Source organism: Nitrospirota bacterium, from assembly GCA_016212185.1.
GTDB lineage: Bacteria > Nitrospirota > Thermodesulfovibrionia > UBA6902 > DSMQ01 > JACRGX01.
In genome coordinates this window covers 1-57,671 of sequence record JACRGX010000024.1, presented here as the reverse complement: position 1 = coordinate 57,671, position 57,671 = coordinate 1, and the positions used below count along the sequence as shown (strand labels likewise).

At 41.2% G+C, this 57,671-nt stretch carries 58 protein-coding genes and 1 pseudogene (1 of these 59 running past the window's edge); 13 read left to right on the top strand and 46 right to left on the bottom strand.

Annotation, left to right across the window (positions count from 1 at the left end):
• From HZA10_02740 to HZA10_02545, 40 genes are all read right to left on the bottom strand, one after another.
• Positions 1-186, bottom strand: partial view of an FkbM family methyltransferase gene (locus HZA10_02740; GenBank protein MBI5195220.1) — the 5' portion only. Its footprint begins 639 nt before the window's first position; only the first 186 of its 825 coding nucleotides appear in the window; the start codon lies at positions 184-186; its stop codon lies off the left edge, out of view.
• 187 nt (positions 187-373) lie between these two features.
• Positions 374-1,735 (bottom strand): B12-binding domain-containing radical SAM protein, encoded by a 1,362-nt coding sequence (locus HZA10_02735; protein MBI5195219.1) that lies wholly within the window; start codon positions 1,733-1,735, stop codon positions 374-376.
• A gap of 125 nt (positions 1,736-1,860) precedes the next feature.
• On the bottom strand, positions 1,861-2,982 hold the full coding sequence (locus HZA10_02730; protein MBI5195218.1) for a glycosyltransferase: 1,122 nt from the start codon (positions 2,980-2,982) through the stop codon (positions 1,861-1,863).
• Entirely contained in the window at positions 2,979-4,121 is a 1,143-nt protein-coding gene (locus HZA10_02725) for a glycosyltransferase (protein ID MBI5195217.1), read from the bottom strand. The genes HZA10_02730 and HZA10_02725 overlap by 4 nt, the downstream gene beginning before the upstream one ends.
• Positions 4,099-5,388, bottom strand: a complete 1,290-nt coding sequence (locus HZA10_02720) for a hypothetical protein (GenBank protein ID MBI5195216.1) — start codon at positions 5,386-5,388, stop codon at positions 4,099-4,101. The genes HZA10_02725 and HZA10_02720 overlap by 23 nt, the downstream gene beginning before the upstream one ends.
• A complete protein-coding gene (locus HZA10_02715) occupies positions 5,376-6,212 on the bottom strand; it encodes a glycosyltransferase (protein ID MBI5195215.1) in 837 nt (278 codons plus the stop codon). The genes HZA10_02720 and HZA10_02715 overlap by 13 nt, the downstream gene beginning before the upstream one ends.
• A complete protein-coding gene (locus HZA10_02710; protein ID MBI5195214.1) occupies positions 6,209-7,126 on the bottom strand; it encodes an NAD-dependent epimerase/dehydratase family protein in 918 nt (305 codons plus the stop codon). The genes HZA10_02715 and HZA10_02710 overlap by 4 nt, the downstream gene beginning before the upstream one ends.
• A 124-nt stretch (positions 7,127-7,250) precedes the next feature.
• The gene (locus HZA10_02705; protein ID MBI5195213.1) at positions 7,251-7,682 is read right to left on the bottom strand and encodes a GxxExxY protein; all 432 of its coding nucleotides are present in this window, start codon (positions 7,680-7,682) and stop codon (positions 7,251-7,253) included.
• 125 nt (positions 7,683-7,807) lie between these two features.
• Entirely contained in the window at positions 7,808-9,010 is a 1,203-nt protein-coding gene (locus HZA10_02700) for a class I SAM-dependent methyltransferase (protein ID MBI5195212.1), read from the bottom strand.
• A 23-nt stretch (positions 9,011-9,033) separates the two neighbouring features.
• Positions 9,034-10,047 carry a glycosyltransferase gene (locus tag HZA10_02695; GenBank protein MBI5195211.1) on the bottom strand — a complete coding sequence of 338 codons (1,014 nt, stop codon included), beginning with the start codon at positions 10,045-10,047 and terminating at the stop codon, positions 9,034-9,036.
• A gap of 70 nt (positions 10,048-10,117) precedes the next feature.
• Positions 10,118-11,509 (bottom strand): hypothetical protein, encoded by a 1,392-nt coding sequence (locus HZA10_02690; GenBank protein ID MBI5195210.1) that lies wholly within the window; start codon positions 11,507-11,509, stop codon positions 10,118-10,120.
• Complete coding sequence (locus tag HZA10_02685; GenBank protein MBI5195209.1) at positions 11,506-12,201, bottom strand: nucleotidyltransferase family protein; 696 nt, start codon at positions 12,199-12,201, stop codon at positions 11,506-11,508. Before HZA10_02685 ends, HZA10_02690 begins: the two co-directional genes overlap by 4 nt.
• Complete coding sequence (locus tag HZA10_02680; protein MBI5195208.1) at positions 12,198-13,682, bottom strand: adenylyltransferase/cytidyltransferase family protein; 1,485 nt, start codon at positions 13,680-13,682, stop codon at positions 12,198-12,200. The genes HZA10_02685 and HZA10_02680 overlap by 4 nt, the downstream gene beginning before the upstream one ends.
• A 2-nt stretch (positions 13,683-13,684) precedes the next feature.
• Positions 13,685-14,722: a zinc-binding dehydrogenase gene (locus HZA10_02675; protein ID MBI5195207.1), complete on the bottom strand. Its 1,038-nt coding sequence runs from the start codon at positions 14,720-14,722 to the stop codon at positions 13,685-13,687.
• A gap of 23 nt (positions 14,723-14,745) precedes the next feature.
• Positions 14,746-15,210 (bottom strand): NUDIX domain-containing protein, encoded by a 465-nt coding sequence (locus HZA10_02670; protein ID MBI5195206.1) that lies wholly within the window; start codon positions 15,208-15,210, stop codon positions 14,746-14,748.
• A complete protein-coding gene (locus tag HZA10_02665; GenBank protein ID MBI5195205.1) occupies positions 15,170-15,826 on the bottom strand; it encodes a class I SAM-dependent methyltransferase in 657 nt (218 codons plus the stop codon). The genes HZA10_02670 and HZA10_02665 overlap by 41 nt, the downstream gene beginning before the upstream one ends.
• Positions 15,827-15,838: 12 nt before the next feature.
• Complete coding sequence (locus HZA10_02660) at positions 15,839-16,642, bottom strand: SDR family oxidoreductase (GenBank protein MBI5195204.1); 804 nt, start codon at positions 16,640-16,642, stop codon at positions 15,839-15,841.
• A 23-nt stretch (positions 16,643-16,665) separates the two neighbouring features.
• A complete protein-coding gene (locus HZA10_02655) occupies positions 16,666-17,472 on the bottom strand; it encodes an SDR family oxidoreductase (protein ID MBI5195203.1) in 807 nt (268 codons plus the stop codon).
• A 2-nt stretch (positions 17,473-17,474) separates the two neighbouring features.
• Positions 17,475-18,476, bottom strand: a complete 1,002-nt coding sequence (locus HZA10_02650; protein ID MBI5195202.1) for a hypothetical protein — start codon at positions 18,474-18,476, stop codon at positions 17,475-17,477.
• Positions 18,477-19,154 (bottom strand): methyltransferase domain-containing protein, encoded by a 678-nt coding sequence (locus tag HZA10_02645; protein MBI5195201.1) that lies wholly within the window; start codon positions 19,152-19,154, stop codon positions 18,477-18,479.
• A complete protein-coding gene (locus HZA10_02640) occupies positions 19,147-20,151 on the bottom strand; it encodes a hypothetical protein (GenBank protein ID MBI5195200.1) in 1,005 nt (334 codons plus the stop codon). The genes HZA10_02645 and HZA10_02640 overlap by 8 nt, the downstream gene beginning before the upstream one ends.
• A complete protein-coding gene (locus HZA10_02635; GenBank protein MBI5195199.1) occupies positions 20,091-20,864 on the bottom strand; it encodes a transketolase in 774 nt (257 codons plus the stop codon). The genes HZA10_02640 and HZA10_02635 overlap by 61 nt, the downstream gene beginning before the upstream one ends.
• A 20-nt stretch (positions 20,865-20,884) precedes the next feature.
• The gene (locus HZA10_02630; GenBank protein ID MBI5195198.1) at positions 20,885-21,661 is read right to left on the bottom strand and encodes an SDR family oxidoreductase; all 777 of its coding nucleotides are present in this window, start codon (positions 21,659-21,661) and stop codon (positions 20,885-20,887) included.
• 13 nt (positions 21,662-21,674) lie between these two features.
• Positions 21,675-22,892 carry a methyltransferase domain-containing protein gene (locus HZA10_02625; GenBank protein ID MBI5195197.1) on the bottom strand — a complete coding sequence of 406 codons (1,218 nt, stop codon included), beginning with the start codon at positions 22,890-22,892 and terminating at the stop codon, positions 21,675-21,677.
• Positions 22,893-22,895: 3 nt separating this feature from the next.
• A complete protein-coding gene (locus HZA10_02620; protein ID MBI5195196.1) occupies positions 22,896-23,954 on the bottom strand; it encodes an alpha-ketoacid dehydrogenase subunit beta in 1,059 nt (352 codons plus the stop codon).
• A gap of 19 nt (positions 23,955-23,973) precedes the next feature.
• Positions 23,974-24,960 carry a thiamine pyrophosphate-dependent dehydrogenase E1 component subunit alpha gene (locus HZA10_02615; protein MBI5195195.1) on the bottom strand — a complete coding sequence of 329 codons (987 nt, stop codon included), beginning with the start codon at positions 24,958-24,960 and terminating at the stop codon, positions 23,974-23,976.
• 9 nt (positions 24,961-24,969) lie between these two features.
• The gene (locus HZA10_02610; protein ID MBI5195194.1) at positions 24,970-25,908 is read right to left on the bottom strand and encodes an SDR family oxidoreductase; all 939 of its coding nucleotides are present in this window, start codon (positions 25,906-25,908) and stop codon (positions 24,970-24,972) included.
• Positions 25,909-25,928: 20 nt separating this feature from the next.
• Positions 25,929-26,927 carry a GDP-mannose 4,6-dehydratase gene (locus tag HZA10_02605; GenBank protein ID MBI5195193.1) on the bottom strand — a complete coding sequence of 333 codons (999 nt, stop codon included), beginning with the start codon at positions 26,925-26,927 and terminating at the stop codon, positions 25,929-25,931.
• A gap of 15 nt (positions 26,928-26,942) precedes the next feature.
• Positions 26,943-27,512 carry an SIS domain-containing protein gene (locus HZA10_02600; GenBank protein ID MBI5195192.1) on the bottom strand — a complete coding sequence of 190 codons (570 nt, stop codon included), beginning with the start codon at positions 27,510-27,512 and terminating at the stop codon, positions 26,943-26,945.
• Positions 27,513-27,623: 111 nt separating this feature from the next.
• Positions 27,624-28,565: an NAD-dependent epimerase/dehydratase family protein gene (locus HZA10_02595; GenBank protein ID MBI5195191.1), complete on the bottom strand. Its 942-nt coding sequence runs from the start codon at positions 28,563-28,565 to the stop codon at positions 27,624-27,626.
• An 82-nt stretch (positions 28,566-28,647) separates the two neighbouring features.
• The gene (locus HZA10_02590) at positions 28,648-29,643 is read right to left on the bottom strand and encodes a kinase (protein ID MBI5195190.1); all 996 of its coding nucleotides are present in this window, start codon (positions 29,641-29,643) and stop codon (positions 28,648-28,650) included.
• The gene (locus HZA10_02585; GenBank protein MBI5195189.1) at positions 29,644-30,348 is read right to left on the bottom strand and encodes a nucleotidyltransferase family protein; all 705 of its coding nucleotides are present in this window, start codon (positions 30,346-30,348) and stop codon (positions 29,644-29,646) included. It abuts the gene before it with no gap.
• Between the two features lie 2 nt (positions 30,349-30,350).
• Positions 30,351-31,466, bottom strand: coding sequence for an NAD(P)/FAD-dependent oxidoreductase (locus tag HZA10_02580; protein ID MBI5195188.1), 1,116 nt, complete (start codon positions 31,464-31,466; stop codon positions 30,351-30,353).
• Between the two features lie 66 nt (positions 31,467-31,532).
• On the bottom strand, positions 31,533-31,862 hold the full coding sequence (gene vanZ / locus HZA10_02575; protein MBI5195187.1) for a VanZ family protein: 330 nt from the start codon (positions 31,860-31,862) through the stop codon (positions 31,533-31,535).
• Between the two features lie 238 nt (positions 31,863-32,100).
• Positions 32,101-32,631, bottom strand: a complete 531-nt coding sequence (locus HZA10_02570) for a hypothetical protein (GenBank protein ID MBI5195186.1) — start codon at positions 32,629-32,631, stop codon at positions 32,101-32,103.
• A gap of 69 nt (positions 32,632-32,700) precedes the next feature.
• The gene (locus tag HZA10_02565) at positions 32,701-33,666 is read right to left on the bottom strand and encodes a hypothetical protein (GenBank protein ID MBI5195185.1); all 966 of its coding nucleotides are present in this window, start codon (positions 33,664-33,666) and stop codon (positions 32,701-32,703) included.
• Positions 33,667-34,057: 391 nt separating this feature from the next.
• Positions 34,058-35,755: a sigma 54-interacting transcriptional regulator gene (locus tag HZA10_02560; GenBank protein MBI5195184.1), complete on the bottom strand. Its 1,698-nt coding sequence runs from the start codon at positions 35,753-35,755 to the stop codon at positions 34,058-34,060.
• The gene (locus tag HZA10_02555; protein MBI5195183.1) at positions 35,752-37,572 is read right to left on the bottom strand and encodes a GAF domain-containing protein; all 1,821 of its coding nucleotides are present in this window, start codon (positions 37,570-37,572) and stop codon (positions 35,752-35,754) included. Before HZA10_02555 ends, HZA10_02560 begins: the two co-directional genes overlap by 4 nt.
• A 374-nt stretch (positions 37,573-37,946) precedes the next feature.
• Entirely contained in the window at positions 37,947-38,939 is a 993-nt protein-coding gene (locus HZA10_02550) for an inorganic phosphate transporter (GenBank protein MBI5195182.1), read from the bottom strand.
• The gene (locus HZA10_02545) at positions 38,932-39,549 is read right to left on the bottom strand and encodes a DUF47 domain-containing protein (GenBank protein MBI5195181.1); all 618 of its coding nucleotides are present in this window, start codon (positions 39,547-39,549) and stop codon (positions 38,932-38,934) included. Before HZA10_02545 ends, HZA10_02550 begins: the two co-directional genes overlap by 8 nt.
• A gap of 110 nt (positions 39,550-39,659) precedes the next feature.
• Here HZA10_02545 and pyk point away from each other — a divergent pair, with 110 nt between their 5' ends.
• Complete coding sequence (gene pyk / locus HZA10_02540; GenBank protein ID MBI5195180.1) at positions 39,660-41,069, top strand: pyruvate kinase; 1,410 nt, start codon at positions 39,660-39,662, stop codon at positions 41,067-41,069.
• Between the two features lie 30 nt (positions 41,070-41,099).
• Here the strand turns inward: pyk and clpB are convergent, their stop codons facing one another.
• The 3 genes from clpB to dnaJ form a co-directional block, all read right to left on the bottom strand.
• Positions 41,100-43,757 carry an ATP-dependent chaperone ClpB gene (gene clpB, locus HZA10_02535; GenBank protein MBI5195179.1) on the bottom strand — a complete coding sequence of 886 codons (2,658 nt, stop codon included), beginning with the start codon at positions 43,755-43,757 and terminating at the stop codon, positions 41,100-41,102.
• Positions 43,758-43,866: 109 nt separating this feature from the next.
• Entirely contained in the window at positions 43,867-44,208 is a 342-nt protein-coding gene (locus HZA10_02530; GenBank protein ID MBI5195178.1) for a MerR family transcriptional regulator, read from the bottom strand.
• 121 nt (positions 44,209-44,329) lie between these two features.
• On the bottom strand, positions 44,330-45,376 hold the full coding sequence (gene dnaJ / locus HZA10_02525) for a molecular chaperone DnaJ (protein ID MBI5195177.1): 1,047 nt from the start codon (positions 45,374-45,376) through the stop codon (positions 44,330-44,332).
• 82 nt (positions 45,377-45,458) lie between these two features.
• Between dnaJ and HZA10_02520 the strand changes: the two genes are divergently transcribed.
• The 12 genes from HZA10_02520 to HZA10_02465 all read left to right on the top strand — a co-directional run bounded on the left by HZA10_02520 (position 45,459) and on the right by HZA10_02465 (position 55,647).
• Positions 45,459-45,647, top strand: coding sequence for a hypothetical protein (locus HZA10_02520; GenBank protein MBI5195176.1), 189 nt, complete (start codon positions 45,459-45,461; stop codon positions 45,645-45,647).
• A 139-nt stretch (positions 45,648-45,786) separates the two neighbouring features.
• Positions 45,787-46,020: a sulfurtransferase TusA family protein gene (locus HZA10_02515; protein MBI5195175.1), complete on the top strand. Its 234-nt coding sequence runs from the start codon at positions 45,787-45,789 to the stop codon at positions 46,018-46,020.
• A gap of 261 nt (positions 46,021-46,281) precedes the next feature.
• The gene (locus HZA10_02510) at positions 46,282-47,223 is read left to right on the top strand and encodes a sulfurtransferase (protein MBI5195174.1); all 942 of its coding nucleotides are present in this window, start codon (positions 46,282-46,284) and stop codon (positions 47,221-47,223) included.
• Positions 47,224-47,241: 18 nt separating this feature from the next.
• Positions 47,242-47,544 carry a hypothetical protein gene (locus HZA10_02505; GenBank protein MBI5195173.1) on the top strand — a complete coding sequence of 101 codons (303 nt, stop codon included), beginning with the start codon at positions 47,242-47,244 and terminating at the stop codon, positions 47,542-47,544.
• A 93-nt stretch (positions 47,545-47,637) separates the two neighbouring features.
• Positions 47,638-47,808: a hypothetical protein gene (locus HZA10_02500; protein ID MBI5195172.1), complete on the top strand. Its 171-nt coding sequence runs from the start codon at positions 47,638-47,640 to the stop codon at positions 47,806-47,808.
• A gap of 121 nt (positions 47,809-47,929) precedes the next feature.
• Positions 47,930-49,615, top strand: a complete 1,686-nt coding sequence (locus tag HZA10_02495) for a glycosyltransferase family 39 protein (GenBank protein MBI5195171.1) — start codon at positions 47,930-47,932, stop codon at positions 49,613-49,615.
• Positions 49,616-49,806: 191 nt separating this feature from the next.
• On the top strand, positions 49,807-51,228 hold the full coding sequence (locus HZA10_02490; protein ID MBI5195170.1) for a YeeE/YedE family protein: 1,422 nt from the start codon (positions 49,807-49,809) through the stop codon (positions 51,226-51,228).
• A 44-nt stretch (positions 51,229-51,272) separates the two neighbouring features.
• Entirely contained in the window at positions 51,273-51,524 is a 252-nt protein-coding gene (locus HZA10_02485; protein ID MBI5195169.1) for a sulfurtransferase TusA family protein, read from the top strand.
• A gap of 22 nt (positions 51,525-51,546) precedes the next feature.
• Complete coding sequence (locus tag HZA10_02480; protein MBI5195168.1) at positions 51,547-51,855, top strand: hypothetical protein; 309 nt, start codon at positions 51,547-51,549, stop codon at positions 51,853-51,855.
• A 39-nt stretch (positions 51,856-51,894) separates the two neighbouring features.
• Complete coding sequence (locus HZA10_02475) at positions 51,895-52,356, top strand: universal stress protein (GenBank protein ID MBI5195167.1); 462 nt, start codon at positions 51,895-51,897, stop codon at positions 52,354-52,356.
• A 268-nt stretch (positions 52,357-52,624) separates the two neighbouring features.
• The gene (locus tag HZA10_02470; GenBank protein MBI5195166.1) at positions 52,625-53,995 is read left to right on the top strand and encodes an FAD-dependent oxidoreductase; all 1,371 of its coding nucleotides are present in this window, start codon (positions 52,625-52,627) and stop codon (positions 53,993-53,995) included.
• Positions 53,996-54,147: 152 nt separating this feature from the next.
• On the top strand, positions 54,148-55,647 hold the full coding sequence (locus tag HZA10_02465; protein ID MBI5195165.1) for a radical SAM protein: 1,500 nt from the start codon (positions 54,148-54,150) through the stop codon (positions 55,645-55,647).
• 6 nt (positions 55,648-55,653) lie between these two features.
• Here the strand turns inward: HZA10_02465 and HZA10_02460 are convergent.
• The 3 genes and pseudogenes from HZA10_02460 to HZA10_02450 form a co-directional block, all read right to left on the bottom strand.
• Positions 55,654-56,793 (bottom strand): annotated as a pseudogene (locus HZA10_02460) (radical SAM protein).
• Between the two features lie 27 nt (positions 56,794-56,820).
• The gene (locus HZA10_02455; protein ID MBI5195164.1) at positions 56,821-57,354 is read right to left on the bottom strand and encodes a hypothetical protein; all 534 of its coding nucleotides are present in this window, start codon (positions 57,352-57,354) and stop codon (positions 56,821-56,823) included.
• The gene (locus HZA10_02450) at positions 57,351-57,656 is read right to left on the bottom strand and encodes a winged helix-turn-helix transcriptional regulator (GenBank protein ID MBI5195163.1); all 306 of its coding nucleotides are present in this window, start codon (positions 57,654-57,656) and stop codon (positions 57,351-57,353) included. The genes HZA10_02455 and HZA10_02450 overlap by 4 nt, the downstream gene beginning before the upstream one ends.
• Positions 57,657-57,671 lie beyond the last annotated feature (15 nt).

The following is a 57,671-nucleotide window of genomic DNA, read 5'->3' as shown; positions in this document are numbered from 1 at the left end:
TGGTTCTATGATTCCAATAGGAGTCTTTATCTTTATATCATAAGGATAACTGCCAATTCCTGTTAGGTACCGAGATGTATTTTCTAAGAAGTCTGGATAATTCCTTGCCATATTTATTATGGCAATATAGTGTTGTTTCCCAATTATTGCCCTCAGTATCTCCTTTATTCCTCTATTCCCAAACATAACCTACCTCATGGTTCGTTTGTTGATACTATCAACTATTTTGTGTAAATTTGATATAGTGAGGTCTGATGTCAATAATTTTGTGTAAGCGCCTCTTTCGGTGTGTCCGCTATTTCGGGGGAAGTGCGTCCAAAGCACGCATGAGCCATTAGCGTCAACTATTGACATAAGATCTCAGAAAGTAATTTTAGTTCGGCCTCAGAGTGTGTAAAGTGTAAGCTGTGCTCTTAACTGTATTGTAAGCCAATTCATGTAATTCGAGCAAACGGTCTGTTGGAACTTCTGAAAGATTACAGCCAACCGTATGATAATATAAGAACCGGTTGAAATCCATGTATTCATCTACTTTACCCATTTTCAAAGCTAAATTCCACAGTGGCGAGTCGGGGTAAGGAGTTAAAATAGAAAATGCACTTTCGTTGGCATCAAGTTCTTTTGCGAACTCAATCGTTTCCATGATATCTTTTTCCGTTTCTCCAACCATACCAAAAACATACGAACAACGAATAATCCAATCATATTCCTTAAGAAGTCTGATTTTCTCTCTCATGTGTTCTTTTGATTCTCTTGGCCCCTTGCCAATGGCTTTCATAATCTTTTCGCTACCCGATTCAATGCCTGGCCCCACATATTTTACTCCACTGGCATACATCGCATCACAAACTTCTTTGTCAATTTGGTCAAGACGAAGTTGGACACTGATATTCAATTTGATTCCGCTTTCCACGATTCTTTTACTTAAATCAAGAACACGCTTTTTTTGATTGGTGTATGTATCATCCATCACGAATAGATTGGAAATACCCATGTCTTGAATCTGTTTTAACTCTGCAATAACATTATCAAGATTTCTCCATCTAACCAATGTGTTTGCTGCGCCACAAAACGCACATTTGCCTGGACAACCACGGGAGAACATGGCACCCGTTTGTGATGATACTATTCCTCGAGCGTAATCAACATATTTACTGTGGTCATAGATGTCACGGGCAGGAATCGGGCAAACATTCAAATCAACAGCACGAATGGTTGTTTGAATAGGTTGATTCAATCGCAAACGATGCTTTTGGGTAACTACTCCATCGCCATTTGATTTATAAGCAATACCTGGTATTTTAGACGGATCCGTTCTATTAATAACCGTGTCAACAATAGAAACAACCGATTCTTCTCCCTCACCAATACAAATAAAATCTGCCGCACTTGTATTAAGGCTTGGAATTGGAAGCGCACTTACATGAGGACCACCTAAAATAACCGTGACATTAGGAATAGCGTCTTTAATCTTTTTAGAAAGTGAAGTGATTTGACTATACAAAGGTGTCGTGCCGCTAATGCCGACAAACTCAGGCTGACTATCGGCAATTTTTTTTACAATCTCATCTTGGGACAAATCATCAGCACTTGCGTCTAATACCCACACAGAATGGCCGGCTCGTTTAAGTGCGGCCGCTATGTAAGCTTGGCCCAGTGGAATTCTTCTTGTACGGGCACGGCTGAAAGTATAACAAGCCGCATCATTTGGGTTTATTAAGCTGAATCTTGCCATATAATAATTCTACCCATAATTTTATTTCATCTTTTTAAATAAGTCAACTATTTGTGAGGTCTTTGTGAGGTCTTGTGAGGTCTGATGTAAATAATTTTGTGTAAGCACCTCTTTCGGTGTGTACGCTAACCCTGGGAAAGTGCATTGTATAGTTTCAAAATATCGCTGTTCATACGCTGAACATTAAATTGTTTGACTAAAACCAATGATTTTTTGCCCATACTACGTCGCAACTCCTTGTCTTCAGTCAATAAAACTAATGCTCTAAGCAGTGAATCTTCATCATTGACTGGAACTATGAAACCATTACCCTTATGAACAACATAAAGCCCACATCTTCCTACTTCAGTAGTTACTATGGGTAACCCAGCTTGCATGGCTTCTAAAACTACATAAGGCCCTGTTTCATATCTACTGCTTAAAGCGAATATATCAAAAAGAAACATTGAAGCATAGCCGTCTAATTCACCCAAAATAAAGACATGGTCGTCTAGTTGTAAATCTGATATTAAACTGTGTATAGGACTAAACCCATTACCTACCAATATCAAGGAGCATCTGTTGTTGTTTAATATTAGTTTTTTGAATGCACCTATGAGAGTATGTACTGATTTAGCTGGCAAATTATGCCCAACAAATCCAACACAAACATGATCATTCGGAATATTAAAATTTTCACGACTATACTGTTTTGATTGATGCATATATATATCGATCCCAATTGGTATTAAATACAATTTATCTTTAGCAAATCCCATATCTACGCAGTGGTCATACTCTTGCTCCGAAACAGTTATTACAGCGTCTGTTATAAAGAACAATAAATGTTCAATAAATTTGTAAACTTGTTTTTTTATTAAACTTATTTGAGGATCCATCGTTATTAAAGTATGGGGCGTAAATACCTTTTTAGAAGCTGTAAATACCGCAGATAATCTAGATAAGGCTCCACCTTTAGAACTATGACCGTGAATTATATTGAAAGGGCCATGCGATACAATATATCGTCTTATTAGTAGGATACACCAGAAATCAGAAAAAGACGGTTTTGTCTTCATTGGAATAGAATATAAGAACAGACCAGCAGATATTAATTCATTGATACTTTTTTCAAATTTATAATCCATCCTCAGTGGTGAATATATCAAATGTACTTCATGCCCGCTATCCAATAAGAATTTTGCCAAGTCAATAACACATTTACTAGACCCACCACCGCTTGATTCAATAACTAATAATATTTTCATTTCAATGCTAACATTTTCGATAAATGAGAACCGAACTTACTTGTTTGGCATTTAGAGTCAAACCTCACTAAACCCTCTTGGTAGCCAGTGTTGGCAATTTGAGAAGATTGCAAAGGATTATTTATTATCCAAATCAGCTTAGATGATAGTTGTTCATGATTATTATATTCGAACAATATACCGTTATGCCCGTTGGTAATTGCATCGCTCACTCCTATAACATCCGACGCAATACATAATAAACCAGAAGCAAAGCCTTCTATAATTGCTAAAGACGGTCCACCTTCATATTTTGTCGATAAACAACATATATTGTACTTGCTCAATAGTTGTGGGATATATTCGACTTGTCCTAATATTGTAATCTGACCAGATAATCCCATTTTGACGATAAAATTAGACAGCAACGATTTGTCTGGTCCATCACCTGCGAAATCGATATGAAAAGGTATGTTATTGGCTTTCAATAAACTAGCTGCTTTTATGATAGTTCTGTGATCTTTTTGAAATAAGTCTAATCGAGCAATTACAATAATATTTAAAAAAGCAAAGGCATCATCTTTGGATAAATCTTGTCTATCATATGTACTAAAGTCCACTGCATTTTCAATTATGGTTGACTTATTAACATCCACATAACTAAATAAACTCGTATAAAATACATTACTTGATTTTGAAACACTAATATGACTATCAATAAAAAAATTAGAAAAATAAAATAAATACTTTTTTATACTACTATATGATAATTGTGGCCCATGTTCCCATATCACTATTGGCTTGGACATCCGCAATTTCAGGATAGGGGCATAAAATATCGCGGGGATAATTCCAGAAAGCACTATTACATCGGGTTCAAATGAAGTAGCTTGTTTAGATATGGTTCTTATCGATCGTAATATATTAATAACTTCACCAGTAGATCTTCTATGGCTGGTAACAATCTCCAAACATTGAACCCCATTCGAAAGCAATAATACTTTGTTATTATTTTTAGCCGGTCTACCGACAAAAACCACGAAAGGGGTCCACCCATCTTTATTTAAATTAATTGCAAGCTGCGAAGTTGCTGACGCAATGCCACCATTAAGACCTTGTGCCACAAAAAAAATTTTTTTATTGACTAAGGGGATTGACATTTTGTCTCGATATGAATATTTTGAAAAGCAACAAATTTATGATAAATACCTGAATAGCTACATCATTAATAAATCCTGCGCTAAAACCTAACGTGATAAACTGACAAACAATTAAAGAATAATATAATGAACAATATTGATCATTTAGCGACTTACGATATTCTAAATAGGCCCAACCAAGAAGCAAGCCAAATAGAACACCTCCAACAAGCACCCCAGAAATTGGTCCTAATGACCTGCTAAATTCATTCAAGGAATTGAAATTAGCGGTAGATCCAGCTTCTTCCATTACATTTGGTATTATTTGATTCGAAAAAAAAGAAGATGTATTCAGTGGTTTATCGGGCCAAAATGCTCTTGGAATAAACTGAATTATCGCCGTAAGCATTGACAAGCCCATATCAGGTTCCATTGTTTTTACAAGCTGATGCCCTTTTACATACATTTCAAGATAATCGAATCTATTAAATATGTTTACAAGTAATTCAGCGTTAATATTTATTTTACCTATTATTTCAATAAAAGATATTTTGTCGTTAAGATTTAACAACCTGAACTGGTTATGAATCACGGCATAGAGCATTATTAATGGCATTATAAGAACCACATATAACTCAACTTTTAGTTTCTTATAAGCAGACATAAATATAACAAAACATATAAAACCGCTAACTATTGTTGAAGCATAACCACTAATAACTGCATATCCAAAGCATATTATCGTAGCAAATATTAATTTAGAGGGCGGTCTTTTTTTAGCTAAAAAAATACATTGTAATAAATCTACAACCATTAAGTTGATTAAGAAAAGTATAACAGCTAAGATGTAAAACATCCCTTTTGCTTGTGTAAACCTTCTTACTAGTATTGATTGTATTAATGGATTTATATCCATTGCAAATATTACAATTAAAACAAGTGCGATAGGTAACAATATTGAAGTAAAGTAGGCTTTGTTATTGACTAAGTATGTATAACTAAAATTAATATGTTTTATATTGTTCATGTATATAAATAGCATTGACGTTAAGTATGCTGTTGTAATATATGCAATAAAGTACCACAGCTCAATATCTATATCCGTCTTTTCAACATCAAGCAAAAAGTCAATATTAAATATAGTATTAAAAACATATTTAAGGACAAAAAATAAAACAACGTTGCCTGCAAGCAAAAAATATGGATTCGCAAGTCGCTTTGGCGTGAAAATTAATGGTGTAATTAAAACTGCACAGAGAGCAACTATTTCATAATTTAACCATTCCATACAGTATGTAATAATCTTTTAACTATAGGGGTTCTGTATCGGTTTGAGCAATAACTGATAAACCTGCCAATTGATATCCTTATAGTTTCATTAAACAATGACCAGTTGTATTTATTACGAATCAAACGATTTTGTTTTATTGCTCCCTTGCGATACTTAATAGCACCAGCGTCCTCATGGATTGTATAGTGAACTAGTATTTTTCTAATACATCCGATTTTATATCCATTACTTAATAGTCTCATGCAAAATTCAAAGTCTGGTGTCAGCGAAAATAGCGGGTCAAAATATCCTGTCGCTGCAATTGCATTACGCTGGACAAAAAAACAACTATGGCATGTAAACCCACCCTGTCTGAACATAAGAACATGTTTAATATGTGCCTTGTCCATTACTCCTCTGTATGTAATCATACCCCGATTCAAGAAATTCCCATTTTTGTCAATGAATAAGGCATCACCGCTAACCGCACAATATTCGGAATTATTCTCAAGAAAGTTGACCGCTTGCTCAATAGCATCCAATACATAAAAATCATCACTTGCCTTAAAACCAATTATATCTCCGCTAGCAAGCGTAATGCCCTTATTAGTTGCGTCAACCTCACCGCTGTCTTTTTCAGAAACATACATCATTCTTTTATCACACTTAGAAACCTGATTTAGTATTTCTACCGAGCCGTCTGTAGAGGCATTATCCATAACAATTAACTCTATATTTTGATATGTTTGGTTAAGAACATTTAAAATACTTTTTTCTAGAAAAGCCACACGATTATAGGTAGGCATTATAATCGTAACTAATGGTTGGTTGGCAGTAGTCATAATAGTATTTCCTTATTCACAACAAACCAATCGATAGTTTTTCGTAATCCTCTTTGCAGGGTAGTCATCTGTTGATCAGCATTTAATTTGTTCAGTTTGCTTGTTACAAGGCATTTATTTTTTGCGCCCACATATTTCGTTGTATCAAACTGAATCCATTCAAAATTATATCCGACAATTTCGCATATGTGAGATGCGAATTCCCGAATTGTATATTCGCGACCTGACCCTATATTTATAAGATCGTTTTCACATTTATCTGTAATTCCCAGCATAATCCCAACAAAATCATCTATAAAAACTAATTCTCTTTTCTGATAACCATCGCCCCATAGAACAACTGGTTCTCCATATTCTTTTCCCCTTATAATCTTTCTTATAATATCAAAGATAAAATGCATCTGTCTTCCATCTGTATGATAACCGGGACCATAAAGGGTGGAAGGGACAAAACAAAGATATTTCAAACCATATTGTTTATTCAATGCAAGCAAGCCAGAGTAAAGCATTCGTTTGGTCATAGCATATGTGAAGAGGCTATCTATCGGCTTCCCAGTTAAATAATTCTCTTCAATCAGTTCTAAATCAGGATCATACGCGCAGCTTGTTCCCATACAGATTAATTTTGCCTGCGGCTGATATTCTTTCCACCATGATAGGACATTGGTATTAATCTGTTGATTAATTATCCACTGCTCTCCTGAATGATACAGGCAGAAATCTCCGGCTTGAGTCCACGCCGCTAAGTGATAGATTTGGTCATATTGATTGTTATTGAAGTTTAGTAATGAGTCTTGCCTGGTTAAATCACAATTTTTAGAGTTTAAACGGATTAATTCATGCCCTTCCGTCTCAAGCTGCTTGCATAAAGCGGTTCCAAGAAATCCCGTCGCACCGGTAATGAGTATTTTCATATTAGTCTTTTAGCCACGGATATTCACAGATTATCACTGATGTTTTTTCTTTTATTATCTCAAGAATAACAACTATAATCTCTTGAATTTGAATCTATCCGTGTTCATCCGTGCGAATCCGCGGCTACAACTTTTCAGCCACTGATTTGCACAGATTACCGCTGATACTTTTTCTTTCATTATCATAGACAAATCTCTTAAATTCTGGCTTCTGTCCAAAATTAACAAGGAACCCAATTTCTATGTTTGTTGCTCTCAAATAGTTCATTACCTGTGCCTCATGCTCAGGCGCTAAAGCACGTCCCGCCTTTATTTCTACTATCACTGTGTCTTCTACAACCAGATCTGCCCTATATTCACCAATAACCATAGTTCTAAAATGAACAGCTATATCTTTCTGCCTTTCTACCTGTAATCCATAACTCTCAAAAACAATATTTAAAGCACGCTCATAAACAGATTCCAGAAATCCATATCCAAGCTCATTATATACTTCATAAAAACCTTTAATAATCTTATCTGTCAATTCTTTATGTTTTAGTGACCTTGCATTCATTTGTACACATCCGTGCGAATCCGCGGCTATAACTGTTCAGCCACAGATTTACACCGATTACCGCTGATGTTTTTTCTTTCATTATCATAGGTGCTCATCCGTGTTTATCCGTGTAAATCCGCGGCTTAAATCTCCTTTGGATTAACAGGAAAATAAAATTCCACACCTTTATCAATTAAATGTTTATTATTCGCTAAAATTTCTTTTTTAAAGTTCCAGGCAAGTACATAATAGATATCCGGATGTTCAGCTAATTCTTTTTCTATTACTATGGGGATGTGCATGCCGGGTGAATAAAGTCCGCGCCGCAACTCATTTTTTTCTACAAGATAGTCAATATATGTAGTCCCTACGCCGAAATAATTCAATAGTGTATTCCCTTTGACCGGCGCCCCCATTCCAAATATTTTTTTATTTTCTTTCTTAACCCTGTCAAGATAAGTAATATTTTCTTCTCTCATTCTTTTTATATTTTCAGCAAACTCTAAATAAGCAGAAAACTTGTTACTGCCGGCAGCCACCTCTGCCTGCCGCATTTGTTGCAATCGTTCAGAAGGCGGATTTTTACCTTTATGCCTAACAAAACCAATAATTGAACCTCCATGTATCGGTGACAGATAGGCATCAAACATAGAAAGCCCATGACGATTTAACAAGACCTCTATTGTCTGTAAGTTATAATAAAGCAGATGCTCATGATAAATCTGGTCAAATGCCAGATTTTCTATAATCCGCTTCATGTAGAGAAACTGCACAACAAAAACTCCATCATCTCTCAATGCCTCTCTAATGCCTTCAGCGACAGAATGAAGTTCTTCAAGATGAAAAAAAACACCAGCCGCGTTTATTAAATGAAATTTGCGGTTTATTTTTCTTGCCGTATCAAGATTAAAAAACTCATTCAATGTTTCAACTCCTGCTTCATTAGCAATCTTTGCAGTAGTTTTAGAAGATTCAACTCCCAAAACATTATATCCTAAAGCTTTAAAATGCTTTAATTGCGTCCCGTCATTTGAGCCAATATCAAGAACTGATTTATTATTTGTATTTTTAAAGAACCTTGAATCCACATCCTCAGCCACATTTTTAAAGTGTTCGCTCAACGACTTGGTAATACCGGAAAGATATGTATGGTTTCCAAACATAACCTCTTTTTTTACTGTGTAGTCAAGCTGTGCCGTTAAGCAGTCATGGCAATAGAGGACCCGAAGCGGATAGAACGGCTCCTTTCCAACTTCTTCTTTTTTTAGAAAGTGATTTGCCCAGGGCTGGATACCAAGGTCTACGGCAAGCTCTAAGTTTATTAAATCACAAACACGGCAGTGCATAGTTGAAGTAACATCATTTATATTCAAATAAATTTACCTTGTTTAGTTAACTTTGTTGAACCATACTTTCTAATAAAATATTTTTTCGCTATCATTTTATGAATATCTCTATAAACAACTTTCAATCCTTCCGGTGCATAGGGAGATACTATCTTGCGGCATTCAAGTGCAAAAATACTCCATATAAGGCGGGGTGATAAAAAATCCACATATTTTGGATTAGCCAGCATTAAGCGAAGCATATTTTTACCAAAAATAGATAAAATATTGCTTTTCTGAAACATTAGCAGAACATCTTTATACTCCAGTGACTTCAGATAATCAAGCATATTCCTTAAAACCTCACGCTGTTCTGAGAATCTTTTTGTGCCTGCTGATGAATATGAGTTTGGCAACACTCTTAAAGCAGCCATTGCTTCCGGGATATAACAAATGCCATGTCTGAATGCAATAACATGCAGAGAAAACCAATCACAGTGCCACTTCAATCCCGGCTTAAAGCCGCCAGCTTCAGTTAAAGCAGTCCGTTTTACGATTGAATGGAAACCTGATATCCAAAAATGTGTTTTTTTTAATAAACAAATAATTTCACTCGGCGAAAAGCAGCATGGAGCATCAACTATATTAAAACATTTCTCAGATATGGTTCCTGTAATCCCATCTAAAGTTGCAAAATCTGAGCAGCAAAGCCCTGCATCTGGATACCGCGCCAGCAAATTCATCGTATTTTCATAGAACATAGGGAATATCCTATCATCCGCTGAAAAAAAATGAATATATTCACCTGTAGTGTGCTGTAAGATGCGTTTCAAGGAAAATTCAACTCCCATATTTTTTTTATTCTTTAAGAAGATTATTCTGGAATCTCCTCTTGCAAACTGCTCTATTATTTCAACACTATTGTCTGTTGAGCCATCATCAACTATAATTAATTCAAATTCTTTATACGGTTGGGTCAGTATTGATTCAATAGCTTCACTTAGAAAACAGGCATGATTATAATTAGGCAGGCTGATTGTAAGTTTTGGCGATTTCATTTTCTTAATTTCCTTGACAAGCTATCACTTATCCATTTAAATACTCACCACTACTGTTTATTATCACAAATTATATATGCCATTCCTTTCTGCAGCGATACCATGTCACTATAACCAAGGGGATAATAATCGCATTGACCGTTAAATATCCTATTGCCATTCCTTTAATGCCATAATATTTGCCCAAAATAAATGTTGACAGACCGATTAAACTTCCTGATATAACAGACAATCCCATCAATGGTTCCTCTTTGTGGGCACGCATATAGGCTGCAAAAGGAAGCGAAAATGTGACTATCAGTTGAGCTAAAATAAGCAGTCCTGCCGGCAAAGGAGCTGCCAATCTCAAAGACAATGGGTGATTTAACCGGTTTAATGCGTATATAACAAGCCAGATTGCAATGCCTGCGCATATACCTACAATAGTTACAACTTTGGTTATCTTCCAGAAAAGATAATTAAGCTCCTTATATTTTCTTTGAGATATTAAAATTCCGAATTGCGGCACTCTCGGCGCAAGCCATGAGTTTGACAACGCTCCAATAACTCCGATTACACTCCAAGTCATTCCAAATTGACCTGCCGCAACAGGTCCATGGTACTTAAAAAGAACAGGCGTAAAAAAAGAAAATACAAAATACCCGCTAATCCATGAAACAGCTATTCTCCACTGCATCGGTAATATATTTTCATACCACGAAATATGGTCTCTTTGCGGTATTGAAAACAGTAATGTCTTTAAAAATTTCCAATATCTTTTCTTTAGAAATATTAAGGCGCAAATAATGGTCGTAATGCTTGAAACAGCTACGGTCCATAATTCCGCGCCTGCTAACATTGCCGCCCAAAGCGATAGAGATGTACATAACCCCTGCCATAATCTGAATGCATATAAATTATTAACCTGATTGCACCCTTCAAGTAAGGACCATATTGGCACTAACAACAGTATCAAGCCTGTCAGTAAACATAACATTAACCATGGGAATAACCAGTTAATATTTAAAGCATTCACATTAGAACCGGAAAAGAAAATGGTTCCTCCAATACCTAACCCTAATATTAATACTATACCTCCCGCAAAATACCATCTTATTGAAACCCTTGCCAAACTAATCAATTTTGAAAGGGCCTTATCGTCCCCCGTAATTAAACCGTTTTTATCAAGGCTCAATTTGGACCACTCATGACTTGCAAACTGTACAATTACAGTTCCCAACCCTAATTCAACAAAAACCTGTAATGCAAGTAAATTTGCAAAGGTGTAATAATAGCCCTGCACATTAGGAGTAAATTTGGTCGCAATTAAAAGCGCCGTTATGGGCCCTGCGCAAATGCCCCACCCCCTTGCCAAAATTCCGTAAAAAACAGCGCGGTCCACGCCGGCTTTACTTAAATATTTCTTAAAATATAAAAAAACTTCTGTCAGATGCTTATTGGATGATAATAAATATTCGCTCACTTTAAATCCTTTAACGCCTGTTCATAACTCTCTATGGTCCCAATATCTCTGTGATATAAATCATTATGAAATGTATATATTCTACCGATAAAATGAGGCAATACTTCTGTACTAAAATCAATTATTTCTTTTCCCAAACCCTCAAGAAATCTAAAAATTGACGGTTCAAGAATGTAAACCGCACCATTAGCCAAGTTACCCGGGGGATTTAATGCTTTTTCATAGAAAGCCTTTACTACTCCCTGTTCGTCTAATTCAACAATCCCGCAAGTTTCAGGAGTTGAAGCAGAAAAAGTCATCATAGTTATCTCACAATCAGCAGGACGATTTTTGTGATGCTCTATGAAATCGCTCACATTAAATTTGGAAATATTGTCAGCATGAACAAGCATCAGTGTTTCTTCTTCAAAAAAATCTTTATTTTTAAGAAGAGTCCCGGCAGTACCGAGCAATTCCTCTTCATAAACTGCTTGAACTATGCTATTAAACTCACTCGCCTTTATATAATCAGCAACTTTATCAGCAAAATAGTGGAGGTTGACAAGTATCGGCTTAACCTTAGCATCATTGAGTATTGCAAGCCAATAATAAAGAAGCGGCTTACCATTGATTGGTACGAGGCATTTGGGTATTGTATCTGTAAGAGGGCGAAGTCTTGTTCCTAAACCCGCAGCAAGCAGTAAAGCCCTCAACCGCCAAGCTCCATTTTTAGTTCTTCCGGAGCAAGAGGGATATTACCAAGCCGGCCTACCTGGCATGCAGCGGCGAGAGACCCCAGATATGAACTTTGCCAAATATCAGCTCCGGCAGCCATAGCCATTGAGGCGCATGTCAGAAATGAGTCGCCAGCTCCTGATACGTCCCTGGGAGCAGTATTAAATGCGGAAAGGCGGTCGGTAAGCCACTTGTTTTTTTTGTTTGTTTCAGCATGAATAAGAACCCCTTCTTCCCCCAGTGTTATCACTATATTCCTTGTCTGTGCTTTCTGTCTGAGCTTTTCGGCAAGCACAACAAGACCTGATTCAAAATCATGGACAGCAAACCGCGCCTCCCTTTCTGTAGGGGTTACCAGAGCCATATTTCTAAACCTGGATATATCTCCGACCTGTGATGACGATTGGCTGTCGGCAACCATCATAATACCCAGTTCTGAGCATCTATCAATTATTTTATCTACCAACGGCTGCGGCAGACACCCGTAATTGAAATCTGCAAATATCAGCAAATCAACCTGATTAATAATATCGCAAATATCCTGAAACATCCGCTCCCGAATTTCCTTGTTAACCGCATGCTGCTTTAAATGACTAACTCTCAGAAGGGTCTTTTGTCCGGCTCTATATCTACACTTCAAAGTAGTAGGTCTGCTTTCGTCTTCATAAAAATGTACTTCCACTTTATTTTTCTTGAGATTTTCTCCGGCAAATAAAGCGGTTTCATCCTGACCGACAGTAGAGAAAAAATGCACTGCTCCTCCCAGCCCGCAAGCATGCGCCGCAACTATCCCTGCGCCTCCGGTATATTTTTCCTGCAGTACAGGGGTTACTACGATAGTAGGGTCCTCCTGTGACATGCCTAATGCATCGCACGTGATATATTCATCAACAATGATATCCCCTATAACGCAAATGTTAAGTTTTTTCATTTCCGGGAGAATATTACATAGCTGTTTAACATCAAATTTATGCCGTTCAGGAAAATCAAGCGGTTTTTTAATAGTTGAGATATTCAGTTCTTTCCACTCCTGCCTCATCAAGTCTATGGAGGAAAAACTTATATCTCCGGAGCAGAAAAGAAGCTTTCCTCCTGCCTTGGCAATAACTTCTTCTTCCGGATTATAGCCGTCTTCATGTTCCTTGCCTTTTACAACAAATGCAGGTTTCAATTTTTCAATAAGCAAAGAGGGGAAATCACGGAGGATAAAGCCATAATCAACCCAGCTTATGGACTGTATGCCTTCAAGGCGCAGGTCTTCTGCAATCATAGAACCGTTAGATTGAGAATCAAGCACTCCAACAACAAGATAGTCGCCGCATTCCTTTGCAAAGCGCAGAAGGCGGAGGTGTCCCGGGTGTATGATATTAAAATTGCCGGATACAAAAACAATGCGCTTGTTCTTAGTTTTTTCTTTAATATTTTGCAATGCAGCAATAGATTCCGGATGAAGCGGCATTATTATCCCTCCATTTCAATTAAGGCTCGGGTGATTTTTCTGTTTTCCATGTCGTCAAGCGCCTCATTTATACCTTCCAGCAGATACCTTTTGCTCAACAACTTTTCAAGGGGCATTTTGCCTCTTCTATATGAGTCGGCAAGCAGGGATATATCCCGGTCTGGCTTAGACGCGCCGCCCCAGCTTCCTTCTATTCGCTTTCCACAAATCAAATCAAAAGGGTCCAGTTCAATTTTACTTCCATAGGCAGGATGTGAGGCAAATACACAGAGACCTCCAAACTTTTTTACTGATTGAAAGGCTATTTCAATTGTTTTAGCATTGCCAGATGCTTCAACACTGTAATCCACGCCTTTATTATCAGTAATTTTATAAATCTCAGATACAGGGTCTTTATGGGCAGCATTAATTGTATGCGTAGCGCCAAATTCCTTGGCAAGTTCAAGTTTTGCTTCTTCTATATCTATTACAATAATTTTATTACATTCAAATAAGCCCACAGCCATAAGGGCGCTTAATCCAATTCCACCCATACCGAATATTGAGATCGTTGATTCCTTTACAGGTCTTATATGGTTCATCACAATGCCTGCGCCAGTTGGAATGGCACAACCAAAAAGCACTGCAACATCCAATGGAATCCCTTCCGGAAGTTTGACGCAACGATTCTCTGAAATAATACTATAGTTGCTGAATGTCGTTATAGCGCCCGCATTAAAAGTAATATTGCCTTTCTTGTATCTGGGACCGGGCGCGTCTATGCCTTCACCCTTAATCCACCCTAAGATTACATTATCGCCAGGTTTAACTTTCGTTACTGCATCGCCGACTTCTATCACCTTTCCTGAACCTTCATGACCAAGCATATGGGGAAGATATTTATCTTCTCCCCGCTTCCCCTGAACCTCCATCAGTTGGCTATGGCAAACTCCGCTAAACGCAATCCTTACCAGAATCTGCCCTTGCTGCAACTTTGGAATTTCTACATTGTCCTCAATAATTAGGGGATGCCCTGTTTTATATAAGACAGCAGCCTTCATAGATGCAACATCAAATTGTGAGATTATTGGCAAGAAAAGAAATCTGAAATAATAGTTAAGGCTAAATCAGCAACCGGATATTCGGCTTGCAGCTTTTTTGAACAGAGCCTGCCCTTAAATATTTCTTTAATGCCAAATATTCCAAAATCCTGACCCTCTTTGAGATTCAATCTTTCCAAAACTAATGTAGAACGGCAAGCATATACGTATATACGCGCAGATTCCACTTTATAATCGTAATTTCTGAAATGTAATAACTGTTTTACAGTAAAATCTAATTCCTCTTTCAATTCACGAGCTAAAGCTGATTCAGGCAATTCTTTACTTTTTACGCTTCCGCCAAAAAGCGCCCATTCTCCAGGATGGCTTATACATTCCTTGAAATCCCTTAATTGTAATAGTATTTTTTCTCGGTTTTCGTAGATTATAGCAAGTGCAACTTCTTTCTCAATCCGCAATGAACCACCAGAAGTCACCTGTGTAGCCAACCTCATTAAAAAGCTTTCCCCAGTCATCAACATGCATCATTGTTTCAGCAGTAAGCACCCATTTATAAAGATTCCTGCGCTCCTCTTCATTGCGCCAGGCATCAATAGTAATATAGCTGTGCCCTCTGCAAACACGCTCTATTTCGCGAAGCGATTGCTTTAGACGTTCAAGAGGCAAATTATGAATTGAGTTAATGGAAATAACCAAATCAAAGCTCTTATCAGGATAAGGCAGTTTTTCAGCGCTGGCTATTTTAAGGAAAGGCTTAACAGAAAGCATAGCGTTCTCAATTGCATAGGAACTAACATCTATGCCGGCTGCTGTGCAATTAGGCATAAGTTCTTTAAAGTCATTCAGCATAAACCCTTTTGCACAACCGATATCTAAAATTGCGGCATTGTCTGATAAATTGTAATACTCCTTCATACGCTTCACGACAGTTTTCCACCGTCCATCGTACTTGTAGCCGCCATATCCGCATTTCCTGTCGCCGTCAAAAAAATCCTTATCAAATCTCTTTGCAATAGCAATTATTTCCGGAGTCTTCTCAAGCGCACGCTTATCATAATCACGCGCTGTTTTAGGGTGTGTAGTAAGTAAATTGATTTCAGTCATTTTTATTCCTCTCTATGAAATTGTATGTAGTTTACCGCCATTAATATGAAAACACGAGCCAGTTATCCATGATGCTTTATCAGATACCAGAAAAGCAACCAAGCCCGCAATGTCATCTCCTTCTCCAATCCGCCCAATAGGAATTTTTGCAGACTCTTCAATATCAATACTAATCTTAGCCGCTTCCAATGAAATGTCTTTAAGTTTAGCTATGTGCTGAACATTTTTATCCCAAGAATCACTATGAACCGGTCCCGGACAAACCACATTTACCAGGATTTTATCCTTCATAAACAAATTAGATAAACACTTGCTTAAGTTAATCACTGCCGCTTTAGTTATAGTATAATGCGGGTTATAAGAGCCAGGCTGCAATCCTGAAATTGAGGAGATATTAATAATGCGTGGCGCAACAGACCGGCAGAGCCATGGATAAGCACGCTCAACAAAATAAACCATCGTCATGACATTTAAATCAAAAGCAAGTTTCCAGTCCTCAGGCTTCAACTCAAAAAAGCCGCCAAACTTGTTTACCCCCCCTATATTGTTAATAAGAACGTCTAATTTCCCGTACCTGTCTATCGTTTTATCAATTACATTCTGTACAGATTCAGGATTTGCAGCGTCTACCGAAATCGCAAATACATGACCGCCGGCATCAGCGATTTCTTTTTCTGCTGCACATAATGACTCTTTTCCCCGGGCGCAGATTATAACATTTGCGCCCTCTATAGCAAGTGACTTTGCAATTGATTTCCCTATCCCTTTACTGCCGCCGGTAACTATTGCAACTTTTTCTTTAAGATTCAGTTCCATAGGAATGTAATTCTTTTAGGTAGTCAACACATTTTCTTATCAAAACTGGACAGAAGACTGCTGGGATCTTGGATTGTTAATCCCCCATCTACAATAATACACTGTCCGGTTATAAAAGAGGCCGCTGTTGAACATAGAAACAACACTGCTTCTGCAATATCATCAGAACAACCTACCTTTCTAATAGGATGACAAAATTCAGCAGTTTTTCTGTATTCTTCATTATCAGCTCTTTCATACCTTTCAACATGCTCGTCCTGGACTATAAAACCCGGCAATACAGCGTTTACACGAACTCCATAAGTCCCCCCGTGAACTGCAAGATATCTTGTAAGATGCATTAACCCGGCTTTTGCGGCATGATAAACAGGAGATTCATGACACACTAAACTGCTTGCTATAGAGCCAATATTGACGATACTTCCTTCTCTATTCTGTGACATCGCTCTGATTGCTTCTTGAGAAGCAAAAAATGCAGCTTTTAGTGTCACTGCAATACCTTTGTCCCATGTATCATCAGTTTCCTCCCAGAAGCCCACTCTCTCTCCGGAACGGGCATTGTTAACAAGCACATCTAATTTCCCAAAATCCTTTATTATCTGTCTAATCATTCCTTGGGGTGCGCCTTTATTGCTTAAATCCATACATATAAAATTAACCCTCAGTCCCTCTTTATCAAATTCAAGTTTTGTTTTCTCGCTTTGATCTTTATCAATATCGCATATGATTACATTTGATCCTTCTTCAGTAAACTTTTTAGCAATTTTCTTTCCTATGCCTCGAGCTCCGCCCGTAATTAATATGACCTTATTATTAAATTTACCGCTCATTTTCAACACCTAAATCCCTGAAAAGCAAAAGATACACGAGAGTTCCACGCCTCCCGGCTGCAATTAGACAAAATGTTATTAAAATTTGCGGAGAGGTTATCACTTGTCTCAAAAATTCTCAATAACTTCTGGTGTGGAGAGGCAAAATTAAAACATTCCTTATCCCCCAGCTCCAAGTCCATAGCTTCAGTATGGTGCCCCGGATTTTTGTATATTACATAAGGAATATTACTACAGATAGCTGCATTGCACGGTCCACTTGACATCCCCATAAATGCATACGCAGTTTCAACTAAAGCCAACTCTTGAGCAAGTGTTGTCCCCAGATATTTTGTAACAATAACATTAGGCAACTCCGCAATGCGTTTATCTACTTCTTCGTTACCGATTAATATAAATTTAATATCATCAGTATCAATGCGCATCCTAATAAACTTCTCCCATTCTTTAAATCTCGCATTACTGCAGTTAGCTTGAGAGGGATTATTTTTTAGATGGACTACTACGGGAAGAGAAGGCGCTACGTATTTATCAAAAATCTCAATTGCTCCTCTAACGGCCTCAGGCTTCATCTTGAAATAAGGTATATATTGATGTTCCATGAAGAATTGCTGTAAAAACATAGTAGATTCATATATATTTTGAGAGCTTGTTTCAGGCTTAATTAAATATAGCGGGGGGAAAAACTCCAATTCAGTGTCATCCTGCATAATTTTCTCAATTACATTGATTGATTGAACTTTATAGCACGTGTTTATTTCATTAAAACTTAACAGGGTTGACAGAATATTAGATTGTTCACAGTCCTTTTTCGGCATTTCAGCAATATAATCACCGGCCTCTTCAAAATCATTACAAATAAAACATATTCCCCCGACAATACCATCCTGCATTAAAGCTTTTGCCTTCAGCATTACATTTAACAATATAAGACCGCCTAACGATACTCCTTTACTATCTTGATGCCATAATCCCATAATTCTTTTCTTAACAAGTTGCTTCATTTATTTTTTCTGTATGCCAACGGCAAATAAATAATGCGCCATGGAATAAAAACCCGTATGGACAATTTCGTCATTCATGGAAAATATAAAAACATTGCTGAAGTGCCGGAGCAGTAAATCCTTTAAGCTTTGAGCGCCTTTCAAATTTATATGTCCTTCTGCACTCTCAGGCGAGGCGTATTGTTGAGCGTTGATATTGGGAGTGCCTATAATACATATTCCATCTGGTTTTAGAGACCTTGAGATGTTAGTCATAAACTTAGTCTCAAGTTCAGCCGGAATATGCTCAATTACATCCAAGGCGAAGGCTCCAGCAAACTCTTTGTTTAAATGCCTCGTTGTAATATCCAAAACCTCATAACTGCACTTACTGCCGTATCCAACTCTTTTTATATTATCCTCAATTACAAGAGGTTCTATATCAATTGCATGTATCTTTTCAACCGTCTGAAGAACGATAGCCGTTCCAAAAGAATCACCGCAGCCCACTTCTAAAACTTCTTTCTTACCCTCCAATATTTTTGCACAAAATTTATATCTCGCCAGCAAAAAACATAGATGCCGCGGATCATTCCTCCAGATGTGACTCGTATATGGTCCTAATACTATTCCGCCTTTATCATTATAATTATCAAACTGAATCTGATTTTGAGGCTCATTTGCTATTCTTTTAGACATACGCTCCCTTGTTTGAGTTTTTAAAGTTATTTTGCACTGATTTTACTATTCCCTCAGTCGAAAGCCCTATGCTTGAGCAAAGATGCTCATATGTACCATAATCATGTACAAAGGTGTCAATAGCAATAGATTGGAACTGAATTTCTCCAATATCATATATACCGTGCAAAATATCATCTCCCAGACCGCCAAACCTATTATGTTCTTCCACAACAAGCACTTTCTTTGTCTTTTTAACGCTTTCACGTATTAACGTCAAATCCAGAGGCAATAAAGTATGCACATAAATAACTTCAATGTCCCAGCCAGTTTCTGAGAGTATGTTCTTTGCCTCCATTACATTTTTTAGCTGGGGCCCTGTTACCACTATAGTAAGGTTATTACCTTCCGATAATTTAACAGCCTTACCAAACTGGATCAAAGAAGGATCAATCTTTTGCTCATGCTGCTGTTCAGGAACTCTGAATAATGTCAGATAAGTATTGTTGTACGTTTGTTTAAAAAGCATATTAAACTCCTGACATGACGCCGGATAAACAACTTGCGTATTGGGAAGTAATTTCATTAAAGCAAAATCACTGTAACAATGATGAGTGCATCCAAGGTTTGAATAATCAAACGCGCTTCCAACTGTTATAAGGTTGCCCTGAAGTTTTTGATAACAAAAGTCTAATTTGATTTGTTCAAAAGACCTTTCCAGAATAAAAGGCGCAATAGTATGAACAACAGGGCAAAATCCTGTCTTTGCTAATCCTGCTGCCATGCTCACAATAGTCGGTTCACATATACCTATATTATAAAACCTTCCCGGACAAGCTTTAGCAAATGGCTGCAATACAAAATGGCTTATATCACCTATCAAAACGACCAAATTGGGATCTTTTTGCCCTACCTCCAGCATGGTATCCGCGAATTGTTGTCTTATCTTTTTTAACTTCAAGATAATGCCTCCATGATTATTTTGTATTCCTGTTCGTTGGGTATCTTGTGGTGCCATATTCCATGACCTTCAAGCATCGGCACCCCTTTCCCTTTAATTGTTCGTGCAATTATAGCTGTGGGAGCCCCATGAGAATTGAATTGTACTTTTGAAAAGGCAACTTTGAGATCCTCCTCTGAATGTCCGTCAACTACTGTTGTTTGCCAGCCAAAAGCGCGCCATTTAGCAGGCAAATCATCAAATGGCATAAGTTGTGCCGCGGAGCCATTCCAATCCACAATAACACACAGATTTCCAAGTCTTAAATTGTTCGCAACATTAGCAGATTCCCATATAGTACCTTCATGACATTCACCATCACCTACGAGAACACATATGCGATTGGATTTATTGCGAATTTTAAGGCCCAAAGCAATACCAACGGCAAAGGGCATGCCATGCCCGAGAGAGCCTGTAGACGCTTCAGCGCCCGGCACCTTAGTACAATCAGGGTGCTCACCCAATATACCGCCGGGCTTGCAAAACATGCTTAGATCATGTTCAGTTAAAAAACCATGTTCTTTAAGAATAACATAGAGAGCCAAGCAGCCATGTCCCTTGCTCAATATGAAATAATCGCGATCCTCCCACATATGATTCTTAGCATTGAATTTGAGAAAGTTTTTATATAGCACCGATATAATATCAATAATAGAGAACGCACTAGGGATGTGCCCGTCTTTCCCGCTAATAACCATGTCAACTATTTTCCTGCGATGTTCTTTATTCATAAGCTTTCCTTCCTTTTATTCTACTGACCAAAATATCCCCGGCCTTGTCCCCCGTCAACAGGCACTATGCTTCCGGTGTTAAAGGATGCCAGGTCCGAGCAAAGGAATGCAACATAATTCCCTATTTCTTCAGGTCTTCCAAAACGTCCGATACGTTGTCTTTCAGTTAAATATTTTTTAACATGCTCCGGATTCTCTTTTGATGTTATATCCCAGTAACCCTTTTCAGTAAAAATAGCGCCAGGCAGTATAGCAGAGACAACTACTCCATCAGGAGCGACTACGCCGCCAAAACTTCTTGTATATGCTGTCAAAGCAGCTTTCATTGCGCAGTATGTTACAGGACCATGGTTTTCCATTGCGGAAATTGAGGAATTATGGACAACACGCCCCCATTTTCTTGATTGCATTTTAGGCACCAGGATAGAGTTTAGTTCAACTGCAATCTCAAAATTAAAACGATAAACACGCCTCCAATCCTGAACAGAACAAAATGGGTCTTTAATGTTGAGAGTGCCTCCGACATTATGCACCAGAATTGAAATTTCACCAAAGTCTTTTTTTAGAATATCAGCAAGCTCCGCGGGCCCGCTCTCTTTGACCAAATCAAGAGCAATGCCGAGGTGTCCAGTACTCTCGCCCCCCATTTCTTTAACCACCTCTTCTATATCGGCAGAATTCCTTGCGACAACAGCAACGCGAGCGCCCTCTCTTGCAAGACAAAACGCAATGGCACGCCCAATACCACGCCCGGCGCCCGTAACCAAAGCTAAACGTCCATTGATGCCTAAATCCAAAATACCGCCTCCTTTAAATTATGTGCAACGGATAAATTATGTGTTTCGGCCTATTCTGCAGCAGCTTTAGCATGATAGGTTTAACATTGTCTATTGCGGTAACAAAAACTGTTGAACTATAAAAATCTTCAATACTGCCGGAATGTTTCACTTGAAGCGGAAGATTAGTATAGAAAAAACCTTCTTTATCCTTATCATCATCAATTACAGCTTTTATAAAAGACAGATCGCTTTTCAGGTGATAAGCTAATACCGGCAGCATTAATGCGGCGCCATATCCATATATGTTTGTATTTTTGAACTCATATAATGTCTTTCGGGCATTATCCATCTGACAAAAAAAAAGGTCTCTCCTCCACTCTATATCTTCTCTTGTAAATGCAACATTAAAATTCCTATGCGCTGCACCTTTCTTTCTGAAGGCTATCATTAAAGCCCCCCAATTATGATAGTTTTCATGATAGCCTATTAGCTTAGCTCCAAGTTTATTTAAGAGAGCTTCAAACGAACTTAAGCTGAAATACTGCAGATGCTCATGAAAAACCTGATCAAAGCGTCCTCTTGTTATTAATGAATCAAACCCGGGTATTTCAAAAAGAAACAATGCATCATCTGTTGCGCAATCAATCAATTTTTCCAAGACAAGTTGAGGGTCAAATATATGTTCAAGCGTGTGTCTTGATAAAATACAGTCAGGCTTACAGGGAAGAACTTTATCTAAATCAGTTTCCTCAACAGTGCCTCCTATTACATGTAAGTCCGAATCTTTAATATTATTTTCCTGCGATGTCCATATAGGATCAAGTCCTATTCTAACCTTACCAAAAGACTTTATCTCATGAAGTAAATATAAATCATTGCATCCTACATCAATAATGCAATTAAATTTTTCGTCCGGTACAAACTCCCGAAGATAGTCAATAAATACTTTTGTTCCCTGTTGAGCAGTTGAACTCAAAGACGTTCTGAAGGTATATTTTTGAGAATCATATAGTATTTCAGGGTTAACCTGATTCAACAGTTGACCCTGCCCGCATTTCGAACACCATAATAAACTTTGATCTATGCCTGAAAAAGAATCCTTTTGTTTTTCTTTGGAAAACAACCCGGTAATCGGCAATTCCGGCATATTCATAATTTCAATTAGTTCCCTGTTATCACATACGGAACATTGTGTTCTTTTATTAATAACTGCATCTTTATATTGTATGCACATGTCCTTATGCATCATTTTCTAAAACGGTCCCTTAAACCAATCCCCCGGCACATCATGGGGTGATTTTCTGCTATCCAGTATTTCCTGAACATCCAATTTTCTGCCTAACATTTTTCCCGCAGTATGGACTATATCCTCCGCTCTTTTATAGTATTTATCAGTTAAAGAAGGGGATGTAGGTGTAGGAAAATCCGGCAAGGCTATCCTTGTCGGAGCGCCTTTCAATTTACCAAACATTTCCATTGAAACTTTTGCCACAATTTCTCCTGCAATAGAAAGAGTTTCAGTTGCAGTATCCAACGCTATAAGTCTGCCGGTCTTCCCTACAGACTTAAATATTGTCTCCCAGTCAATAGGATTTACCGTTCTTAAGTCAATCAGTTCACAATGCACGCCTTGTTTTTCAAGAATTTCAATTGCATGAAGAGCCTCAATTGTCATATAAGAAAGCGAAACAATGGTCAAATCATTTCCTGTTTTTAACACATTAGCCTTTCCAATTGGGACCCTATAATCACCCTCTGGAACTTCTCCTTCAAGGTTATGCAGCCATCTGTGTTCAAGATAAATTACCGGATTGTCATCAAATATTGCGGATAGTAAAAGCCCTTTTGCATCATATGCCGTTGCCGGCATAACAACTTTCAATCCCGGTATGTGCGCGAACCATGACTGGAGACTCTGAGAATGCTGAGGTCCCTGCCCCCATCCCCTTCCGAGTATAAGGCGGATTGTAATAGGTACTGAACTCTTTCCGCCAAACATGTAATGCCACTTTGCGGCATTATTAACAAGCTGATCCATTGTGAGAAGAAAAAAGTCAAGCCTTTGATGTGTCATAACAGGACGAATTCCATTTAATGAGGCGCCAATAGCGATACCGGTCATTGCATTTTCTGATACAGGCATGTCAAATACCCTGTAAGAACCAAACTTCTCCTTCAAGCCTGCAGTGGTCCCAAAAATTCGCTTAGGATCATCCACTCCAAGCCCGAAAGTGATAATCTTATGCTCTTTCTCCATCGCTATAAAAAGAGCTTCATTAATAGCCTTCCCAAACTGTAAGTTCCTTGCCAATTCAAAACCTCATGCAATATTATTCTTTGAATAACTGAATAAATGCCTCATCTTGAGAAGGAAATGGTGAGCTTTCCGCAAAACTGAATGCTTCATGGACCTCAGACTCTATTAAAGAATCCACCCTTTGAACTTCTCCGGGATTAAAAACATCCCTGTTTTTCATCTCATTCTCAAGCAGCATAATCGGATCTTTTTTCTTCCAGCATAAATATTCTTCTTCTGTCCGGTACCCTATATCGTTATCAAAATTAGGACCGCAATGTTCCCTCCATCTATAAGTTGCAAATTCAAGGAGGAAAGGACCCTTTCCTTGCCTGATATGTTCAACTGCATTTATCACTTTAGTGTATACCTCAGTAGCGTCATTTCCATCGCCCGAATCACTTGCGATTCCCAAACTGCTTACCATTTTACTTATGGACCGCTCTGCCGGCTGCCTCACACAGAGAGGGGAATACACTGAATAAAGATTATTTTCACATATATACAAAACCGGGAGCTTTTTTAAAATAGCAAAATTGATAGATTCATAAAATACCCCTTCTTCTGTTGCTCCATCGCCAAAAAAAACACAGGATATCTGGTCTGTGCCGTTAAGAAGTATAGAAAAGCCTAACCCTGTCCCTACGGGAATCGTACCTCCGACAATTGAGGTGCTTCCCATAAAACCAACGGATTTATCAATTAAATGCATGGATCCGCCTTTGCCTGAGGAGCAGCCGGCTGCTTTGCCGTATATTTCGGCTATCATTCGTTTCAGATCGCCGCCTTTCGCAAGATAGTGGCCATGCGCCCTGTGAGTGCTCACTACAAAGTCGTCTTTTCTTAATACAGCGCAAACACCCGCGGAAACAGCCTCCTGCCCGGTGCATAGATGCGTCGGACAACGCATTTTCCACTCATTGTAACGTTCTGCAATAGTCTCTTCAACAGCGCGTATTCTCTTCATTTGATAAAGTAGCTGTATTAAGATCTTCGCATCAATATTAGTACGCAATACCATACTTTATATTTAAATTGCCAGTCTTTTCATTGTTTTTAAATTGTAATACTTTTCTTCATCCTGTAATTTCCCCTCCCGAAAAACCTTGATTATCTCCTCAATCGCGTTCACAACACCATACTGAGGTTTAAATCCGGTAGAAAGCAATTTATCAGAATTTAGACGATAAGAACGCGGGTCATTTGACTCACTAACAATTATTTTCGCAGGAACAAATGCAGTAACTTTCTTTGCTATGTCCAGTATGGAAATATTCTCAAAGCCCGCATTGTAAATACCTGTATATTTATCACCGTTCTCAAGAAAAAAAATAAAGATATTAACAATGTCTTTTATATTAATATTCGGACGGACCTGTGTGCCGCCAAAAACAGTAATCTTACCTTTTGCCAGGGCCTGCATGGTCAGCATATTTACAGATACATCAAGACGCATCCTCGGTGAATAGCCGCAGACCGTGGCAGGCCTGATAGATTGAACAATCATGTCATCTTTATAACTTAACAGTACCCGTTCTGCTACCATTTTCGTCTTATTGTAGTCAGAAACAGGAACAAGTGTCAGTTCTTCGGTCACCTGCGGTTCTTCCTTTATTCCATAAACACTGCCTGAACATGCGAAAAGGAACTGCTTTACCTTTGAATGTACTGCCTTGTCAATAAGGCGCATAGTTGCAAGCGCATTCACTTCCCATGATAATTTAGCATTTAATTCACCGCACGGGTCATTTGCCACATTCGCAAGATGAATAACCGCATCTACTCCATCCAGATGAACGTTATCAATATTTCTTGTGTCTTCATTGACAACTTTCAGATCTTTATGAGCCGCCAGATAATTGCCAAACCACATAATATCCACAACTGTCACATCATGGCCTAAATCCAGAAGGCGCGGCACAAGAATTGTCCCGATATATCCGCAACCGCCTGTAACTAAAATATTCATGTCCTCTCCCTCATTCTTTTCTATGGTTTATGAACATAATCCGGCGTCTGCGACATCAGAGCCTCAAGATTATTTTTTACCCATGCAATTGTTTCCTTGATGCCGTCTTCAAGCGTTATCTTATCGCTCCAGCCAAGCTTATTTTTTGCTTTTGTGCTGTCAAGCAAGTACGCAGTATCTTTCCCGGGACGTTCATCTACAATTTCCACTGATTCATTAAAGTCTATGTTCAGATATTCAGCTATTAATTCCACAACCGACCGTATTGATATATTACGCAAAGTTGAAAAATGAAAGATTTCGCCGTGCTGTGCATGTCTCATAACCCGCAATGTACCGTCTGCGACATCCCTGATATGAATAAAAGAACGAACAGAATGCCCCCCTCCATGTAATTGCAATTTTCTTCCGGTCAAGAAAAAGAAAATTGCTCTGGGAATAATCCGATAAAGCTGTTGACCAGGCCCAAAAACATTTGCCGCCCTTGTAAAAACAACCGGAAACTTGTAATTTTTGTAAAATGCCATAAGACTCATGTCAGCTGCGGCGCGAGAGACGGCATAGGGAGTACTTGGATTATAATTTGTGCTTTCAGGTATTATCCCCTGGCAAGTGCCATATACTTCCGGCGTTGAAATATGAACATATTTTTTTAGAAAATCACATTTACGCAGTGCGTCATGAAACTTTATCGTTGAGACTACATTAGTCATCATCCAGTGTTCAGGATGCGCCCAACTTTCAGCCACCATGCTTTGAGAGGCAAAGTTAACAACATAGCCAGGCTTGACTGTTTTGATTAATTCTATAATTGCCTCAAGATGATTGTTTATATCCATTTGATAAAATTTGAAATTGCTTAATTTATCTGGTTTATTCCACTTATAAGGAAGGAAAACACTATCAGGTTCAGGGGAGCGGCTAACCCCGATTACCTCAGAGCCATTGTTAAGAGCATAATCAACAAAGCTTGTGCCGGAAAAAGAATTACTTCCTATAACAACTATTTTCTCTGACATCGGCTCTCCTTTGCACTATGTGCTAAAGAACATTTTTCCCCTCAGCCATTGCATTATCATATGACCAACTATTAATTGCATATCTTCAGCAATTTGCATATCATCTATAGGAAAATGGATTGGAACATCGGCAAGATTAAGACATTTTCCACCTGAATATCCCAGGATTGCAAACGTCTTAATATCTAGTTCTTTTGCGGTCTCAATAGCTTTGATGATGTTTGCAGAATTCCCACTCCCTGAAAGTGCAATCAACATATCTCCTGCCTGTCCAAGCACTCGTAACTGTCGTGAAAAAATGTCATCGTAGGAAACATCATTTGCAAGACATGTTAGCACAGATTGATTAGAAGATAATGCATTGACTCGAATACCATTGCCAAAATCTTTCGCTGTCCCATAGAAAAAATCATTTGCAATATGCATGGCATTTGCAGCGCTTCCTCCATTACCACACAAAAAAACCTGTTTTTTATTTTGCCATACTTCTAAAAGTGATTCTGCAAGAATATTCATTCTTTGAATATCCGCTTTTTGAAATACCTCAATAAGATTAGACCTATATTTATTTAATAAAACTTCCATAACCCATTATTTATCCAACAAAGTATTATTATTATGCAAACAAGCATTATTTTAAAATACTAAGCTAATTATTTGGATATTCTCCCAAAATATTTTTCTTAAATTATACGCTTATACGTTAGCAAATTGATTCGGCTTAAGTATCTTGTACCCTTTCAATAGCTCTTGTATACCACTATCTAATGTATGGGAAGGTCGCCACCCTAAAGACTCTATCTTCTCATTGCTGACAAGATAGTCTCTCTTGTCAGGATCTTCACCAATAGATGCTGAATGAATATATAGCTCCGGCACATGTTCCTTTATTTTCTCGCACAACTGTCGTTTAGTGAGGTTGGCACTGCTAAGACCGACATTATAAGGCTGTCCTTTCATTTTATCGTAATTTTTTATTCCAAAAATAAATGCGCTTGCGACATCTCTTACATGGATATAGTTTCTGCGAAAATGTTCTTCAAAAAGAACAATGAATTTATCCTTATATGCACGATAGGTAAAGTCATTAACCAGAAGGTCCATTCTCATCCTGGGACTCATACCGAAAACTGTTGCCAACCTAAATGTTATAGCGCTGCCTTTATCCAAAAATGCCTTTTCAACTTCTACCTTGATTTTTCCATAATCTGAAATGGGCCTCAAAGGCGATTCTTCCGTGCAGAATGCATCCTTTTCACCAATACCATAACCGCTATTAGTTGTAGGGAAAAGAACCATCTGAAATGATGAAAGTTTGTTTATCATCATTATAGCTGCGTTATAATTAACCATCTTTGTTAATGACGGGTTAATTTTACAGGCTGGCGCCCCAACTATTGCAGCAAGAGGAATAATTATGTCAAATTTTGGCACCAAAGACAATATTAAACTTTCGTCACAAATATCACCTTTTATAAAATCAAAATGGGGATTGGCGCAACATTCAAGTAGTGCTGATTGTCCAAATATTAGAGAGTCTAATGCTGTAACTTTATAGCCGTTGTTCAATAAAGTAGGCACAAGAATAGAACCGATGTACCCCGCCCCTCCAGTTACAAGAACTCTCTCTTTAGCCATTAACAACCCTCCTTAGATATTCACGCCGGATAATTTTTATATTTCATATCACTGTGGGCATCAAAGCACCCTGTTTCCCTAATCACTGTGTTAGATAGATTATTTTTGACCCTTCATTTTCAAATCTAAAATTCACTTCTAATAAATCACTTAGTGCATTTCTGATGTTTTGCTGTTTTTCTTTAGGCGCCAATACAAATAAGAAACCACCCCCTCCTGCTCCTGCTAATTTACCACCATAAGCGCCTGTTTGTATTGTCTTTTTATATATTTCATCAATAAATTGATTTGATATTTGGCTTGAAAGATTTTTCTTAAGATTCCAACATTCATGAAGGAGTTCACCCAGATGTTTTGCCATATCCTCAGGTTCTTCATCAGAAATTATCTTTTCAGCTTCAAAAACCGCTTCATGCATCTTTTTAAGATAATCGTCTTTTCTGCCATCCTTAGTATTTTCTATTTGTTCTTGTACTATTTCACTTGCATAACGAGATAAGCCGGTATAAAAAACCATCAATGAATCATTTAAATAATCAAGCTTTTCTTTTGAAATAATAACAGGTCTTACTGATAATCCTTGTTTACTAAATTCGATTGTATTCAGTCCTCCATAAGCCGCATGAACCTGATCCTGACATCCAACATTCTCTTTAATAAGTTGTTGCTCTATATAAATAGCCTCTTCAACAAGCTGTTGCTTAGAAACAATTCTACCTTCTAATGCATATAGTGCATTTAAAAATCCTACAGTAAACGAAGATGATGAACCAAGACCTGTACGTGCCGGGAGGTCAGCAAATATATGAATATCCAAATTACCATTAACATTCTTAAACTTCAGAGTCTCTCTAACACTTGGATGTACAATATTTTCCACATTATTTACAAGCTCAGATTTTGAATAGCCAACTCTTATCTTGTAATCAAAAAAATCACTTAATCTGTTTACACTCACATAAGTATATTTATCAATTGTGACTCCAAGAACAGCGCCACCCTTTCTTTCAAAATATTCCCTGTAATCCGTTCCCCCACCAAAAAAACTTATCCTTACAGGCGTCCTTGAGATAATCATTTACACCACCTCCTTTAAGACCTGTTGCAGTTCCTTCTGCGCCCTTTTATAATCCTCAGGGACGCCGATATCAATGAAATAGCCGTCGCTGATAAAGGCGGAAACGGCAAGGCTGTTTATATTCCTCTGCAAAAAATCAGTTTCAAAGGAAAATGCGCCTTCCCCTGCATAATGATTCATGCTCTCTTTTTTCATCACGTAAACACCGCCGTTTATATAGCCGGAATTTCCGGAGGACTTTTCACTAAAACCGGTTACTCTCTCATTCTGGAGGATAATGGTCCCATACCTGTCAATGTTATTCATTGGTTTTACGGCAAGGGTCAGCATGGAGTCTTGTGAATGGTGAAAATCAATTAGGTTATTGAGATTAACATTAAAAAAACTATCTCCGTTTAAAACTATTGCTTCACTGCCCTGCACGCGCCTCAGCGTCTCCCTTAAGGCGCCGCCTGTGCCGAGCGGCTGGTCCTCTGTGACATATTCAACATCCATCTCTTTGTATCCTGAGCCGAAATAATTTTTTATCGTCTCATGCTTATAGCCCACTGAAAGCACGACCTTTTTCACACCATATCTTGATAAATAATCCATTAAGAAAGACATAAACGGCCTGCCGTTTATGTCCGCCATCGGCTTAGGGACATCTTTAACAACAGATTGAAGCCTTGTGCCGAGACCGCCTGCTAAAATTATGGCTTCCATCTTTAATTCATCAATGCCGATATCATGCCGCTGACCATCTTTGCTATGGCAGGAGAGGCGGTAAGTCCGGGCGATTCTATGCCGATTAAATTGATAAGTCCGGGCAAGCCGTTGCCGCTTTCTTCCCTGATTACAAAATCCCTTGTCTTTTCTCCGGGTCCCTGCAGTTTGGGACGGACGCCTGCCATGTCCGGCAGGAATGAATCTATATCAAGTCCTGATATGATTTTTGAGGCGCCTTTATAAAAACTCTCCTTTTTGCCGGACTCAACCTTATAATCAATTGCTTCAACATATTCTGCGTCAGGGCCAAAGCGCAGGCGGTTTGCCAGATCCAGAGTCGCATGAACGCCAAGTCCTACAAGTTCTTCATGCGGCACAGGATAGATAAGCATCCTGACAGGAGAGGGTTTTGAGTATGAAAAATATGAACCTTTGCAAAATTTAAGCCTATAATCATTTTTCCCGATGTCTATCCCTGAAAGCCCTGCGATGTAATCAGAATAAAGACCTGCGCAGTTAATCACAACTTTTGACTCAAAGTAATAGTCCTCCTGCTTTATCCCGACAACAAAACCATTCTTTTTTTTATCTATCCTGTGGACCTCGCTGTTAAAAGCAAACAAGACCCCGTTATCTGAAGCCGAATCAGAAAAAAATTTCATGAGCGAATGCGAGTCAATAATTCCCGTATTCGGAGAATAAAGGGCGGCAGCTGACAGGGTGTGAGGTTCAATCTTGCTAACGTCGTTTTTTTGCAAAATCATCAGATCCTTTACGCCGTTTTTTTGACCCTTTTCCAACAGAGCTTCAAGGGCTTTAATCTCTGACTGCTCAGATGCAACAATCAGCTTGCCTGTTTTTTTATGGGGAATGGAAAACTGCCCGCAGATTTTATACAAATATTCAGCGCCCTCAACGCATAATGCAGCTTTTAGCGACCCTTCCGGATAATAAATTCCGGAGTGTATTACCTCGCTGTTGCGGCTGCTTGTCTCCTGCCCAAAAGTCTTATGCTTCTCAAGTATTGTAATGTTTTCAAATTTTTGGGATAATTCAGCCGCTATTGCCAAGCCGACAACGCCGGCGCCAATAATAGTTATATCTGTTTTTTCCAATGCTCCGCTTTCTCGGTTACAAAAATTGCAGCCGTCAATTTCTGAGAACTGAATTTTTACTATGGTCTAAACAGAATTCTGCAATTTTCTGATGCTTATTGCATTTGCTGTGTAACTACCTAAAAAAGCCCCCAAAGCGTCTGCAATAACATCGCCAACAGCAGCATTTCTGCCGGGAACAAATGACTGGTGAAATTCATCGGTAATACCGTAGATAGCCGCCAAAAGGAACGACAGGGCGATAACCCGTCTGTTGAGCCCGCTTTTCTTAAATGATAAGTAACTTAAAACTCCAAGAACAGCATATGCCGCCGCATGCAACACCTTGTCAGCTCCCCATGGAAGAGGGGGCAGTTCTGCGGATTTTTGCGAAGAAATGTAAAAAATTGCCGTCATATAGGATATTGTAAAAATCCAGTAGACAACAGCCCTCAGCTTTTTCACCTTCCTCCAAAAATAATTCTTTAAATAAGCCAAATAAGCCTTAGAATATTAAAACTTTTTCTTAAAAAAATCCATTTAAAAAAACTTATACGGTGTTAAATAAATTGACAACGGCGAGGAATAAAAAAAGGGATGTCCCATGGAAAATGGGACATCCCTTTATATTTTTTATAATCTTATGTCTTTTGGCTTACTTTGTTTTCTTCATTAAGCGTCTTCTAACTGCCAGCACTGCGCCTCCGGATAAAAAGAGGATAGAGCTTATCGGCTCAGGCGCTACTGCAGTCATACCGGTTGTCGTATCAAAGCTCCTCCGATGGTCGCTAAAATATGCAGTGTACGGGATATCACCTGCCGGATAATCAACAGTAAAACTAAATCCCCCAAGACTACTGCTGGCCGCTATATCAGAGGCATTACTCAGTGAAAACGTATCAAGGGTTGGCGTTGTATTTGTCCCTTCCCATATAATGCCTGCCCAGTCAGTCGGAAGCGGTGAACCTATAACGCCTGCCGTGTGATCAAAATCAAGGAACACGCTATAAAGGTATTCTCCGGCTGTTGAGGTATTGTAGAAGGTATAATTATACTGCCACAACCCGTTCCCTAAGTTTGTTTCCAGATAAAGGATATCCGCACTTGAAACTGCAAACGCCCCTACTGATGAGAATAAAAACATGCTTACTGCAAAAACCGCCGTTAACAACACTTTCCTTTTCATCGCTTTTAAACCTCCTTCTATAATTTAATGTTTTTAATTTTTGAGAATTCTTCTAAATTCTCACCATTCTTATATCTTTCTTTTTTTAAAGTAATTTCTAACTGTCAGCACTGCCCCGCCTGAAAAAAAAAGTATTGTGCTGACCGGCTCCGGAGCCGTCGGGAGATTACTCCCGCCGTCAGGCCTTGGTATAAAATCAAGTTTATTGTCGCTGTTAAACCCTGAAATCCCTAACGCATCGTTATAGGCATAGACATCCATCTGCGTCCTGCCCACTTTTGTCCTGCCGTCTTTTGCATAAAAATTCCCCCAGACCGGGTCCTTAGTTGTCTGAAAAGAATACGATATATACTCTCCCCCAACATCAAATTTGATCCCATACAAAGGAGTGGGAAGCCCTGGTTCGCTGTTGCCCTGATTCCACCACACCTGCGGGCCTTCAATAGCGGCAGGCGTCCAGCCTGATGAGTCAGAGTCATTATCCTCATCATCAGAATCGCCTGAATGGTCTGAAGATTTTAAAAAACCAAACGACCTTGAATGTTCAGAATCATCTGAATCTTCCACACCTATTTTATAACGGGCATTTAATATGTCAGTTGCTAAAGACGGATTAGAAACCTCTAATATGAAATGCGATATATCCTTGCTCCCCTGAAGCGTATATTCATAATTCCATAATGAAACGGTTGTATCATAGGAAATATCCCATGAAATGCTGAACCCGGGCCAAAGTCCGGTCAGTCCGCCGGTTGAACTGCCGGGGTTATAATTTTCTGCGGAAAAGGTGCGCTGGTCCACGAGGTCCTGGAAGTCAACGCTCTGTCCATATAGGCTTGCAAAGGCATTTCCCGTCATTAATGCTGCAAAAAATATCAACGCAATTAACCCCACTATCATTTTTTTGCTGATTTGTTTTAGCTTTATTGCCATAGCCGGGGCATGTGCGCAGTACTCGCCGCTTCTGTAAATACCGCATATTTCAAAGTTCTCATAACAATAAAACATTGCCATGGCTATATCCTGACTTTTCATTTTGACGAAATAACATTCATCATAAGGCTTTTCTACTAAAGGGCATAACCTTCCGTTGCCATAAGTCTGTTTTAAATGTTCTTTTTCCATCATCATGCTAATGAAATAGCAAAACTTATACCAGAAGGTCAAATTTTATTTTTTTACTGTTGACAATATGCAGAACTTTAAATATTAGGGGCTATAAACTAAAGATATAATTAAAGCTAACTGCTTGAAAAATAAAATAAAGATTGGCTTAAATCTTGTTTTATTACTGGTTTCAGCAATAGGTATTTTATGTTTAAAAAATAAGTTTTAGGCAGGGTAACAGAGGGGATTTTGTGAGCAAAAAGTCTAAAAGTGTAAAATATTACGGGTGTGTCATGTTACATGAGTGTAATATGTTACGTTAAGTGCCTTCGTCAATTTTATATTCTTTAATCTTACGGTAAATAGTCTGCCTGCTTATTCCCATAAGGCGTGCCGCCATGGCTTTATTGCCGGCTGTCTTTTCCAGAGCCTGAAGAATTGCCTGCAGCTCCGTGCCTTCTTTATCCCTGAGGAGTCCCTTGGCTTCTTTAACATTCTTCAACTCAGGCGGAAGGTCGTCAACCGTAATTGTGCCCTGATGACATATGATACAGGCGTGTTCCAGCGCATGCTCCAGCTCCCGCACATTGCCGGGCCATGGATAGTCCATAAATATCCTCTGGACGTCTGCCGAAATACCCTCTATATTCTTTTTAAGCTTAATATTGAATTTTTTAAGGAAATAATCAACAAGAAGCGGTATATCTTCAAGCCGTTCTCTGAGAGACGGAAGTGCAAGTTCCACCACCTTAAGCCGGTAATAAAGGTCTTCCCTGAACTTGCCGAGCCGGACCTTTTCCCTGAGGTCCTGATTAGTTGCAGCTACAACGCGCACATCAACATTAATCGGGGTTGAGTCGCCCACCGCTTCAAATTCCATTTCCTGAAGCACCCTGAGCAGTCTTAACTGCACCCCCTGAGATATATCGCTTATTTCATCTAAAAAAATAGTCCCTCCGTCAGCCCGCTGAAACCTGCCGACCTTGTCCTTTACCGCGCCGGTAAATGCGCCTTTAACATGCCCGAAAAGCTCACTTTCAAGAAGACCTTCTGACAATGCAGAACAATTAACCTTTACAAGTGGTTTATCGCTGCGTACTCCATTGTAATGAAGCGCCTCGGCCACAAGCTCCTTGCCCGTTCCGCTTTCCCCTGTAATCAAGATAGTCGTCTGCACATCAGCAAGATTCTCTATAAGCGTAAACACGTTCTGTATCTGCTCGCTCTTACCGATAATATTATGGAACTGCCCGCGCTCCCTCAGATTCTCCTCTAAATGAGCCAGGCGTGTTTCATCCCTCACTACCATAACAGCGCCTGAAAATACGCCCTTGTTATCAATAAGGGGTGATACGGTTATGGCCACAACCTGCTTCGGACAATTAGGGCACTGACATTCAAGGCGCCTTTCTTCAACCTGCTGCTTTTTCCTGATTGCATCCACAAGGATCTCATGGCACCTTCCGGTGCATTCCTTTGAAATAACGCTGAAGGCCTTCCCTATATCGCTGCGGGACAGCTTGCAGATCTTTTTTGTCATCTCATTTATTTCAAGCACTATCAGTTCCTTATCTACCGTAATAATGGCGTCATGGACGCTCCTGAAGATAGCCTCAAGGTTGGACCGGTATTTCTCTTTTTCATCAGTCACCGTCTTGTGCTGAAGCGCCATACCGGCAACATGCAGGAGTGCTTCTTTTTGGACCGGCTTGGTAATATAGTCAAAGGCGCCTAAGCGCATGGCATCCGATGCGCTCTCAACATTGGGATAACCGGTAATCATGACTACCGGACAGCTCAGGTTCCTGCTTCTTATATCCCTCAGCAGATCAATGCCGGTCTTGCCCTCAAGAATTATATCGGCAAATATCACGTCAAAATCCGTTTCCAAGATTTTTGCTAAGGCCTCGTCAAAGTTAATGGCAGTGGCAACTTCATAACCTTCGTCAACAAGGAACCTCATGAAAGTAAACCTTATGCCTTCTTCATCGTCAATGACCAGAATTTTTGTTTTCATTCCTCACCTTCTTTTTCCCCGGGCAGGTCAATTATTACTTTTGTAAATTCACCCTCTTTGCTCTCTATTGAAAATTTTCCGTGATGGTCGCTGATAATGCCGTGGCTTATGCTCAGGCCCAGTCCTGTCCCGAAACCCTGAGACTTGGTGGAGAAAAACGGGTCCATTACCTTGTCGTATATCGCACGGGGAATCCCTGTGCCGTAATCATATATGACAACCCTTATGTACTGCTGTTTATTATTTGTAATCTGTTCACAGTTTATTTGAAGTATTTTATTTTCGTGTGTCCCTTTGTATTTAAGGTTAAGGGCATAGCGCGAATTGCTTATAATATTTAAAAAAACCTGCAGTATTTGCTGTGGGTTTGCAATTATTTTCGGTAAGCCCTGTGGTATATTCAACTTCAGACTAATGCCGTCTTTCTTCATCTGCATTTCCGTGAGGGACAGTAAATCGGACATTATCTCATAGAAGTTAACGAGTATCTTCTCCTCTTTCTTAGCCCGCGCAAATGAAAGCAGGCTTCTCACTATGCCGGCAATGCGGTCGCCTTCCTTAAGTATCCTGCCGGCAATATCATTATCCCGGCCTTCCTTGCTTTGCTCATCAACCATTATCTGTGCATAATTGATAATACTGTTTACCGGGTTGTTGATTTCATGGGCCACGCCTGCCGCCAGCTCCCCGAGAGATGCGAGGTGCCGGGCGCGCGTTGCTTCATTCTGCAGATTAACCTTTTCAGTAATGTCAGCCGCCACCTCAATGACATTTTTCACCTTTCCGAACTCATCTTCAACGGGAAAAGCCCTTATGTCATACAATCTTCCGGCAGGCGTGAGCACCTGGGCTGATTCTTCATTCCCTGATAAAAAACTCCTTGCCGTCGGGCAGTTTTCACAGGGGACAAAAATATTGCAGCACATTTTATGGCAATTCTGTCCGGGTAATTTTGACGCATCCATGTTAAAAACAGATGCGGTAGCCTTATTGGCCCACATTATTTTCATATCAGGGGACAGCTGGATAATGTTATCCGTAATGGCGTCCAGAAGAATATGAAATTCCTGTGAAAGCCTCCGGTATTCGCCTTCGCTGTTTCTGAGCGCTTTCTCAGCGCGCTTCCGTTCGCTGATTTCATCCAGAAGCTGCTCATTACTTTGTCTTAATTCTTTGGTGCGCTCCTCTACCCTGACCTCAAGTTCATCCTTGGCCCTCTGAAGCCCCTCTTCTGCACGCTTGAGATGAATAATCCCGACAAGCACATTCGCAACCGCAGTGAGAAACTCCTCCTCTCTCGGGCTGCGTTTATGCCCCTCTTTTATATATGTATTGACTACCCCGATTACCTTGCCTGAGGAAATAATCGGGGCGCAGTAGTGTCCATGCGGTATTATGCCGTTATATTTGTGGTCATGACGGTTATCAACACAGCTTGCAAATTCTATCCTGCCTGACTGCGCCGCACGACCGCACATGCATACGCCAAAGGGGACCTTGGCGCACTTAACCTGCAATGCAGCCGGCAGTCCCCGCTGGGCCTTCAGCGCCAGCACTTCCGGGTCGTCTTCAACAAGAAGAATCGCCCCTCTTGATTCAAGGGATAGCCATGGAATGGAAACCACCTGCTCAATAACGCGTTCAAGCGTGTCTTTAAGCGAGATGTCTTCCAGGGAGATATTGAGAATTTTATTAAGGGCTGCCTGGAGTTCATAATGCTGGCGCAGTTCCTGCTCTACGACACTGCGTTCCTCAATATCACAATTTTGTTCACAAGCATTGTGTAACATGTCTTCTTTTTTCTGATTGTAATCCATTAGATAATCCTGAAATTTCTATTGTGTTACATGTTGCCTTGTTTTACATTATATTTTACCTGAAGACATTTATTTATACAATAGTTTTTTATGCATGCATAAAATCTGCTTATAGTATCAGAGTATCAAAGTGTCACGGTGTAATAGTGTCAGGGTATCAAAGTGTCAGATGTTAACAGCCTGTTGAAAAATTTTTTTGTGCCCTTTCCTGTCATTCCCGTGAAAACGGGAATCCAGGGTTTCCCATGAAAATAGGAGCCTAATTCCTTTATATAGTTCCCCCGATTAAATCGCGGGGACGGCGTCTGGATACCCGCGAAAGCGGGTATGACAAACTTCTACGTTGAAATAGACTTCTTCAACAGCCTGTTAATTTATACCAGCAGTGTTATTAACTTGCAGATTACCCATGCAAGCACGGCACATGCCGGAATCGTCAGTATCCAGGCAATTATTATATTGCCGCCAATTCCCCATCTTACTGCCGATAATCTCTTTGATGCGCCGACGCCCATGATGGTTGATGAAATAACGTGGGTAGTTGAAAGCGGGAGCCCTATTTTTGATGCAATTTCAATAACAGTCGCAGCAGATGCCTCTGCGGCAAATCCGTGAATCGGCCTGAGGTGGACCAGGCGTACGCCAAGCGTCTTGATAATCCTCCAACCCCCAAGAGCCGTGCCGAGAGCCATAGCAGATGCGCACAGGACAATTACCCATTGAGGGACATGGAAATCTGGAAGATTATAATAGCTTACCAGCGCCATTGTTATAATACCCATCGTCTTTTGGGCGTCATTATTGCCATGGCTGAAAGCCATGAAAGCTGCAGACCCTATCTGAAGCTTGTTAAAAAGCTTATTCACACGCATAACCGGAAACCTGCCGAACACCCACATCAGCAGCAACATAAGCAGAAAGCCGAGCATTAATCCAACCAGCGGAGAAAGCATCAATCCCAGCAGTACCTTGTTAACTCCTTTATGGATAATAACCTGTGTCCCGCTTGTTGCAACCGCAGCGCCGACTATGCTTGAAATTACTGCGTGACTTGAGGACGTGGGAAGGCCGAAATACCATGTAATCAAATCCCAAATTATGGCAGACAAAAGCGCTGAAATAACGGTTATCTGGGTAACGAATGCAGCATCAACAATACCGGCGCCCACTGTCTTAGCCACCGCAGTTCCTGATAAAGCGCCAACCATATTTAAGACCGCCGCCATTGTCACCGCAGTCTTTGGCGACAAAACCCTTGTTGACACAGACGTGGCTATTGCATTTGCTGTATCGTGAAAACCGTTTATGAAATCAAAAATTGTGGCAAGAACTATTACGCAGATGAGGAGAAAAAAAGTATCATGCATATTTAAGGACTATGGCTTCCATAACATTGGCAACATCCTCGCATTTGTCCGAGGCGTTTTCAAGGTGCTCATATATCTCTTTCCATTTAATGATAAGGATGGGGTCTTTAATCTCATCAAACAGCTTTCCGAGCGCATCCCTGAAATCCCGGTCTACCCTGTTTTCCAGCCTGTTTATCTCAATGCAGTATTCCTGCACATGGGAGTAATTTTTTTCCTTGAGCATTTTCATTGCCTTATGCATAACCTCCACAGTCGTCAGGAGGTCTTTTGACATTGAAATAGCTTCTTTCGTTGACTCCTTCAGTTTAAACACCGAAAGCCTGTCGGCAGCGCCCCAGATTAAATCCAGGACATCATCAAGCCTTGACGCAAGGGCATACAGGTCTTCCCTGTCTATCGGGGTGAGGAAGGTTTTGTTAAGTTTTTTCATTATATCATGTGTCAGTATGTCGCCTTCCTGCTCAGTTTCATATATTTCCTTGACCCGCACATCAATATTGTCAAACTTCTCCATAAGGGCGACAAGAAGGTTTGCCGCCTTTGTGAGGTTTAAGGACGCCCGGTCAAATATCTCAAAAAAGTCTATTTCTTTCGGAAAAAGTTTCATGATTTTTACCAACTGGTATAGTACAGTAACAGGGGTTTGATGTCAAACAAAAATTTCTTTGCAGTTTGTGATAAGATGTGACATTGACACCTAATAAAGGAAAAAACACCATGCGGAAAGCAAAGATAGTCTGCACAATAGGGCCGGCCTGCGGTCAGGAAAAAGTTATTTATCAGATGATAAACGCCGGGATGGATGTTGCAAGGCTTAATTTTTCGCACGGGACTTATGAAACGCATAAAAAAGCCGCGGCCCTGATAAGGTCCGGCGCCCATAATTATGAAAAGCCTATTGCCATACTCCAAGACTTGAAAGGACTGAAAATAAGAGTAGGCCTTATTAAGAACGGCTATGTCAGGATTGAAAAGGGTTCAGCCTTATCCCTCACATCAAAAAACATACCCGGTGATGACAGACTTATCCAGATACAGTATCCCCATCTTATCCAGGACTTAAATATCGGCAGTAAAATTTTAATAGATGACGGGCTGATTCAGTTAAAAGTTACCGGGAAAAATAAAGACCGGTTGACGACAGAGATTATTGAGGGGGGGGTATTAAAAGAGAAAAAGGGCGTCAATCTCCCCGATATCAGGATCTCTGCATCTTCATTCACAAAAAAAGACATGGAGGACCTTGCCTTTGGGATAAAACTTGGTGTTGATTATGCAGCGCTTTCTTTTGTGTGTTCAAGAAATGATGTCCTGAAAGCCAAAAACTATCTAAAAAAACATAAATCAGACATCCCTGTAATTGCAAAGATTGAAACAAGGCAGGCTCTTGAAAATATTGCGGAGATTATAGATGTCTCAGACGGACTTATGATTGCAAGGGGAGACCTCGGGGTGGAAGTCCCGGCTGAAGAAGTGCCGTTAATTCAAAAGCGTCTGATAGAGCTGTGCAATTCCGCACTGAAACCTGTAATTATTGCCACACAGATGCTCGAATCCATGACAGAACACCTTCAGCCCACAAGGGCCGAGGCAACGGATGTCGCAAACGGCGTGCTGGACGGGGCAGACGCATTAATGCTTTCAGCAGAAACAGCAATCGGCAGCTACCCTGTTGAAGTTATAAAAATGATGGACAAGATTATAAGTTTCACGGAAACACATACACACAAGGCCCCCCTTCATAATCCCATCGGCGGAAAAACCTTGGCCCATGCCATTGCCGAGGCAGCATGCGCATCAGCAATGGATATAAAGGCAAAGGCAATAGTGGCCTTCAGCCGGACAGGGTTTACAGCGCTTATCGCATCAAAGTTCAGGCCGCGGGTGCCGATTATAGGTTTTACCGTCAGGGATGAAGTCCGAAGGAGAATGAATCTGTACTGGGGGATTACGCCTCATATCATGAAATTCCCTGACAATACAGATGAAATGATCTCTGAATCGGAAAAAGCCCTCATTCAGAAAGGCCTTGTGAAAAAAGGGGATGCGATTGCAATAATAGCCACATCTCCCTTTACTCAGGGCGCAAAGACAAATATCATGAAACTGCACAGGGTGGGAAAGTAATCTGAGATGTTCCTAAATCAATAAGTCATCTTACTTCTTTGCAGTATTCTTAGCCCCCGGCTGCTTTTTGAGTTTTGTCTCCGGTTTTTTAAACATCATTCTGCCGTCTTCCATATCAGCCTCTACCGTATCGCCGTCTTTAAATGTACCATCAAGGATTTTTGTGGCAAGCGGGTTTAAGATTTCTTTCTGGATTACCCTCTTAAGCGGTCTTGCGCCGTAAAGCGGGTCATAGCCCGTCTCTGCAAGATATCCCTTTGCCGGCTCTGTAAGCACAATATCTATATGCCGGTCTTTTAAGTAATGCTTCATGCGGTCCAGCTGGATGTCAACAATTTTAAGAAGCAGTTCCCTGTTAAGCGCATGGAATATTATTATCTCATCCACCCTGTTCAGAAATTCAGGCCTGAAAAATGTCTTCAGGTCCTCCATCACGCCCTTGCGTATCTGTTCCTCATTGCTCCACTCGGTAAGCATCTCCTGAATGCGCTGGCTTCCGATGTTTGAAGTCATAATTACAACCGTATTCCTGAAATCAACCGTCCTTCCGTGCCCGTCCGTAAGCCTTCCGTCGTCAAGAAGCTGAAGCAGTACATTAAAAACCTCCTGATGGGCCTTTTCAACCTCATCAAAAAGGATTACGGCATAAGGCCTTCTTCTGACCGCCTCTGTGAGCTGTCCGCCTTCTTCATAACCGACATAACCCGGAGGCGCGCCTATCAGCCGCGACACTGTGTGCCGTTCCTGATATTCAGACATGTCAATCCTCACCATTGCCGCTTCATCGTCAAAGAGAAATTCCGCAAGCGCCCTCGCAAGCTCTGTCTTTCCTACGCCTGTCGGTCCCAAAAAGATAAAGGAGCCGATGGGATGGTTCGGGTCCTGTATGCCTGCCCTGGCCCTTCTTACCGCGCTTGAAACGGCGCTGATTGCCTCATCCTGCCCCACGACGCGTAATTTCAGCCTGTCCTCCATGCTGAGCAGTTTCTGAACCTCTCCCTCAAGCATTCTGCTCACGGGTATGCCGGTCCATTTTGAGACAATCTCCGCGACATCCTCTTCGTCAACTTCCTCCTTAAGCAGTTTCCCTTTGCCCTGCTCTGCCGCAAGTCTTTTGTTTTCTTCCTCAAGGTTTTTTTGAAGCATAAGGAGCCTGCCGTATTTTAATTCCGCGGCTTTGTTGAGGTCGCCCTCCCTCTCAGCCTTCTCAGCCTCAATCTTTGTGCGCTCAATATCCTCCTTAATTGAACTTATTTTGCCTATCGCCCCTTTCTCATTGAGCCATTGGGCTTTTAAGACATCTCTTTTTCCAGTAAGCCCTGCGATTTCTTTTTTAATCTGTTCCAGCCTCTCCTTTGACGCTTCGTCTTTCTCCTTTATCACCGCCTGCTTTTCTATTTCATACTGCCTTAGTTTCCGTTCAATCTCATCCAGCTCGGACGGCATGCTGTCTATCTCCATCTTAAGCCGCGAGGCAGACTCATCAATAAGGTCAATTGCCTTGTCAGGCAGAAACCTGTCAGATATGTACCTGCTGCTTAAAACCGCCGACGCAACCAGCGCCGAATCCTTTATCCTCACGCCGTGATGGACCTCGTACCGTTCCTTAAGCCCCCTCAGAATGGAAATTGTGTCTTCAACATTAGGCTCTTTTATAAAAATCGGCTGAAACCTTCTTTCAAGCGCAGGGTCTTTTTCAATGTATTTCCTATACTCAGAAAGGGTAGTTGCGCCGACGCACCTGAGCTCGCCCCTCGCAAGCGCGGGTTTGAGCATATTGGATGCATCTATTGCGCCTTCTGCGGCGCCGGCGCCGACAACAGTATGAAGTTCGTCAATGAATAATATGACTTTACCCTCAGCCTCTTCTATTTCCTTAAGCACGGCCTTAAGCCTTTCTTCAAATTCCCCCCTGAACTTTGCCCCTGCGACAAGCGCGCCCATATCAAGGGCCACAACCTTTTTGTCCTTAAGGCTCTGAGGCACATCTCCTGACATTATCCTCTGCGCAAGCCCTTCGGCAATGGCGGTCTTTCCAACGCCGGGCTCGCCGATTACAACGGGGTTGTTTTTTGTCCTCCGTGAAAGCACCTGTATTACCCTTCTGATCTCTTCATCCCTTCCTATGACAGGGTCCAGTCTGCCCCTTTTAGCAAGCTCTGTCAGGTCCCGCGCATAACGCTTCAGAGCCTGATATTTTTCCTCAGGATTCTGGTCTGTAACGCGCTGCGTCCCCCTTATCTCACGCATTGCAGAAAGCGCCTTGTCTTCTGTAATGCCGGATTTTTTAAGGACCTTTGCCGCCTTGCTTTCCACCCCGATAAGCCCGAGAAGCAGATGCTCAACACTTACAAATTCATCCCGGAGATGTCCTGCATGTGAAAATGCCTTTTCAAAGACATCCTTAAGCGTCTGCGTAATATAAATCTGCCCCATCGGGGTCGGGCCAAGCACTTTTGGCTGTTTTTCAATCTCCGCATCAACAGCGCTCCGAAGCGCCTTTATATCTGCTCCGAGTTTTTTGATAATCTCAAGCGCAACGCCCTCATCTCGAAGAGTAGAGTCTCCGACAAGCAGGACCTGCAAAAGATGCTCTGCATCAACCTGCTGGTTGCCTTTTTTCTGCGCAAGCTGCTGCGCCTTTTCAACTGCCTCCTGACTTTTTATGGTAAATTTATCCGGTCTCATTCACTAATTCCTCCAAATTAAAATCTGGTTCAACGTTGTTTAAGATTGTTTAATGTTGTTCAAGATTGAACGGTTTAAACAGGTTGAACTATTTGAACTATATTTGTACCTATTCCTCTTCAAAAAATCTCCTTATCCGTTCTTCAAATTCTTTCCTTAAATCCCTTTCAAGGTGCGTCATCATATCCTCCATTTCGCGGTGAAGGACGTCAAGCCTGCGCCTCATCCTTATAATTATATCAACCCCGGCCCGGTTGACGCCGAGCTCCTTTGTAAGCCTCAGTATCATTCCGATGCGCTCCAGATTCTCCTGAGAATAAAGCCTGGCCCGCCCGACCCTTTCGGGACGTATCAAGCCCTCTCTTTCGTAAAGCCTAAGCGTCTGCGGATGTATCTGAAACATCTCAGACACAACACTTATCATGAATAACGGGCGCTTTTTATCTTCCATGTTCATCCCACAAAAAAGTTCAAATGGTTCAACCTGTTTAAACCGTTCAATCTTGAACAACATTAAACAACCTTGAACAATGTTGAACAATATTAAACCAGATGTTAGCATTGAACAAGATTTAATGATACGCCTTTTCTATCTCCTGAAGCGCCTCTTTAGTCTTAGCCGTGACCTTCTTCGGCGCAACTATTTTAATAACCACATACTCATCGCCCTTAATTCCTGTCTTCGTATCAGGAAGACCCTTGCCCCTGAGCTTAAATTTTTTCCCGCTGTCCGTGCCCGGAGGCAGGGTCATGGCGGCAGTTCCGTCAAGCGTCGGCACATTAATCTTTCCTCCAAGCGCCGCCTCGCTGAAAGTAACAGGCGCATCAACATAGATGTTATCCCCGTCGCATTTAAATACAGGATGCTGTCTGACAGTAATCTCAATGTACAAATTACCCGCAGGCCCGCCTTTCACGCCGGCGCCGCCCAGGCCCTGAAGTTTCAGCCTGCTTCCTGTGTGTGCGCCTGCCGGAATTTTCACTTTTACGGTCTCAGTAATTACGGAATTACCGCTGCCCCTGCACGGCTTGCACGCCTTTGTCACAATCCTCCCGCTGCCCCTGCACGAGGGACAGGTCTGGCTCAATCTGAAAAACCCCCTGCCCTGCTGAGATGTCCCGGCGCCTTTGCAATCAGGGCATGTCCTTGAATCCTCTGCGCCGGTGCCGCTGCAGATACTGCAGGGAATTTCCCTGGTCAGTGTAATCGGTTTTGTAACGCCTTTATACGCCTCTTCAAGAGATATCTCAAGCGATGCGGCAAGGTCATCACCGCGAAGGGGCCTTTCCTTTTCCCCGCGCATGCCGAATAAATCAGAAAATATATCTGTGCCGGCCCCGCCGAAATCAAAACCAAAATCATGAGATCTGAACCCTTCAAATCCCTGACCCTGTCCCGCTTCAAACGGACTCTTTCCAAATTTGTCGTAATCCGCCCTTTTCTTTGCGTCGCCAAGCACCTCATAAGCCTCATTTATCTCCTTGAACTTCTGCTCCGACGCTTTGTCTCCGGGATTTAAATCAGGATGGTATTTGCGCGCAAGCCTCCTGAATGCCTTTTTTATGTCACCCTGTGAGGCATCTTTCTTAACGCCAAGCCTGTCGTAATAATCCTTCATTATCTCACTTTCTATTTCTTAGTTCTTAGTTATTTTTATCATACCACTTGATACGGTTCATGTCAAGTGGTTTTATACTAAAATGAACAACCCTACGGCAGAGACCGCAGGGTATTTAAATCTCCCCTCCCTTGACGGGAGGGGGATGAAGGGGAGGGTGAAAAAAACTGAAAACACCCCCACCCTCGCCCTCCCCCATCAAGGGGGAGGGATTAGTGGAGACCCTGTGGCAAGACCACAGAGAATTACAAGCTCAATATCCCTTGAATAAAATTGTATTGTTTTGTTTCATATATTGTTATTATCATATTTTATTTGACATGTATTAGATATACATGTGATAATTTTATTGACTTGTTGCTGATGCTGTACCTCATTATCTAAATGAATAAATAAGGAGGAGCATCCTAATGGGCTATGCCAAGATAGATAAGTTTCTTGATGTGCAGGGTCTCTTTTGTCCACAGCCTATTGTCATGACCGCAGGCACGCTGAAATCAATGGACAAGGGACAGATTCTTCAGGTCGTATGCAGCGACAACACTGCAAAGCTGAGCATCCCGATGCTTTGCGAGAGAGGAAGTTTTAAACTCTTGGACCTGACAGAGGGCAACGGGGTGCTGAACTTCTTTATCCAGAAGTAACTAAGAACTTATACCTGAGAAATCAGAAGTAAGAAGTCTTAGTTCTCATTTCTCAGTTCCCATTTCAAATATTATTCCCCATTTTTTTCTCTGTTCTTAGTTCTCATTTCTCAGTTTTTACTTGGCTGGTTCCGGCATTGACATGCGGCAATTGTTTATGTAATAATTGAGCCTTAAAAATCACTCGTTAAACATTTAGCGTTATATTATAAACAATAAACTTCGACAGCGGTCGAGAAATTTAACTTCAAGGAGGTACTAATGTTCATACTTAATACGAAAAGGGAATCACTGCTTCGCAATAAAATTGCAGCAGGCTTTTTCTCACTGCTTTTCCTGCTGTGTTTGCTGCCGGCGTATCAAAATGCCTTCGGCGCCTCTGCGCTTGTAGAAACTCAGGGGCTTGCGGACAGCCTAAAACAGCCCGCAATCAGCCTGATATATGTAGCAAGTCCTGCGCCTACCGACAAGGCAGGTTATGACAAAGGGCATATTGCCGGCTCAGTTTATCTGGATATAAACACTTTAATGGGCATTATGGGAGACGGCAGCGCTGCGCCTGATAAGGCAAAATTTGAAACCCTCATGGGCAGTATGGGCATCAGCAATGACAGCCAGGTAGTAGTGTACGGTTCAGGCGGTGCAAATCCATTCATTACTGCTGCCTTCTGGCTTATGAAATACAATGGTCATAAAAACGTCAGTTACTTAAACGGCGGACTTGCAAAATGGACAGGTGAAAAACGCCCGGTTACAGGAGATGCTGCAAAGGTCGCTCCTGCAAAATACAAGGCGGCTCCGGATGAGTCAATAAGGGCAGAAGAAGGCTATGTAGCCCAGAATCTCAAGAATCCCAAGGTTGCCATAGTGGACGTCCGCGCTGTTGACGAATATGCCGGAACAAACGCAATGGGCAATAAAAGAACAGGTCATATGCCGGGAGTCGTCAATCTTCCCTTTAACACAACGAATCTTAACAATGACGGGACTTTTAAGTCTGCTGACGTATTAAAAGCCGCATACGAGGCAAAGGGGATTACAAAGGATAAGGAAGTTATAGTTTACTGCCAGGGCGGCGTGCGCGCAGCGCATACATATTTCACGCTTAAGTATATTTTGGGTTATCCGAAGGTCAAAAATTATGTAGGCTCATGGGGTGAATGGTCAAAATTAGACCCGGCAAAACATCCCGCAGAGAAATAAAAATAAGGAGAAAACAATATGAAGCTGGGCATCTTTGTTAATACGGACAAGCATTTGGGACACATCACAGGGCTGACAAAGGCAGCCGTTTCAAAAGGACACGAGGTGCATATATTTACAATGGACGACGGGGCAAAGCTTCTGGAGAATCCTTCTTTTACGGCGTTATGCAAAACCCCGGGCGTAAAGATGAGTTATTGCGACCATACAGCCGTAGAAAAAAATATCAAAAAGACAGGCCTCCCTGAAGAAGTAGTCTGCGGAAGCCAGTATAACAATGCAGTTATGGCGCACGAAGTTGACAGGCTGATAGTCCTGTAATTTCAAACAGTCAAGGCACTGGTTAAGTTTTCTGCAAGCAGATACTGACATAACCATGCCATGCATAAAAACTTACAAAGGGGGACAGTTGACATGAAGATTCTCCATATATTGAATGACGGACCTGCAAAATTATCCGGACAGATAATTGAGACTCAGTCAAAAGGCAATACGATAAAGATAATTGACCTCTCAAAAAAAGAGCTGTCGTATGAAGGCCTCGTAGATGACATATTCTCATATGACAAAGTAATGTCCTGGTAACAGGGGATTGACGGTATTAAAAAAACCTGACAGGTTTAAGGAGGCATCAGCCTACGGCTCGTAGAGATGACGCCTCCTTTTTCTTTGAATAGAGTTTAACGCAGAGACAGGTGGATTTCGCGTGCCCAAAAAATCTGATTATGCGCTTTTAATTTCCTCTCTGACGCTCCTCACGTTTGCCGCCCTCTTCATCTTCCGCTCCGCAGATGACAACAGGCTGACAAGCTGGCAGTGGGTGTTTGAAGGCGTCAACGCATCAAGGATTTATCTGATACTGATGGCAGGTATTTTTATTTCATATCTTCTCTCAAAAATCCCTTTCCCCGAACGCTATCCCGCCTTATGTCTTTTCATACTCTCTTTTATCCTTGCCGTGCCCTTCTGGGGCGCGCCTGAGGTTATTGTTGATTCCTCCAGATACTTCACTCAGGCAAAACACCTTGAGATTTACGGCATCGGATATTTTTTAAGAGAATGGGGCAAAAGTATTTCTGCGTGGACTGATTTGCCGCTCATACCTTTTCTTTACGGTCTGATTTTTAATGTTTTCGGAGAATCAAGAATTTTTATACAGATATTCACAACCGCCCTTTTCTCGCTTACCGCAGTGTTTACCTATCTAACGGGAAAACTTCTTTGGGACAAAAGCACCGGCTTTTACGGAGGCGCTCTCATCCTCGGAATCCCCTACCTTTTTCCCCAGATACCGCTTATGCTTGTTGACATTCCCGTAATGTTTTTTTTCACACTGTCAATCTTTACTTTTGTAAGCGCATTGGACAAAGGCGGCGCAAGGCGGATAATATTTTCATCGCTTGCAATTGCCGCCTCTTTACTTACCAAGTATTCCGTATGGCTGATGCTCACTGTACTGATTGTGATATTTCTGGTTTATTTGATTACATCAGCCGTTCAGCGGAATACTCCTGACTCCAAACCTCATACTCCTGACTATCTCTACAGGGGTTTAATAATTTTTTTAATCTCCGCTTCGCTGACAGGAACTTTTTTGCTGTATAAATCCGATGTGTTTTTAGGACAGATAAGCCTCCTTGCCGGCTATCAGCAGCCCGGACTGAAACGATGGGGAGAGAGTTTTATATCAACATTCTTTTTCCAGATTCACCCGTTTATCACTGCCGCGGCTTTATATTCAGCTTATATTGCCTTCAAAAAAAGGGATCTGAGATATCTAATCGCAATCTTCCTGCCGGCGCTTGTGGTCCTGTTCCAGATAAGAAGAATCCGCTATGCAATGATTGTATTTCCGATGCTTGCACTAACGGCTTCATACGGACTGCAGCAGGTCCGGGATGAACGGCTCAGAAAATTTATAGTTTTGTGCATCATAGTCTCCTCCATTACTGTTTCGGCATTTGCTTATCTTCCGTTTTTGCAAAACACAAGCGCAGTAAACCTTAAAAATGCCGGTGAATTTATAAACTCACTTGACATAAATAAGGTTGAGGTCTTTCTAAAGACTGATGCAGTGTCGTCTGTAAATCAGGCAGTATCCGTCCCTGTCCTTGATTTGTTTACCGCAAAAAAAGTCAGCTATCATTATGCGCCCGGCGTCACACCGCCAAAAGACGCAATCTCAAAATCACCTTTCAGATTCACATGGGAATATAAAAATCCTGCGTATTATACAGATAATGCCTCAGACGGAAAAACAGCGACGGTTGTAATATCAGAGGATGCCGGATATCAGCCGGAATGCGCCGGAAAATACCGCAATTATATGGTGTTCAAGCATTCAGAGGGCGTTTTCCAGCATAAAACATTTGTAACGGTTTACTATGATTAGATATTATTTTTTATTCTTATACCCTTATTAATCTTGATTTTTAGTTGTATTTTCTGCTATAAATATCCTGCCCCGAACTATAGATTTAGCTGAATACGCTTCATCTTAAAATGCCGGGTATTAATAAATTTGAAGAAGGCAAGCATTTCCTTATTCAAATATAGAAAATTTAATAAGAAGGAGAAAAGATTATGGAAGAAAAAAGAAATCGCATCTGGGCTTTTATAATCACGGGCGTTTTGATCCTTATCAGCGCATTATATTACCAAACAAATGTATTCTATATGTACCTTGTGGCGTACATCTGGTTCGGGTTTGCCTACGGGATGATGCTTCAGTACGGGAGATTCTGTTTTGCCTCTGCATCAAGGGACCTTTTTGCCGCAGGCGTTCCGAGAATGGCGGTGGGCATCCTCGTAGCGCTTATGTTCTTCAGCCTTATTCAGGCAACCCTTGCCTCAACCAACATGAGCACTTTCCATCCCGCTCCTTTCGGGATACATACATTAGTAGCAGGATTGATTTTTGGCGTGGGCATGGTGCTCGCAGGAGGCTGTGCATCAGGCTCTCTTTATAAGATCGGCGAAGGGAATATGACATCATTTTTAGCGGCGTTCTTCGGGCTCTGCATCGGTCAGGCTGTTTTTGTGGATGTAAAATGGTTTGATTTCATGATTCCGCAGAAGTGGGTGACTGCCGCCGCCGCAAAAGGAATTCCCGCAGATAAAATGACGTCATCTTTTGATAAATATCTTGCAGGCTATGTCTGGGACCAGCCGACGGTCCGGATGTCGGACATCCCGGCAATAAAAGAGGCTCTGCCCGGAGCATCTAAATATTTCATCGGCGATGCGCTTCTTACAGCCCTTATTCCTGCGGTAATCCTTCTTATTGTTATCTATGCCTTTTACATAAGAAAGGGTTTTCTTAAAAAACGCGCGAAACAAAAAAGCGGCGCAGCCACCGGCTTCGGTGATGATATTGCAGGCCTCTGGAATATGATAACCGCTTCCAAGAGAACAACCCTGATGGGTGTTTTAATCGGCATCGTGGCAGGACTCCATATATTTGTCATGAAAGGGATGCAGAACAGATTTGCAGTTGATAATTTTGGACGGCTTCTGACAAAAATGGGGCATACGGCTGATGTTTCAATAAGCGGAAAGGTTTTTGACCCCGGATACTGGTATATCACAAGCCAGGAAGGGCAGTTTGGCGCATGGATTCTGGAGAAATTCGGATGGAATATGCACGACAATATATTCTTCGGAGTTAATAACGGTCTTCCCGAGCCATGGCGCAATCCGGCTCTATGGATGTCATTCGGCATTATCTTCGGCGCAATGGTGATGGCAAGACTGAACAATGAATATAAGTTTAAACTGCCAAAAGGCGAGCTTATTGTATGGGGTCTGCTTGGCGGACTGCTGATGGGCTGGGGTTCAAGACCGGCGCTCGGCTGTAATATAGGCGCATTCTTTATCAGGGTGGCAGGAGGCGACCCGAGCGGCTGGCTGTATGGCACAGGCATGGTCGGCGGGGCTTTTATCGGCGTTAAATTCTTCAACTGGTGGTCTGAAAGAAAAATGGCAAAAGAGATGGAGTCGTTTTAGAGTGTCAAAGCTTTAACACTAAATAAAAAAGGAGGAAGTAAGTCATGGCTATGAAGTTTGAGAAAACAGGAGAAGGAACGTATCTGCTGGATGTATGCGGCTATGTATGCCCGCATCCCCAGATATACTGTAAAAAGTCCCTTGAAAAAATGAATGAAGGTGATGTCGTTGAGATGGTTCTTGACAATCCTTCATCCGTTGAAACAATAGCTCAGATGTGCGATCAGGTCGGGCATGAGCTGTTAGAGAGAAAAACAGAAGGCGGCAAGATCTATTTAAAGATCAAAAAAGCTTAATGAACATCCAAAAGGGGGAATTATGAAAACGCCTCTGGCGATTATGATTATAATTGTAGTGATAATGCTCGGTTTTCTGGTAATCTACAGCCAGCAGCACGATATGTCTGCTCAAACACCCGGGGAGCATGGCGCAGCAGGCTACGGTTCTGCATCGGCTGCAGGAGGTTATGGTCACGCTCCCGCAGCAGGAGGTTACGGGGCAACTCCCGCAGCAGGCGGCTATGGTCATGCACCTGCAGGGGGTTATGGAGCAGCGCCGGCGGCAGGAGGCTACGGTCATGCGCCCGCAGCAGGCTATGGAGCGCCGAGCGGCGGATACGGAAAATAAGAAACTTTTACAACCTAACTAACCTTGGGAGTTGAGAAAATGAAAAAAATATTAATTGCGGTAGATGATACCAAAGGCAGTAAAACTGCATTTGAAGTAGCCAGTAAACTGTGCGCTTCCATACGCCCGGAAACTACCATACTGCTTTATGTTGAAAAGTTTGAGGGCAGGTCTCTAATTACTGAAATGCTCGGCGACTCGGAAATTGCAACCCTAAGGGATGTATTACACGGTACCGAATATCAGGAGGCGCTGGATAAAAAGGCGCAGACAATTATTAATTATTATAAAAAAGCAATGGAAGACAAGGGCATCGGCAAAATAAAGACTGTAGTTAAAAAAGGCCACCCTGTGGATGAAATTCTTAAGTCAGCCAAAGAAGAAGGCGCAGATATGATAATTATCGGGTCAAGGGGTAAAAGGGCCTCCCATCTTTTTATGGGAAGCGTCAGCAGGGAAGTTGCCAACAGCGCTACTGTTCCTGTGCTTATTGTCAGGTAAGCGCATAATTTTTATCAGGCGTTTTCAGTATTACTAAGGGGGTCCTAAGTAAAGCCTCATAATTTGTCATTCCTCCCGAAATTTCGGGATCGGGAATCCTTCTGAAAACAAATCCCGATGCATCGGGACGGACAAGCCGGAATGACAGAATAGCCGGAAATGTCGCTTTACTTACGATTTCATTAGTAAAGATTCTGTATGGTTATAGTCCAACAAAAATACCCTGTGATTAGATTGCAGGGTATTTTTATTTTTCAAAGGAGCGGCTTTGACTCACCGTAAAAATGAAATAATCATATTGGGCGGGGGACTTACAGGGCTGTCCGCAGGGTCTGTCTTAACTAAAGCCGGACTGCCTGTTAAAGTGTTTGAAAGCGGCCCTGCGGTCGGAGGTCTCTCAAGGACCATCACACACGGAGCATTCCGTTTTGACCTTGGCGGTCACAGGTTTTACACGAAAAACAAAAAAACTGAGAATTTTGTGAGGGAGTTGTTAGGCAGAGAGTTAATTTCCGTACAGCGCAAAAGCAAGATTTTCATGCACGACAGGTACTTTGATTATCCCCTTAAACCCTTGAATGCCATGTTCGGACTTGGCATACCTGCGACATTAAAAATAATCTCAGACTACGGGGCCGAGCGGATAAAGCGTCTTAAAAAAAATTCTGACGCCGTTTCTTTGGAAGACTGGGTAGTAGGAAAATTCGGGCGCAAGATGTTTGACATCTACTTTAAAGAATACAGCGAAAAGGTCTGGGGCCTTGACTGCAGCAGGATTAGCGCGGAATGGGTGGCACAGCGCATCAAGGGGCTTTCACTCGGCGTGGCAATTAAAAATGCTTTCTTTAAATTCAGCGGGAGAGAAATACCCACCCTTGCCGACAGCTTCATCTATCCGTCATTAGGCATAGGGAGAATTGCCGAGAAGCTCAGGGAGACCATAGACAAAAACAATAATCATGTTGCAGTAAACAGCTCGGTCAGAAGGCTGAGCCACGACGGTATGAACATAAAAAGCGCCGTTGTCAGCAATTGCAGGCAGACATATGATATTGAGGGCGGTGAATTCATATCAAGCATACCTCTGACCGCCATGGTTCAGATGCTTCATCCTGCGCCACCGGATAATGTAATTTCAGCGGCATCCAAGCTGAAATACAGAGACCTCGTCATTGTAACTGTCATGATAAACCGCGAACGCGTTACAGACCAGACATGGATATACCTGCCCGAGCAGAAAATATCCTTCAGCAGGATTCATGAGCCAAAAAACTGGAGCACGGCAATGGCGCCGGAGGGGAAGACGCATATTGTTGCAGAATACTTCTGTGCCGAAGGCGATGAAGTATGGAATACAAATGATGCAGGGCTGACAAACCGGACCATTAAAAATCTGCATGCGCTGGGATTTATCAAAATAAATGAGGCCGTTGATAGTACGGTCTTAAGGATACCTAAGGCATATCCATTGTTTGAAGTCGGCTATGAGAGGCATTATGACACGATATGCAGCTACCTCGGCAGATTTCAAAACCTGCATATCGCAGGCAGGAGCGGGATGTTCAAGTATTACAACATGGACCATGTCATAGAGGCAGGCATTAAGACTGCGGAGAAGATAATTAAAAATTCAAAATGAAAAATTCATATCTGCAAATCGGCAAAAGAGGGAGTGAGCATGTCATTCCCGCTTGTCGGGAATCTTTTTTTTCGTGTTTCTGCGAGACAGAGGGAGATGAAAGAAGGATGCCCCGACAAATCGGGGCATGACAGCGAGAGAGGGAATTGAAAATGAAATGCGCCCTTATCATCCCCGCCTGGTCGCCTGAAGATATCTTCTCCTCAAAGACGGCAGGCTCGCAGATAAACTACTGGCAGCCGCTGGGAACGCTCTACGTTGCCGCCTCCATGTTAAAAGCAGGTCATGACGTAAAGTTCTTAAACGGCGGCTTTATGAGCCGCAAAGAAATCCTGCGGCATGTATCAGATTACAGGCCTGACTTCATAGGCATTTACTCCACTGCCTTCGGATGGAAAAAGGCGGTTTTCACGGCGTCAGAGGTCAGACAAATATTGAAGCAGCTAACCCCGCCAATCATCCCCTTAAATAAGGGGGTGAATAAGGAGGGGTTAGCAAACCGCCCTTTCATCGCCGTCGGCGGGCCCTACCCTATCGCAATGCAGGAAAAGTGCCTTGAGGATTCAACAGATATTGACGCAGTGGTCACCGGCGAAGGCGAGATTACCGTAGTTGAAATGCTGGAGAAATTATCTCAAGGCAAAAGCCTTGAAGGGGTTGAAGGCGTTGTATTCAGAGACGGCAATAAAATCATAAAAAATCCACCGCATCCCCTCATTACAGATGTTGACGCCCTGCCCTTTCCTGCGCGCGAGCTTCTAAAAGATGCAGACAGCTACATCCCGCCGCCTGCTACATACAAGAGGCGTCCCGTGGCTGTCATCATCACCTCAAGGGGCTGTAACAGAAGGTGCATTTACTGTTTTCAGATTGATAAAGAGAGAAAACACGGCATACGCTTCCGCAGTATAGAAAATGTCATGCAGGAGATAGAGCTTTGCCTTAGACAGGGTTACAGGGAGATAAAATTCATTGACGATACACTTACCGCTGATTACGACAGGGCAATGAAATTAACTCAAGAGATTAAAAAACGCAGGCTTGATTTCACATGGTTTGCCTCTGCATGCGTCAATCAGGTGGACCTGCCCCTGCTTAAGGCATTTAAAGATGCAGGGTGCTGGGCCATCCTCTTTGGCGCAGAAAGCGGCGTGCAAAAAGATTTAACCACCATTAGAAAAGGCATAACCCTTGAGCAGACATGCAAGGCAGTAAAGGCGGCAAAGAAAGCCGGACTGACAGTTTATACGCCCTTTCTTTTTGGCATTCCGGGGCAGACATTTGAAGACGGTTTAAAGACCATAGAATTTGCATGTGAACTTAATCCAGACATTGCCAATTTTCACGCGCTCACGCCATTCCCGGGCACAGAGATTTACGATAACATAGAAAAATACGGCGCCATGTCCGGCGATCTTGCGGATTTCACATATCAGGGCGCGGCATTTATCCCTTATTCAATGACAAGGCAGGAGATTGCGGAATTAAGACAACTGGCATTTAAGAAATTTTACTCAAGGCCCGGGTTTATATTGAAAAGACTCGCCGGAATCAGAAGCCTCAGCGACCTCAGGGCCGGACTGAATGGAGTTAAAAGCCTGTTTTGGCTGTGGGTAAAAGAAGGTGTTTTCAGGAGAGAAACTAAAATGTAAGGAGTGCATGCTTAAATACTCCTTAAGCAGTGCCGGATACATGCGGGGATTAAAAAGTATATTCGTCATAAAATAACACTCATGCGTGCAGTAACAGCCGTTGTTTTGAATCAATCTTATAATTCCCTGCACCCTCTCAGTTTCTAAGACCTGCCTCAGATTATAATCCGCATCCTTTACATTTCCAAATTTCATGCGGTCGCTGAAAAATTCGCAGGGATAGACATCCCCTGTCTCTGTCAGAACAAGGTTTAATCTGCCTGCATAGCAGGGGATTAACTGCCTTTTCTGAATCATTGTTTCATGAATGAGCCTGCGCTGAATAATATCCTGCGCTGCCTTAATGCGCGCGCCTCTGAAGCGGTAAATAGACGAGGTCTTATTCTTTAAATTTTTTTCAAGTCTTTCTATGGCGTGATGATATTTTTCATAATCCGTTTTTTTATAATCTTCATCCTTAAGATTACCGCGTATCAGGGAAATTGTATGCGTCTTTATATCTTTAAGCCCGCTGACAAAATCAATTATTCCGTTCATCTCGTCCTGATTTAAAGAACAGAACACAGTGTTTATGCCAAGCTCAAAATTCGGGTATTTCTCAAGGAGTCCGGCGAGCATTTGATACGTCTGCATGGTTTTATCAAAACTGCCGCGTGTGTTTCTGATTTCATCATGCCTTGCCTGAAGCCCGTCAACAGAAAGCTTTACTGCTATCACAGAATTTTCACAGTGCTTTAAAATCTGCTCTGTCTTGTCCTTAATTACCTCAGGAAGCATCCCGTTAGTGGGATACAGCATTATTGCAGGCTTGTTGTTTTCATAAAAAACCTTGCTTATTTCAACAAGGTCGCTCCTTAAAAATATCTCACCACCTGAGAACGCCAGCCAGAGCAGATTGCCGATGGATGAAGAAATTTTTTGGAGTTCTTCAAGAGATAGTTCCACTTCCTGAGCAGAACCACTTTCCAAATCCCCCCTTCCCCCCTTTGGCAAAGGGGGGTAAGGGGGGATTTTTAGATTCTCCGCATCTTTAAGATAAAAGCAGAACGGGCATCTCTGATTGCACCTTCTGGTCAGAAAAACAGTGAGATGAATCGGATTGCGCTTGCAAAATACAGAGCCTATATGACGGAACAGTGAATACATCTTGAAAATTATACCATTTACTCCTTGTCAGCCTTTAATCCTTTTCAGGAAAACAGCATATTTTTCTTTATGCCCTTCCTGTTCTGACCATGACTTTATTTCTTTCAAATTTATTTTCTGCGCTTTTGCAACCATTACAGCCTGTTCTATTGCCTGAGGGTCATTCCAGTGATAAAAAGCCGCCAGCCTGTCTTTGACGCAATCTGTTGGAGAAAGCAAGATAATAGTGCCAAGCCTCGTTTTCATTTTTTTAATTATCTTTACCGGCTTATTCCCTATTGCCGCAGGCGGGGAAACAAATTCAATAAAAAAAGGGCAGTCCGCACGGATAAAGTAGCGGGAACTTTCTCTCTTAAAACCTAACTCCGACAGCGCCTGCGTTATATTTTTCAACAGTGTATGCGATACAAAATCCAGGTCAAATGATATATATTTATTCGTTGTGTAGATAGAAACACATGCACCGCCAACCAGAATGGCATCTATATCTTTTTCTCTTAGCTTTTCTGATACTATGGCAGCTAATTCTTTTATTTTAATGTGTTTCCAGTCGATTTTCACAGCGGTTTGTCTGCTTTTCTCGGCCTTGTGCGCAGCTTGTAATACTTATCTTTTTCTTTATCGGGAAGAAACTCGTATGCCTTTGATAAAAACGGTTTCAACTCCTTTAGAAACGGATACTGAGGATTGAAAGTGTAGAGCCTTACTTTGCCCATAAGACGACTTACTACAATTCCGCTGTTTTCAAGCCTTTTAAGCTGCTGCTGAATCCTGTTGACAGGCACTTCAAAAACCTTTGCCATGCCAAGCGGATACCCTTCCCCGTAGACATTAAGGAAAAATAATATTTTTTCAACTGTCATGTTGCCGAAAAGCCC

Coding starts and splice junctions, on each gene's coding strand:
- HZA10_02485 (MBI5195169.1), top strand. CDS start 51,273: ATGGCTATGAAGTTTGAGAAAACAGGAGAAGGAACGTATCTGCTGGAT.
- clpB (MBI5195179.1), bottom strand. CDS start 43,757: ATGAGACCGGATAAATTTACCATAAAAAGTCAGGAGGCAGTTGAAAAG.
- HZA10_02735 (MBI5195219.1), bottom strand. CDS start 1,735: ATGGCAAGATTCAGCTTAATAAACCCAAATGATGCGGCTTGTTATACT.
- HZA10_02655 (MBI5195203.1), bottom strand. CDS start 17,472: ATGAGCGGTAAATTTAATAATAAGGTCATATTAATTACGGGCGGAGCT.
- HZA10_02565 (MBI5195185.1), bottom strand. CDS start 33,666: ATGAAAAGTCAGGATATAGCCATGGCAATGTTTTATTGTTATGAGAAC.
- HZA10_02510 (MBI5195174.1), top strand. CDS start 46,282: ATGTTCATACTTAATACGAAAAGGGAATCACTGCTTCGCAATAAAATT.
- HZA10_02640 (MBI5195200.1), bottom strand. CDS start 20,151: ATGGCACCACAAGATACCCAACGAACAGGAATACAAAATAATCATGGA.
- HZA10_02475 (MBI5195167.1), top strand. CDS start 51,895: ATGAAAAAAATATTAATTGCGGTAGATGATACCAAAGGCAGTAAAACT.
- HZA10_02585 (MBI5195189.1), bottom strand. CDS start 30,348: ATGGAAGCCATAATTTTAGCAGGCGGTCTCGGCACAAGGCTTCAATCT.
- HZA10_02665 (MBI5195205.1), bottom strand. CDS start 15,826: ATGACTGAAATCAATTTACTTACTACACACCCTAAAACAGCGCGTGAT.
- HZA10_02465 (MBI5195165.1), top strand. CDS start 54,148: ATGAAATGCGCCCTTATCATCCCCGCCTGGTCGCCTGAAGATATCTTC.
- pyk (MBI5195180.1), top strand. CDS start 39,660: ATGCGGAAAGCAAAGATAGTCTGCACAATAGGGCCGGCCTGCGGTCAG.
- HZA10_02625 (MBI5195197.1), bottom strand. CDS start 22,892: ATGATGCATAAGGACATGTGCATACAATATAAAGATGCAGTTATTAAT.
- HZA10_02450 (MBI5195163.1), bottom strand. CDS start 57,656: ATGACAGTTGAAAAAATATTATTTTTCCTTAATGTCTACGGGGAAGGG.
- HZA10_02615 (MBI5195195.1), bottom strand. CDS start 24,960: ATGGTATTGCGTACTAATATTGATGCGAAGATCTTAATACAGCTACTT.
- HZA10_02705 (MBI5195213.1), bottom strand. CDS start 7,682: ATGAATGCAAGGTCACTAAAACATAAAGAATTGACAGATAAGATTATT.
- HZA10_02720 (MBI5195216.1), bottom strand. CDS start 5,388: ATGGAATGGTTAAATTATGAAATAGTTGCTCTCTGTGCAGTTTTAATT.
- HZA10_02700 (MBI5195212.1), bottom strand. CDS start 9,010: ATGCACTGCCGTGTTTGTGATTTAATAAACTTAGAGCTTGCCGTAGAC.
- vanZ (MBI5195187.1), bottom strand. CDS start 31,862: ATGACGGCAATTTTTTACATTTCTTCGCAAAAATCCGCAGAACTGCCC.
- HZA10_02515 (MBI5195175.1), top strand. CDS start 45,787: ATGGGCTATGCCAAGATAGATAAGTTTCTTGATGTGCAGGGTCTCTTT.
- HZA10_02520 (MBI5195176.1), top strand. CDS start 45,459: ATGAACAACCCTACGGCAGAGACCGCAGGGTATTTAAATCTCCCCTCC.
- HZA10_02590 (MBI5195190.1), bottom strand. CDS start 29,643: ATGATTATCTCAAGGACGCCTGTAAGGATAAGTTTTTTTGGTGGGGGA.
- HZA10_02635 (MBI5195199.1), bottom strand. CDS start 20,864: ATGAATAAAGAACATCGCAGGAAAATAGTTGACATGGTTATTAGCGGG.
- HZA10_02595 (MBI5195191.1), bottom strand. CDS start 28,565: ATGGCTAAAGAGAGAGTTCTTGTAACTGGAGGGGCGGGGTACATCGGT.
- HZA10_02605 (MBI5195193.1), bottom strand. CDS start 26,927: ATGTCAGAGAAAATAGTTGTTATAGGAAGTAATTCTTTTTCCGGCACA.
- HZA10_02725 (MBI5195217.1), bottom strand. CDS start 4,121: ATGTCAATCCCCTTAGTCAATAAAAAAATTTTTTTTGTGGCACAAGGT.
- HZA10_02555 (MBI5195183.1), bottom strand. CDS start 37,572: ATGGATTACAATCAGAAAAAAGAAGACATGTTACACAATGCTTGTGAA.
- HZA10_02675 (MBI5195207.1), bottom strand. CDS start 14,722: ATGAAGGCTGCTGTCTTATATAAAACAGGGCATCCCCTAATTATTGAG.
- dnaJ (MBI5195177.1), bottom strand. CDS start 45,376: ATGAAGGATTATTACGACAGGCTTGGCGTTAAGAAAGATGCCTCACAG.
- HZA10_02695 (MBI5195211.1), bottom strand. CDS start 10,047: ATGAAATCGCCAAAACTTACAATCAGCCTGCCTAATTATAATCATGCC.
- HZA10_02730 (MBI5195218.1), bottom strand. CDS start 2,982: ATGAAAATATTATTAGTTATTGAATCAAGCGGTGGTGGGTCTAGTAAA.
- HZA10_02505 (MBI5195173.1), top strand. CDS start 47,242: ATGAAGCTGGGCATCTTTGTTAATACGGACAAGCATTTGGGACACATC.
- HZA10_02550 (MBI5195182.1), bottom strand. CDS start 38,939: ATGCATGATACTTTTTTTCTCCTCATCTGCGTAATAGTTCTTGCCACA.
- HZA10_02650 (MBI5195202.1), bottom strand. CDS start 18,476: ATGAAGCAACTTGTTAAGAAAAGAATTATGGGATTATGGCATCAAGAT.
- HZA10_02570 (MBI5195186.1), bottom strand. CDS start 32,631: ATGAAAAGGAAAGTGTTGTTAACGGCGGTTTTTGCAGTAAGCATGTTT.
- HZA10_02545 (MBI5195181.1), bottom strand. CDS start 39,549: ATGAAACTTTTTCCGAAAGAAATAGACTTTTTTGAGATATTTGACCGG.
- HZA10_02610 (MBI5195194.1), bottom strand. CDS start 25,908: ATGAATATTTTAGTTACAGGCGGTTGCGGATATATCGGGACAATTCTT.
- HZA10_02560 (MBI5195184.1), bottom strand. CDS start 35,755: ATGAAAACAAAAATTCTGGTCATTGACGATGAAGAAGGCATAAGGTTT.
- HZA10_02490 (MBI5195170.1), top strand. CDS start 49,807: ATGGAAGAAAAAAGAAATCGCATCTGGGCTTTTATAATCACGGGCGTT.
- HZA10_02715 (MBI5195215.1), bottom strand. CDS start 6,212: ATGACTACTGCCAACCAACCATTAGTTACGATTATAATGCCTACCTAT.
- HZA10_02600 (MBI5195192.1), bottom strand. CDS start 27,512: ATGGAAGTTTTATTAAATAAATATAGGTCTAATCTTATTGAGGTATTT.
- HZA10_02710 (MBI5195214.1), bottom strand. CDS start 7,126: ATGAAAATACTCATTACCGGTGCGACGGGATTTCTTGGAACCGCTTTA.
- HZA10_02680 (MBI5195208.1), bottom strand. CDS start 13,682: ATGCCGCTTCATCCGGAATCTATTGCTGCATTGCAAAATATTAAAGAA.
- HZA10_02645 (MBI5195201.1), bottom strand. CDS start 19,154: ATGTCTAAAAGAATAGCAAATGAGCCTCAAAATCAGATTCAGTTTGAT.
- HZA10_02530 (MBI5195178.1), bottom strand. CDS start 44,208: ATGGAAGATAAAAAGCGCCCGTTATTCATGATAAGTGTTGTGTCTGAG.
- HZA10_02500 (MBI5195172.1), top strand. CDS start 47,638: ATGAAGATTCTCCATATATTGAATGACGGACCTGCAAAATTATCCGGA.
- HZA10_02480 (MBI5195168.1), top strand. CDS start 51,547: ATGAAAACGCCTCTGGCGATTATGATTATAATTGTAGTGATAATGCTC.
- HZA10_02660 (MBI5195204.1), bottom strand. CDS start 16,642: ATGGAACTGAATCTTAAAGAAAAAGTTGCAATAGTTACCGGCGGCAGT.